This window comes from Vibrio sp. 378, from assembly GCF_033339435.1.
The window spans coordinates 57,672-115,342 of record NZ_JAWOUO010000007.1 but is presented as its reverse complement, the minus strand read 5'-3'; the positions used below and the strand labels follow the sequence as shown (position 1 = coordinate 115,342).

At 43.9% G+C, this 57,671-nt stretch carries 54 protein-coding genes (2 of these 54 cut by a window edge); 26 read left to right on the top strand and 28 right to left on the bottom strand.

The features are described from left to right. Nucleotides 1-630, top strand: the 3' portion of a protein-coding gene (gene nagK / locus R7Q48_RS14560) for an N-acetylglucosamine kinase (protein WP_017820672.1). It extends 279 nt beyond the left edge of the window; the window shows 630 of its 909 coding nt (coding positions 280-909); the start codon falls outside the window, past its left edge; the stop codon is at nt 628-630. 219 nt (nt 631-849) lie between these two features. On the opposite strand, the gene R7Q48_RS14555 is transcribed toward nagK, so the two are convergent. The 6 genes from R7Q48_RS14555 to R7Q48_RS14530 form a co-directional block, all read right to left on the bottom strand. Beyond that, nucleotides 850-1,116 carry a DUF2960 domain-containing protein gene (locus R7Q48_RS14555; RefSeq protein ID WP_005377584.1) on the bottom strand — a complete coding sequence of 89 codons (267 nt, stop codon included), beginning with the start codon at nt 1,114-1,116 and terminating at the stop codon, nt 850-852. A gap of 76 nt (nt 1,117-1,192) precedes the next feature. Continuing rightward, on the bottom strand, nt 1,193-2,971 hold the full coding sequence (locus R7Q48_RS14550) for a bifunctional molybdopterin-guanine dinucleotide biosynthesis adaptor protein MobB/molybdopterin molybdotransferase MoeA (RefSeq protein ID WP_206949511.1): 1,779 nt from the start codon (nt 2,969-2,971) through the stop codon (nt 1,193-1,195). Then, on the bottom strand, nt 2,968-3,555 hold the full coding sequence (mobA, locus tag R7Q48_RS14545; protein ID WP_005377572.1) for a molybdenum cofactor guanylyltransferase MobA: 588 nt from the start codon (nt 3,553-3,555) through the stop codon (nt 2,968-2,970). Before mobA ends, R7Q48_RS14550 begins: the two co-directional genes overlap by 4 nt. Further along, nucleotides 3,533-4,252, bottom strand: coding sequence for an energy-coupling factor ABC transporter ATP-binding protein (locus R7Q48_RS14540; protein ID WP_025766658.1), 720 nt, complete (start codon nt 4,250-4,252; stop codon nt 3,533-3,535). Before R7Q48_RS14540 ends, mobA begins: the two co-directional genes overlap by 23 nt. A 50-nt stretch (nt 4,253-4,302) precedes the next feature. Then, nucleotides 4,303-5,001: an ABC transporter permease gene (locus tag R7Q48_RS14535; RefSeq protein WP_005389524.1), complete on the bottom strand. Its 699-nt coding sequence runs from the start codon at nt 4,999-5,001 to the stop codon at nt 4,303-4,305. 6 nt (nt 5,002-5,007) lie between these two features. After that, complete coding sequence (locus R7Q48_RS14530; RefSeq protein WP_005389522.1) at nt 5,008-5,826, bottom strand: substrate-binding domain-containing protein; 819 nt, start codon at nt 5,824-5,826, stop codon at nt 5,008-5,010. A 334-nt stretch (nt 5,827-6,160) separates the two neighbouring features. Here R7Q48_RS14530 and R7Q48_RS14525 point away from each other — a divergent pair, with 334 nt between their 5' ends. The 3 genes from R7Q48_RS14525 (at nt 6,161) to R7Q48_RS14515 (ending at nt 11,450) form a co-directional block, all read left to right on the top strand. Beyond that, nucleotides 6,161-7,612, top strand: a complete 1,452-nt coding sequence (locus tag R7Q48_RS14525) for a sigma-54-dependent transcriptional regulator (RefSeq protein ID WP_213969929.1) — start codon at nt 6,161-6,163, stop codon at nt 7,610-7,612. Next, nucleotides 7,602-9,641 carry a cache domain-containing protein gene (locus R7Q48_RS14520; RefSeq protein ID WP_318132341.1) on the top strand — a complete coding sequence of 680 codons (2,040 nt, stop codon included), beginning with the start codon at nt 7,602-7,604 and terminating at the stop codon, nt 9,639-9,641. The genes R7Q48_RS14525 and R7Q48_RS14520 overlap by 11 nt, the downstream gene beginning before the upstream one ends. A gap of 216 nt (nt 9,642-9,857) precedes the next feature. Further along, the gene (locus R7Q48_RS14515; protein WP_025766654.1) at nt 9,858-11,450 is read left to right on the top strand and encodes an ABC-F family ATPase; all 1,593 of its coding nucleotides are present in this window, start codon (nt 9,858-9,860) and stop codon (nt 11,448-11,450) included. A gap of 240 nt (nt 11,451-11,690) precedes the next feature. Here the strand turns inward: R7Q48_RS14515 and R7Q48_RS14510 are convergent, their stop codons facing one another. Beyond that, nucleotides 11,691-12,515, bottom strand: a complete 825-nt coding sequence (locus tag R7Q48_RS14510) for a formate dehydrogenase accessory sulfurtransferase FdhD (RefSeq protein ID WP_005377552.1) — start codon at nt 12,513-12,515, stop codon at nt 11,691-11,693. 323 nt (nt 12,516-12,838) lie between these two features. Between R7Q48_RS14510 and R7Q48_RS14505 the strand changes: the two genes are divergently transcribed. From R7Q48_RS14505 to R7Q48_RS14450, 12 genes are all read left to right on the top strand, one after another. Then, nucleotides 12,839-13,303, top strand: coding sequence for a DUF3305 domain-containing protein (locus R7Q48_RS14505; RefSeq protein WP_005377550.1), 465 nt, complete (start codon nt 12,839-12,841; stop codon nt 13,301-13,303). Further along, on the top strand, nt 13,293-13,922 hold the full coding sequence (locus R7Q48_RS14500; protein WP_213907956.1) for a DUF3306 domain-containing protein: 630 nt from the start codon (nt 13,293-13,295) through the stop codon (nt 13,920-13,922). Before R7Q48_RS14505 ends, R7Q48_RS14500 begins: the two co-directional genes overlap by 11 nt. A gap of 308 nt (nt 13,923-14,230) precedes the next feature. Beyond that, nucleotides 14,231-15,892 carry a 4Fe-4S dicluster domain-containing protein gene (locus tag R7Q48_RS14495; protein WP_256903208.1) on the top strand — a complete coding sequence of 554 codons (1,662 nt, stop codon included), beginning with the start codon at nt 14,231-14,233 and terminating at the stop codon, nt 15,890-15,892. A 9-nt stretch (nt 15,893-15,901) separates the two neighbouring features. Further along, complete coding sequence (locus R7Q48_RS14490) at nt 15,902-16,528, top strand: molecular chaperone (protein ID WP_017820684.1); 627 nt, start codon at nt 15,902-15,904, stop codon at nt 16,526-16,528. 73 nt (nt 16,529-16,601) lie between these two features. After that, nucleotides 16,602-16,802: a twin-arginine translocation signal domain-containing protein gene (locus tag R7Q48_RS14485; protein ID WP_005377542.1), complete on the top strand. Its 201-nt coding sequence runs from the start codon at nt 16,602-16,604 to the stop codon at nt 16,800-16,802. Nucleotides 16,803-16,812: 10 nt separating this feature from the next. Continuing rightward, entirely contained in the window at nt 16,813-19,668 is a 2,856-nt protein-coding gene (locus R7Q48_RS14480; RefSeq protein ID WP_213907958.1) for a formate dehydrogenase subunit alpha, read from the top strand. An 11-nt stretch (nt 19,669-19,679) separates the two neighbouring features. Then, complete coding sequence (gene fdh3B, locus R7Q48_RS14475; RefSeq protein WP_005377536.1) at nt 19,680-20,288, top strand: formate dehydrogenase FDH3 subunit beta; 609 nt, start codon at nt 19,680-19,682, stop codon at nt 20,286-20,288. A 14-nt stretch (nt 20,289-20,302) separates the two neighbouring features. Next, entirely contained in the window at nt 20,303-21,355 is a 1,053-nt protein-coding gene (locus tag R7Q48_RS14470) for a formate dehydrogenase subunit gamma (protein WP_005377534.1), read from the top strand. Then, nucleotides 21,339-21,755, top strand: a complete 417-nt coding sequence (locus R7Q48_RS14465; protein ID WP_005377532.1) for a membrane protein — start codon at nt 21,339-21,341, stop codon at nt 21,753-21,755. The genes R7Q48_RS14470 and R7Q48_RS14465 overlap by 17 nt, the downstream gene beginning before the upstream one ends. A 423-nt stretch (nt 21,756-22,178) precedes the next feature. Then, the gene (locus R7Q48_RS14460; RefSeq protein ID WP_213960882.1) at nt 22,179-26,558 is read left to right on the top strand and encodes an RHS repeat-associated core domain-containing protein; all 4,380 of its coding nucleotides are present in this window, start codon (nt 22,179-22,181) and stop codon (nt 26,556-26,558) included. A gap of 2 nt (nt 26,559-26,560) precedes the next feature. Continuing rightward, entirely contained in the window at nt 26,561-27,460 is a 900-nt protein-coding gene (locus R7Q48_RS14455; protein ID WP_134646626.1) for an immunity 49 family protein, read from the top strand. Between the two features lie 342 nt (nt 27,461-27,802). Beyond that, nucleotides 27,803-29,023: an ammonium transporter gene (locus R7Q48_RS14450; protein ID WP_213960883.1), complete on the top strand. Its 1,221-nt coding sequence runs from the start codon at nt 27,803-27,805 to the stop codon at nt 29,021-29,023. Nucleotides 29,024-29,055: 32 nt separating this feature from the next. On the opposite strand, the gene R7Q48_RS14445 is transcribed toward R7Q48_RS14450, so the two are convergent. Continuing rightward, entirely contained in the window at nt 29,056-29,229 is a 174-nt protein-coding gene (locus R7Q48_RS14445) for a hypothetical protein (RefSeq protein ID WP_165401620.1), read from the bottom strand. 118 nt (nt 29,230-29,347) lie between these two features. Between R7Q48_RS14445 and cobB the strand changes: the two genes are divergently transcribed. Next, on the top strand, nt 29,348-30,079 hold the full coding sequence (gene cobB, locus R7Q48_RS14440) for a Sir2 family NAD+-dependent deacetylase (RefSeq protein ID WP_005377522.1): 732 nt from the start codon (nt 29,348-29,350) through the stop codon (nt 30,077-30,079). An 88-nt stretch (nt 30,080-30,167) separates the two neighbouring features. Here cobB and R7Q48_RS14435 read toward each other — a convergent pair whose 3' ends face one another. The 5 genes from R7Q48_RS14435 to potA form a co-directional block, all read right to left on the bottom strand. Continuing rightward, nucleotides 30,168-31,205, bottom strand: coding sequence for an extracellular solute-binding protein (locus R7Q48_RS14435; protein ID WP_005377521.1), 1,038 nt, complete (start codon nt 31,203-31,205; stop codon nt 30,168-30,170). Between the two features lie 249 nt (nt 31,206-31,454). Continuing rightward, nucleotides 31,455-32,486, bottom strand: a complete 1,032-nt coding sequence (locus R7Q48_RS14430; RefSeq protein WP_005377519.1) for an extracellular solute-binding protein — start codon at nt 32,484-32,486, stop codon at nt 31,455-31,457. 102 nt (nt 32,487-32,588) lie between these two features. Then, a complete protein-coding gene (potC, locus tag R7Q48_RS14425) occupies nt 32,589-33,359 on the bottom strand; it encodes a spermidine/putrescine ABC transporter permease PotC (RefSeq protein WP_005389180.1) in 771 nt (256 codons plus the stop codon). Next, entirely contained in the window at nt 33,359-34,219 is an 861-nt protein-coding gene (gene potB, locus R7Q48_RS14420; protein WP_005377512.1) for a spermidine/putrescine ABC transporter permease PotB, read from the bottom strand. The genes potC and potB overlap by 1 nt, the downstream gene beginning before the upstream one ends. Beyond that, nucleotides 34,200-35,315 carry a spermidine/putrescine ABC transporter ATP-binding protein PotA gene (gene potA, locus R7Q48_RS14415; protein WP_047102297.1) on the bottom strand — a complete coding sequence of 372 codons (1,116 nt, stop codon included), beginning with the start codon at nt 35,313-35,315 and terminating at the stop codon, nt 34,200-34,202. Before potA ends, potB begins: the two co-directional genes overlap by 20 nt. A 400-nt stretch (nt 35,316-35,715) precedes the next feature. On the opposite strand from potA, the gene R7Q48_RS14410 reads away from it, so the two are divergent. The 4 genes from R7Q48_RS14410 (at nt 35,716) to ttcA (ending at nt 39,110) form a co-directional block, all read left to right on the top strand. Then, nucleotides 35,716-36,513, top strand: a complete 798-nt coding sequence (locus R7Q48_RS14410) for a hypothetical protein (protein ID WP_005377508.1) — start codon at nt 35,716-35,718, stop codon at nt 36,511-36,513. Next, entirely contained in the window at nt 36,506-37,342 is an 837-nt protein-coding gene (locus tag R7Q48_RS14405) for a glucosaminidase domain-containing protein (protein WP_017634900.1), read from the top strand. The genes R7Q48_RS14410 and R7Q48_RS14405 overlap by 8 nt, the downstream gene beginning before the upstream one ends. Before the next feature lie 13 nt (nt 37,343-37,355). Continuing rightward, nucleotides 37,356-38,018, top strand: coding sequence for a DUF2987 domain-containing protein (locus tag R7Q48_RS14400; RefSeq protein WP_025766641.1), 663 nt, complete (start codon nt 37,356-37,358; stop codon nt 38,016-38,018). Between the two features lie 198 nt (nt 38,019-38,216). Then, nucleotides 38,217-39,110, top strand: coding sequence for a tRNA 2-thiocytidine(32) synthetase TtcA (ttcA, locus tag R7Q48_RS14395; protein WP_005377502.1), 894 nt, complete (start codon nt 38,217-38,219; stop codon nt 39,108-39,110). A gap of 140 nt (nt 39,111-39,250) precedes the next feature. Here the strand turns inward: ttcA and uspE are convergent, their stop codons facing one another. The 10 genes from uspE to ccoN form a co-directional block, all read right to left on the bottom strand. After that, complete coding sequence (uspE, locus tag R7Q48_RS14390) at nt 39,251-40,198, bottom strand: universal stress protein UspE (protein ID WP_005377500.1); 948 nt, start codon at nt 40,196-40,198, stop codon at nt 39,251-39,253. A gap of 180 nt (nt 40,199-40,378) precedes the next feature. Further along, nucleotides 40,379-41,125: an FNR family transcription factor gene (locus tag R7Q48_RS14385; protein WP_005377497.1), complete on the bottom strand. Its 747-nt coding sequence runs from the start codon at nt 41,123-41,125 to the stop codon at nt 40,379-40,381. 90 nt (nt 41,126-41,215) lie between these two features. Beyond that, a complete protein-coding gene (locus R7Q48_RS14380; RefSeq protein WP_158173887.1) occupies nt 41,216-41,896 on the bottom strand; it encodes a sulfite exporter TauE/SafE family protein in 681 nt (226 codons plus the stop codon). An 8-nt stretch (nt 41,897-41,904) separates the two neighbouring features. Next, the gene (gene ccoS, locus R7Q48_RS14375; RefSeq protein ID WP_005377493.1) at nt 41,905-42,069 is read right to left on the bottom strand and encodes a cbb3-type cytochrome oxidase assembly protein CcoS; all 165 of its coding nucleotides are present in this window, start codon (nt 42,067-42,069) and stop codon (nt 41,905-41,907) included. 15 nt (nt 42,070-42,084) lie between these two features. Further along, nucleotides 42,085-44,448 carry a heavy metal translocating P-type ATPase gene (locus tag R7Q48_RS14370; protein ID WP_213907247.1) on the bottom strand — a complete coding sequence of 788 codons (2,364 nt, stop codon included), beginning with the start codon at nt 44,446-44,448 and terminating at the stop codon, nt 42,085-42,087. Between the two features lie 4 nt (nt 44,449-44,452). Next, a complete protein-coding gene (locus R7Q48_RS14365) occupies nt 44,453-44,929 on the bottom strand; it encodes a FixH family protein (protein ID WP_005377489.1) in 477 nt (158 codons plus the stop codon). 105 nt (nt 44,930-45,034) lie between these two features. Further along, nucleotides 45,035-46,009: a cytochrome-c oxidase, cbb3-type subunit III gene (gene ccoP, locus R7Q48_RS14360; protein ID WP_005377487.1), complete on the bottom strand. Its 975-nt coding sequence runs from the start codon at nt 46,007-46,009 to the stop codon at nt 45,035-45,037. Further along, a complete protein-coding gene (locus tag R7Q48_RS14355; protein ID WP_005377485.1) occupies nt 46,009-46,182 on the bottom strand; it encodes a cbb3-type cytochrome oxidase subunit 3 in 174 nt (57 codons plus the stop codon). Before R7Q48_RS14355 ends, ccoP begins: the two co-directional genes overlap by 1 nt. A gap of 9 nt (nt 46,183-46,191) precedes the next feature. After that, nucleotides 46,192-46,812 (bottom strand): cytochrome-c oxidase, cbb3-type subunit II, encoded by a 621-nt coding sequence (gene ccoO, locus R7Q48_RS14350; protein ID WP_005377475.1) that lies wholly within the window; start codon nt 46,810-46,812, stop codon nt 46,192-46,194. Between the two features lie 12 nt (nt 46,813-46,824). After that, nucleotides 46,825-48,252: a cytochrome-c oxidase, cbb3-type subunit I gene (gene ccoN / locus R7Q48_RS14345; protein WP_005396488.1), complete on the bottom strand. Its 1,428-nt coding sequence runs from the start codon at nt 48,250-48,252 to the stop codon at nt 46,825-46,827. A 257-nt stretch (nt 48,253-48,509) separates the two neighbouring features. Between ccoN and R7Q48_RS14340 the strand changes: the two genes are divergently transcribed. The 3 genes from R7Q48_RS14340 to R7Q48_RS14330 all read left to right on the top strand — a co-directional run bounded on the left by R7Q48_RS14340 (nt 48,510) and on the right by R7Q48_RS14330 (nt 51,872). Continuing rightward, nucleotides 48,510-48,866, top strand: coding sequence for a hypothetical protein (locus tag R7Q48_RS14340; RefSeq protein ID WP_104975322.1), 357 nt, complete (start codon nt 48,510-48,512; stop codon nt 48,864-48,866). Nucleotides 48,867-48,979: 113 nt separating this feature from the next. Then, complete coding sequence (locus R7Q48_RS14335; protein ID WP_017634895.1) at nt 48,980-50,161, top strand: FIST signal transduction protein; 1,182 nt, start codon at nt 48,980-48,982, stop codon at nt 50,159-50,161. Further along, entirely contained in the window at nt 50,151-51,872 is a 1,722-nt protein-coding gene (locus tag R7Q48_RS14330) for an ATP-binding protein (RefSeq protein WP_025766635.1), read from the top strand. Before R7Q48_RS14335 ends, R7Q48_RS14330 begins: the two co-directional genes overlap by 11 nt. A 636-nt stretch (nt 51,873-52,508) precedes the next feature. On the opposite strand, the gene R7Q48_RS14325 is transcribed toward R7Q48_RS14330, so the two are convergent. The 3 genes from R7Q48_RS14325 to matP form a co-directional block, all read right to left on the bottom strand. After that, nucleotides 52,509-52,832 carry a hypothetical protein gene (locus tag R7Q48_RS14325; RefSeq protein WP_025766620.1) on the bottom strand — a complete coding sequence of 108 codons (324 nt, stop codon included), beginning with the start codon at nt 52,830-52,832 and terminating at the stop codon, nt 52,509-52,511. 114 nt (nt 52,833-52,946) lie between these two features. Then, complete coding sequence (locus R7Q48_RS14320) at nt 52,947-53,258, bottom strand: DUF3634 family protein (protein WP_005377468.1); 312 nt, start codon at nt 53,256-53,258, stop codon at nt 52,947-52,949. Between the two features lie 15 nt (nt 53,259-53,273). Continuing rightward, nucleotides 53,274-53,723 carry a macrodomain Ter protein MatP gene (gene matP / locus R7Q48_RS14315; protein WP_005396497.1) on the bottom strand — a complete coding sequence of 150 codons (450 nt, stop codon included), beginning with the start codon at nt 53,721-53,723 and terminating at the stop codon, nt 53,274-53,276. Nucleotides 53,724-53,933: 210 nt separating this feature from the next. Between matP and R7Q48_RS14310 the strand changes: the two genes are divergently transcribed. Then, complete coding sequence (locus tag R7Q48_RS14310) at nt 53,934-55,574, top strand: AAA family ATPase (protein ID WP_171346171.1); 1,641 nt, start codon at nt 53,934-53,936, stop codon at nt 55,572-55,574. Between the two features lie 70 nt (nt 55,575-55,644). Continuing rightward, on the top strand, nt 55,645-56,163 hold the full coding sequence (fabA, locus tag R7Q48_RS14305; protein WP_005390081.1) for a bifunctional 3-hydroxydecanoyl-ACP dehydratase/trans-2-decenoyl-ACP isomerase: 519 nt from the start codon (nt 55,645-55,647) through the stop codon (nt 56,161-56,163). A 140-nt stretch (nt 56,164-56,303) separates the two neighbouring features. Here fabA and rmf read toward each other — a convergent pair whose 3' ends face one another. Both rmf and R7Q48_RS14295 read right to left on the bottom strand, forming a co-directional pair. Further along, nucleotides 56,304-56,477, bottom strand: coding sequence for a ribosome modulation factor (gene rmf, locus R7Q48_RS14300; RefSeq protein WP_005377453.1), 174 nt, complete (start codon nt 56,475-56,477; stop codon nt 56,304-56,306). A gap of 181 nt (nt 56,478-56,658) precedes the next feature. Further along, on the bottom strand, nt 56,659-57,671 hold the 3' portion of the coding sequence (locus R7Q48_RS14295; RefSeq protein ID WP_149192350.1) for a DUF3466 family protein. 721 nt of this gene lie beyond the right edge of the window; the window shows 1,013 of its 1,734 coding nt (coding positions 722-1,734); the start codon falls outside the window, past its right edge; its stop codon occupies nt 56,659-56,661.

Here is a 57,671-nt window from a genome sequence, read left to right as displayed (position 1 = left end):
GCTAAAATCGGTCGCAGCGTAAAAATTGAAAACGATGCAAACTGTTTCGCGCTTTCTGAAGCCTGGGACGAAGATCTTCAAGATGAACCATCTGTACTAGGTTTGATCCTTGGTACTGGTTTTGGTGGCGGCTTTATCTACGAAGGCAAAGTATTCTCTGGCCGCAACCACGTAGCGGGTGAGGTGGGTCACACACGTCTTCCTATCGACGCATGGTTCCACCTAGGCGAAAACGCACCATTACTGGGTTGTGGCTGTGGCAACAAAGGCTGTTTAGATAGCTACCTATCTGGTCGTGGTTTCGAGCTTCTTTACGCGCATTACTACGGCGAAGAGAAGAAAGCGATCGACATTATTAAAGCGCACGTAGAGGGTGAGGAGAAAGCAGTAGAGCACGTCGAGCGCTTTATGGAGCTGCTAGCGATCTGCTTTGCAAACCTGTTTACTGCAACAGACCCACACACCGTTGTACTTGGTGGCGGCTTATCTAACTTCGAATTGATTTACGAAGAGATGCCAAAACGCATCCCTAAACACTTATTGTCTGTGGCTAAGTGTCCTAAGATCATCAAAGCAAAACACGGTGATTCAGGTGGTGTACGCGGCGCTGCGTTCTTAAACATCAAGTAATGACTTAAACCTTACTCGATATAAAGTAAGAAGAAATTTAAAGCCCCGTTTAGACTTTCAAGGTTAAACGGGGCTTTTACTTATATACCGAAGTAACTTGTATACCCAAGTAACTCATATACCTAAGTAATTTCGGTATGCTCGGGTATGGATCATGAACAAAAGTAGCATGCATAAAAAACTCACGACGAATCGTGAGTTTTCTGTTTGCAGCTAAGCTTATTTGTTCTTTTTGCCTACGCCCAGGTTTTCTTTTTGAGCTAGGGTGATTTTGCTAAAGCCTAATTTTCTGAAGTAGTTGTCGCGGTAGTTTCGCACCGCTTTAGTGTCAGACACTGCTTCGATTTGTTGCTCCATCTTTAGGAACTCAGTGATATCGATACCTTCGGCTTCTGCAACTGCTTCTTGAATGTTGCGGTGTTGCTGGTATGAGAACGTCAGTTCTTTGTCTTGGTCTTTGTAAGTGTAAAGAATGGTGCGAGCCATAGCTGTCTCTCTGAAAAGGTTTCTGTATATTAAACAAAAAGGCCAGACTCGCTGACCTTTGAATTTCTAGTTTGAGCTAGATTCTGCCTTGAAGTGGGATAATTGTCACGCTTTCTCCCGCTTTTACTGTATCAATAGCTGGGGAGATTTCGATCAAACAGTTTGCCTCACTCATTGAGCGTAAAATACCAGAGCCTTGCTTGCCTGTTGTACGAACGGTTAAACGGCCAGTGTTATCCAGTTCATAGATTCCTCGACTAAACTCGGTACGACCTTGGCGAGAGCGAAGGTTTTCAGTCGCGATGGCATTCACTTTCAGAGGCTTCCAGCCTTGTTCGCCTTGCATCTTACGCAGTGCAGGCTCGACAAAGTTGATGAATGAAACCATCACGGCAACAGGGTTGCCCGGCAGACCAAAGAACGGCTTGTTGTTGATTTGACCAAACGCTAATGGACGTCCCGGACGCATGTTGATTCGCCAAAAATCGATTTGACCAAGTTTATCCAAGGCAAGTTTGATGTAATCCGCATCACCAACGGATACGCCACCAGAAGTCATAACCACGTCCGCTTGCGCCGATGCGTTTTCCAATGCTTCAATCATTAACTGTTCGTTGTCTTCCAGAATACCGAAGTCCAAGATCTCGCAGCCGAGCTTTTCAAGCATGCCCATGATGGTAAAACGGTTGGAATCGTAGATAGAATTCGCTTTTTGCTCTGTTCCCGGCGCTTGCACTTCGTCACCGGTGGAGAACACGGCAACTTTCAATTTTCGGAATACATTCGCTTCACCAAAGCCAAGCGAAGCGATCATGCCCATTTCTGGAGAGGCGAGGCGAGTGCCTGCGGTAAAGACGTCACTGCCGATAGCGAGATCTTCACCTGCTTGACGAACGTTTTGGCCTGCTTTGATATTCGCACCGTTAAAAGTGACCTTGTCACCTTCTTGAGTGGCTTGCTCACGCATGACCACTGTATCGCCGTTACGTGGTGTTGGTGCGCCAGTCATGATCTTAACTGCTTGACCAACTTCCAGAGGCTGATCGTAAGCATGGCCCGCCATCACTTCAGCAACCACTTGGTAGCTATCACGGTCAACATCATCACTGCGGATGGCATAACCGTCCATCGCGGAGTTGGTGTATTGCGGCACATTTACTGGTGAAACGATATGTTCCGCAAGAACGCGGCCATAGGCGTTTTCAATCTTGCATGCTTCTATTTCCGAAACCGTGTTCACCAAAGAAAGGATTTTCTCTTGGCCTTGAACCACAGAAAGGAAAGCAGGAGAAAGTGTGTCGCAACATGCGGCTTCTTTCTCTTTGTTTTTTGGTGCTTTCGCTTCTTGAACATACTGAATAACGAACTGAGCAATCGCTTCAAGATCATTGATGTTCATTTGTGGCAGTTCAGAGTCCAACTCGCCGCCGTCTGAAGCGATAGCGATGATGTTTTCATCGTTTGGATAAAGCCAAGGCTTGCCGACTTCTTCACGGTGCAATTCGATTTTAGGAAACGCGATGTTTTTGCAGCCTTCGACCAAAACCACATCAAGCATGTCTTCATCAAAACGTGTTAATAGGAATTCAAACTCCGCTTCGGCTTCTGGCGTTTCTGTCATTAACGCAAAACGGTTGCGAGAAGCAATCAGCATTTGAGATGCGCCAGCTTTGCGTAAACGGTAGCTGTCTTTACCCGGCTTATCGACATCGAAGTTGTGGTGCGCATGTTTTAGCATGCCAATGCGTAAACCTGCTTCGGTCAGCTTTGGCAATAGGGCTTCAAGTAGCGTGGTTTTGCCTGTGCCTGAATAAGCTGCAAAACCAAGAATAGGAATGTTTAGCGTGTGTTTCATGATTCTAATTGTCCAAATTGCGCCAGTTCTTCCGGAGTGTTCAAGTTGACGAAACAGTTTGGTGAGTCGCTAAAGTCAACGTAACTGGTGTTGCACTCTTTGTAGAGCAGAATGATTTTGCGGTCGCCACGTTCTAAAAACGCGGTGAGTTTTGGCAGTACGCGCTTGTGGTAGAGCGTAAAAACAGGTTGCTGATGGTCACCATCATGCGCGACCAAAATATCGCTGTCTTCTTTGACAAACTGGCAGAAACGCTCGACAAGGTCGGTGTTAATTTGTGGACTATCGCAAGGTACAAATCCGACCCAGTCAGTTTCAGCATGCATCAAACCCGCGTGAATACCGCCCATAGGCCCAGGGAAATCTTTGAATTGATCACTAAATACGAAACCAAATTTGCTGTACGCATCTTGGTTTCGGTTGGCATTAATTAAAATGCGTGGAGTTTGTGGAGATAAACGTTCAATAACGTGTTCGATGAGTGGCTTCTGATTTAACTCAATCAGACCTTTATCTTTTCCACCCATACGGCTGGCTTGGCCACCAGCCAAAATGACCCAACTAGTTTGTGTTGGTTGAAGCATATGCATTCTCTTGGGATGTTTCTTTTGGTATGACATACAACAGAGGAGACTCTATCAAAGTCTTGTCTTTAATCCACCACTGTTTTTTACATAAGTCGGTCAGTGCGTTGGCCTGATGGCTTGTCACCACGATACTGGAACCACGATCCAAAAGATCTTTCGCCATCACTACCAATCGTTCAATGGATTCTTGGTCTAAAGACGCACTTGGCTCATCCATCAATAAAATCGACGGCTTTAAGATCCAAGCCCTTGCCATGGCAACGCGCTGTTTTTCACCGCCGGACAACACGGAAATATGTTCGTCCGCTAAGGTTTCTAAACCTACCATGCGCAGCGCGTGAATAACTTGAGCTCGCTTATCTTTTTGCGTATCTTGTTGATATTTCACTCCATAGACTACGTTTTCATATACAGTGCCGTCAAAAAGGTAAGGGGATTGATGGAGATAAATCACATCGACACGACCATTGCGACGCGTCAGTCTTTTCAGCCACGTATCTTTTGGCGCAACAACATCGCCAGTAGAGGGTTTGAGCAAGCCAGCAAGGATTTTGAGTAGGGTAGTTTTGCCCACACCATTGTCACCCTTGAGATAAATGGCATCATTTGGGCCGATGGCTAACTCAGGGATGTGGAAAAGCACACGCTCTTTAAAGCGCATGGATAACTGTTCGGCGGTGATTTTTATAGTCATAATTCGCCTCGACATGGGGTTAATGGTGAGTCGTTTGTTTGCTTCATGTTCTATGTTCTGAGGTAGCCTTTGCCTCTCATACTTGATAAGAAGAAGTTTAGAGCCAACGCTAAAGATAGTAATACAATTCCTAATGCAACTCCTTGCGCAAAAGCACCTTTACTGCTTTCCATTGCGATAGCCGTGGGAATATTTCGCGTCACGCCCATAATGTTCCCACCAACCATCATTGAGCAGCCCACCTCGGTCACGATACGTGAAAACCCTGCAATGATAGCCGCAAGTAGAGGAAAGCGGGTTTCCCAAATCATCGTAGCTGCCAAGCGCGGAATGGAGACGCCCAGCGTGATGGCAGTTTCCACTGCACGACGGTCGCTAGATTGTAATGCACCATGCATCATCGATACCAAAACAGGGAAGCAGATCACCATTTGGCCGAAGATCATTGCCTTCTGAGTGAACAGCATTTGCCAGTCTCCCCAAGGGCCAGCACGCGACAGCAACATGTACAGCAACAGGCCAATCACCACAGTAGGGACCGCTTGCAGCGTATTTACGATCGACAACAAAAACCATTTACCGCGAAAGTCGGTATACGCCAGTACAAAGGACATCAAAATAGCCGGCAATACCACTAGGGATATTGCCGTGATAGAAACACTAAAGGAGACCGCAACGATCTCCCATAGGTCTGCATCAAAATTCACCAGTAAGCGAAGCGCTTCCAGTGTTGTATCAGCAAGATTCATATTGCGTTATTTGCTCTCAGCATTCGCAACAAACAGTTGTTTACCGTTTAGGCGGAAACCATTGATAAGTTCCTGTCCGCGAGGGTTTACCAACCAATCACTGAATGCCTTCGCACCTTGATAGTTGATCGTTGGGTAACGCTCAGGGTTAACAAGAATAACTTGGTACGGGTTAAACAGTTTTTCATCGCCTTGGAACAGAATTTCTAGATCCAATTTGTTTTGGTAAGCCAGCCATGTGCCGCGGTCCGTCATGGTGTAGCCTTGCATTTCAGACGCCATGTTTAGAGTTGGGCCCATACCTTGACCTACGCTACGGTAGCCACCAAAGTTCGGTTCGATTTTAGTTTGAGCCCAGAAGCCCATTTCTTTTTTGTGCGTACCAGAATCATCGCCGCGAGAGATGAACGTTGCGTTTTTGTTTGCGATCTCTTTGAATACATCTAACACGCCTTCGTCATTTTTGATTGTTGCTGGGTCAGCTTTCGGGCCTACAATCACAAAGTCGTTGTACATTAGCTTGCGAGGTAAAACGCCGTAGCCTTTCTCAACAAATGCGCCTTCAGCTTTTGGTGCATGTGTCATCACCAAATCTACGTCACCGTTTTCGCCCATTTTTAAGGCTTTACCCGTACCTGCAGCAATAACATCGACTTTGTAGCCCGTGTCTTTTTCAAATTGTGGAAGCAGGTAATCAAGTAAACCTGAATGGTAAGTACTGGTTGTGGTTGCAAGGCGAACATGTTCTCCGTCTTGAGCAGAAAACGCAGAGTAACTTACAAGCGTGATAGACGTTGCAGCCAGAGTTAGCGCAATTTTTTTCATTTTTATGTGTTCCTTTCCAATGATTCTTTGGAATCTCTCCAGGTTTTAGGGAGAAGCCTTTTTGGACGAGAGCGATTAGCGTAATACGCAAGTTGTCTTAGGGTGTTGGAATAAGCAAACATCAACATCCTGAGATCACTTAAATGCGCTCCGTATCCACCTTATAGCAAACAAGATGCCAACCTTTTACAAGCTTAAAGTGCTTGGTTTATGCACTAAATCATGGGGTTATTTGCATAAAAGTTTGCGTTGGTACAAAATGTCGCACTTTTTGTAGGGTATCTCTGTTTAAACTTGGTACACTCTGTCCCATCGAAATCCATCTGGGGTAAATATGTCTACTCAATCCCATCTTAGTACAAACCAACAATATAGCGCCTTTTCCGTACTGGTCGTCGATGATGAATTAGGCATGCAAGCCATCTTGAAAAAGGCATTGGGTAAGCTTTTTTCACATGTCGATACAGCTGGTAGCATCGAAGAAGCAGAACAACTGCGTAATTCTCGACATTATGATCTGATCTTACTGGATATTAATCTGCCAGGGCGTTCTGGAATTGAGTGGGAAGAAGCGTTTGAAGATGATGACAAACGTGCCGATGTGATTTTTATGACGGGTTATGCGGATTTAGAAATTGCCATTCGAGCGCTACAGCTCGGTGCTTCCGACTTTATCCTCAAACCATTCAACCTTGAGCAGATGTTAAAAGCGGTCAGCCGCTGTATGGATCGCCGTTTGAACGAGCGCATGCAGTACGCCATGAAGCGTGATTATCAGCGTCACAATACTTCCGAGATCATTGGTGGTTCAGAAAAAACGCGTCAGCTCAAACAACTTATCACACAGTTTGCTCCATCACGTGCCTCAGTATTGGTTGAAGGCGAATCAGGCACGGGCAAAGAGTTGGTCGCGCGAGGCATTCATCAAGCAAGTGGGCGAACGGGCCCATTTGTGCCTATCAACTGTGGGGCGATTGCGCCAGAGTTACTCGAAAGTGAGTTATTTGGTCACACATCAGGTGCGTTTACTGGAGCGAAAAAGTCACGCGAAGGTTTGTTCCGCGTAGCGAATGGTGGCACTTTATTCCTTGATGAAATTGGAGAAATGCCGCTTTCCATGCAGGCATCATTATTGCGTGTGTTAGAGCAGCGTACAATTCGTCCTGTCGGTTCAGAAAGAGAGATCAGCATTGATGTCCGTATCGTGGCGGCAACTAACCGTAATCTGCAAGAAGAGGTCAACCAAGGCAATTTCCGCAGTGACCTGTATTACCGTTTAAACGTTCTGAAAATTGAAGTGTGTCCGCTGCGAGAGCGCAAAACCGACTTATTTGAGTTAGTGCCATTTTTCAGCAACATGCTGACGCGCGAGCTCGGTATGCCTGCGCCAAAATGGGCGCACGAAGACATGGAAGCCATGAGTGAGTACGATTGGCCGGGCAACATTCGTGAGCTGAAGAACCTCATCGAGCGCTGCATTTTGCTTGGTAAGCCACCAGCGCATTACTGGCGAGAGCTGAACGGTGGTCATTCTCTGCCTAATGTATCGATTACCGTTTCTCACTCCGCCGAGTTACCAACTTTTAGAGAAGGCAAAGAATTTACTGGCGAAGGCTACCCAAACAATTGGACTTTAAAAGAAGTCGAGAAAGCGCATATCAAACAAGTTGTTAATTTGCATGAGGGCAATAAATCGGCAGCGGCGCGCGACTTAGGCGTTGCCCGCAAGACGTTAGAACGCAAGTACAAAGAATGGGATTCTGAGGATGAGGGATATGCCGACTAACTGGCAGCAGCACAAAGGATTGTCGAAATGGACGCACCGTTTTAAAACCATGGTGCGTTATCGCTTATTGATTTTAACCTCTGCACCGATCTTCCTTACGTTGATAGCGCTGATCGGTATTACGATTTATTGGTCTATCCATTACACGTGGCAAAATGCGCTGCTGGATGTGTCAGAGCGTTTGGGTGTGGCAAATAACAGCGTGACGTTGTTACAGCAAAAGCAAGCCAATTACGTGCGGGCGTTTGCCGATTCGTACGATTTCCGTATTCGCATTAATCAAGGAACGCCACAAGGTGACCTGCAAAAGTGGGTCACAGAGCAGAAGAAAAGATATGCTTTAGATTTTCTCTCTTTCCAACGCGTTAATTCCATGGAAAACAAATTCCGCTTTATGGATCTCACCAAGCGCGAATCGTTTTTTGATGTACTTAATAAAGAAGAACTCGAACGCCTCGATCCTGAACTCGCCAAACGAGCAGAAGTGCCTATTCTTGCTGATGGTGACAGGGAGGTGCGTGGGTTAGTCAGTCGGACCGTGATTCCGGTATACAGCCAAGCGAACGATTTGATCGGCTTTCTTGATGGTGGTTTGCTCCTTAACAACAGCACAGTGCTGGTGGATCAAATCCGCGATCTCATTTACTTAAGTGATAACGACCGCCTTCGCCCTGTGGGTACGTTGACGGTATTTCTCGATGATTTGCGTGTGAGCACCAACGTTCCTCTAGACAGCGATCATAGACTAGGGCGCGCTATAGGCACTCGCGTGAGCGCCGAAGTGTATAACCAAGTACTTTCTAAGGGTGAACAGTGGGTTGATCGCGCTTATGTGTATGACGCTTGGTATATTACGGCGTATCAACCGATCAAAGACCAATACGACAATGTTATTGGTATGCTTTATACCGGTTACCTCATGTGGCCATTCGTTAAAGCCTACATGACGAACATTGCCGAAATCAGCTTGATTACGGTTATGTTATTGCTGGTTTCCGGCGTGATGGTATATCGCGGTTCTTATGATCTGTTTCGACCGATCGAACGCATTCATAAAGTGGTGAAGCAGGTCCAACAAGGTAAAGAAAAACGGATTGGCCCGTTAGGATTAGATGCCGATCATGAACTTGCGCAGTTAGCCAGACAGTTTGATGATATGTTAGACGCGCTAGAAGAGCGCAAAATTGAACTGAAAAACTCCGCAGCTCAACTTGAATGCAAAGTTCAAGAGCGTACGGCAAGCCTGAGAGAAAAAACCCAAGATCTTGAACTGCATATTCAATTGCTCAACCAAACCCGCGACAAACTCGTTGTTCATGAAAAACTGGCAGCACTGGGAGAACTCACCGCGGGGATTGCTCACGAAATTAATAACCCAACCGCCGTGATTCTTGGCAACGTAGAATTGATCCATTTTGAATTGGGTGACGATGCAAGTCGAGTACAAGAAGAAATTGATGCGATTCACGCGCAAATTGATCGTATCCGCAATATCACACGCAGTTTATTGCAATACAGTCGCCAAGGCGGTGTTCAAGATGAAATCACTTGGCAACATGTCAATCCTATCATTGATGAAAGCATCACCTTGGTTAAAACTGGCACCAAGAAACGCGACGTTGAGTTTGTGACTGACCTACAAGCGCACACGTCCGTTGAGATAAACCGTCACCACTTGCTACAAATCTTAGTTAATTTGCAAATGAACGCCATTCACGCAATGAGCGGTAAAGGAACTTTAACAGTAGTCAGTGAAGACTGGATTGAAGAGGGCGAAGTGAAAGGAGCCGCGATTCATGTTATCGATGAGGGCTGTGGTATTAAACCAGAAAACTTGAGTCGAATCTTCTCGCCATTTTACACAACGAAACGAGAAGGCACAGGGTTAGGGCTATCGGTCTCCCAAAGTATTCTCAGCCAAACGGGTGGTGAGTTAAAAGCAGAGTCTGAATGGGGAACAGGCAGTAAATTCAGTATTTATTTACCTAAAAAAGCCGAACTGATCCTAGAGGTGACGAACATCGCTTAGTCACTTTTTTGAAGCATTAATGGAAAAAGAGCCACTGACGATAGTGGCTCTTTTTTGTATTTAATGACGCATTTATGTTTACGCTTTTGCTTCTTAGAAACCTTACAATGATTTCACTTGGAGTGAATTAATAAAAACAACACTTGCAGTATGTAGCATGAACAAGTACCGTTGCCCGGTTTTTCTAAATACACCCCAATTGCTAAGGTAAAGGTTTTGATCTCCACAGCGAATATTACTCAACAATTCGGCGCTAAGCCGCTATTCGAAAACATTTCAGTTAAGTTCGGCGAAGGCAATCGCTACGGCTTAATTGGAGCTAACGGTTGTGGTAAATCAACCTTTATGAAGATCCTCAGCGGCGAGCTTGAGCAAACCAGTGGTAACGTAAGCTACGATCCAAACGAGCGCGTTGCAAAACTGAACCAGGACCAGTTCGCTTACGAAGAATTTACGGTAATCGATACCGTCATCATGGGTCATAAAGAACTATGGGAAGTGAAGAAAGAGCGTGACCGCATCTACTCACTTGCTGAAATGAGCGAAGAAGACGGCATGAAAGTGGCTGACTTAGAAGTTCAGTTTGCTGAAATGGACGGCTACATGGCAGAAGCCAAAGCGGGCGAGCTTCTTCTTGCTGTAGGTATCCCAATGGAGCAACACTTCGGTCTAATGAGTGAAGTAGCACCAGGTTGGAAACTTCGTGTGCTTCTAGCGCAGGTTCTATTCGCAGACCCAGATGTGATGCTTCTTGACGAACCTACCAACAACTTGGACATGGACACAATCCGTTGGTTGGAAGACACGCTAAACGCGCGTAACTGCACAATGATCATCATTTCGCACGACCGTCACTTCCTAAACTCAGTATGTACACACATGGCTGACTTGGACTACGGTGAACTACGTGTTTACCCAGGTAACTACGACGAGTACATGACGGCGGCTTCTCAAGCTCGCGAACGTCTACTAAACGACAACGCTAAGAAGAAAGCACAAATCGCTGAGCTACAAACTTTCGTTGCGCGTTTCTCTGCAAACGCATCGAAAGCAAAACAAGCGACATCTCGTGCGAAGCAAATCGACAAGATCAAATTGGACGAAGTGAAAGCGTCTAGCCGTCAAAACCCATTCATTCGTTTTGAACAGTCTAAAGAGCTGTTCCGTAACGCTCTGATTGTAGAAAACCTGAGCCAAGGTTTTGAAGAGGACTTGTTCTCAGACTTCAATGCAATTTTTGAAGTGGGAGAGCGCGTTGCGATCATCGGTGAAAATGGTGTGGGTAAAACAACACTTCTAAACACGCTTGCTGGTGTACTTGAACCGCGTGCTGGTGAGTTCAAATGGTCTGAAAATGCAAACATCGGTTACTACGCGCAAGACCACGCGCATGACTTTGCAGAAGATATGAATCTAACGGATTGGATGGGTCAATGGCGTCAAGAAGGTGATGACGAGCAAGTCGTTCGTGGTTTCCTTGGTCGTATGCTGTTTGGTCAAGATGACATTAAGAAGTCAGTAAAAGTACTGTCTGGTGGTGAGCAAGGTCGTATGCTGCTTGGTAAGCTAATGATGCACAAGCCAAACATGCTGCTAATGGACGAACCAACCAACCACATGGACATGGAATCAATTGAATCTTTGAACACCGCGCTTGAGCAATACAAAGGCACGTTGTTCTTCGTCTCTCACGACCGTGTATTCGTAGACTCGTTAGCAACGCGTATTATCGAAATCCGCGATGGTAAAATCACAGACTTTAAAGGCACTTACTCTGAGTTCCTAAAATCTCGTGGCGTTGACGCGTAATTACTCGCAAAGCGTTTAAAAAGCAAAAGCCTCGCTATTTAGCGAGGCTTTTTTGATATTTGGCCTTAATCCTTAAACTGACCGGTTATATACGCATAGAGCCCGACCACGCCAAAGGTAATAATCATAGAAAGCATGATACCGCTGGGCGTAAGCAGAAAATTCCACAATTGGTCATTATTCATAGTCCACATCCTCTGTGAATCCGCATTATTGGTTTTAGTTTACACTGAAAAGGTGTTATTGGTTGCCTTTTACATCAAATTCAACCTTGTCGGCTCCTGTAAACACTTGGAAGCGCAAACCTTTCGCACGCGCAATGGTCGTAATACCAAATTGCTTCGCTAGATCTAACCCCATTTGAGTAACGCCAGAGCGAGAAAGCAGAACAGGAATGCCCATTTGAGCCACTTTAATCACCATCTCTGATGTAAGGCGACCAGTTGTGTAGAAAATTTTATCTTCACCTGTTTCTTCTTTGAGCCACATCTCACCTGCAAGTGTATCCACTGCGTTGTGACGGCCGACATCTTCCACAAATGACAACACTTCATTACCTTTGCAAACCGCACAGCCGTGTACTGCGCCCGCTTTTTTGTAGGTGTCGTTGTAATGAGTTAACGCTTCCAGCGCAGAATAAATTTCTGACTGCTTAAGAGAAACTTGAGGCACTTGATAATTTTCAAGCTGCTTCATCACGTTGCCATACATGGTGCCTTGGCCACAACCTGAGGTGACGGTTTTCTTTTTCAGGGCGCCTTCTAAGTGTTCAGTGTTTTCTTTAGTAATCACCGCTGCGGAATGCGTTTCCCAGTCAATAATAACGGATTCAATCGCGGCTGGATCGGACAGGAAGCTTTGGTTTTTTAAATAACCCAGTACTAGTGCTTCTGGACGCGAACCTAGCGTCATGAGCGTGACCACTTCTTTCCAGTTCAGCATGACCGTAAGAGGACGCTCGCAAGCGATTTGCTTCGTGAGCTTTTCGCCGTACTCGTCGTACACATCGACTTCAATGGTTTGCAGGGGATTTTCACTGGTTTTAATAATATTTGGTTTCAGCACAGTCGTGTCCTAGTGATTAAGAGCGTTAGGTTGCTACGCATTTTAGCTTGTTAAGTGGCTAGCAAATCTCATTCCAAAATAGCGGTTCCCACAGAAATTGCGAGGTTTTATGTCAACAATGCATTAAAACTGCGAGTTCGCAGTAATGACACATCAATACATTTGAGTTTCGTCTAGTTTGGTACTTATAGCCTGAGGGAGTATATAGACTAAGTTATATCAGCTTGGCGCGTTTATTGCTTCGAAGACAATAAAAATGGTCGAAAACGGGGGCAAAATCTCCTGTGTGTTTTCAGACCAAAAATAGAAAGACTGGGTGAGTTATGTCGGATAAGAAAGATTTCGAAAAAAATTACGAAAAGACTGAGGATACATGGCCAATCGGCGTAGAGCTTGTTGAGCATGAGATCAGTACAGGGATTTGGGTGACAACCCAATGGCAGTTGACAGGATTTGCGCTGAATCCGACGGAAGAGACTCCAGATGTTTGTCCGTTGCAATTACATAAAGATGAACGTACAGACTACCGCTTTAACTTAAGCTCTCAGCAACCTAAACTCTTTTTAGTGATGGATAACGTCGAGTCTGGTGAAAAACCAGCGATACAGTTACTGACGGCTTCACAATCTGTTGCGGCGCAATATATGGATGGTGATAACCTTGTACTATCTAACGATATGCCGTTAGCCGTTCAGGCTTGGATGGAAGCCTTTATTGGTCGTCACGGTGAGTTGTTAGAAGTAAGACGCAAGAAACGCAAAGGAGCAGGCAGAGCAAATGGCAACTAGTTTTTTAAGCCGTTGGTCGAAACGTAAACTAGAAGAATCTTCCCAACATGCTGAAGAGATCACGCCGATAGCAGAGACGGAGCAATCCGAAGATAGTGTCACAGCGCTTTCAAACGCTGACGAAAGCTTAGATGCTTTGAACGTCAATGAGGATAGTCAGGCTCCAGACATTACCGCGAGTGTAGAGACTGAAAAAACCGAAGAAATGTCTGTGGCGCAACTGCTGGTTTCTGAAGCTTCAGAAAGTGTTAAGAAAGCCGCGCTGCGCAAAATGTTCTTGTCCGAAGAATTTAACGTGCGTGACGGCCTAGACGATTACGATGATGATTACAGTAACTTAAAGTCACTTTCTCAAGACGTCGCTGAGACGCTGCGTGATTGGGTTAAAGACAAAGTGGAAGACGAACCAGACGCTGAAACTGCGCAAGGGTCTGAGCTTAGCGCTAACGATATCGCACCAGAGGTAGTTGAAGACGCAGAGTCAAACACCGACAAAAGTGGCCAAATTACTCAAGATGAAAATGAACTGTATATAAATACAGTTCCTGGCGAAAGTGATACTTTTGCTGAAGAATCACAGCCTAACGAGGTGAGACAAAATATACCACACAAAGAATAGGTACATTTTGACTAAACACTCAATGAGCCGGCTGAGACAAAATGTCTCAACCGGTTTTTTTATCCCTACTATTTGTCAGTAAAGTTGATAACCTATTGATTTTAAGTTGATATTTTATTGGCATGACACTTGCTATCTGTTGCTCAATACCAATCTGGTTGAAGTTAGTACGGACGCACTGCGTAGTATTCATCGCCTGTAGACGGCGGAATAAGAATGCTCATTGATAAGTTAATCAGCAGAATCTCCGGCGCTAACTACACTAAGAGATGGAAAAGACTATCCATGTTCATAAATGGAATTGAGCAATGCTGAAACAATTATTAGAACAAGCAACTTCCAATAACGGTAAAGCGAGGCTGTACGCTTTCGAGAATACCGTAGAGTTGACCAATCTTATTCCACCAACCGTAAGCTATGAAAGCGGCGGTAACACCTTGATTGTGGGCCCAACGGCAATCATCGAAAGTGCGGCAGTACAATTGTCGCAAATGAACAGCCTAACGCTGCTTTCTACCGATGGCGAAAAGGGCACAAATCCCGAGCTTTATTACGCCAATTCGGTTCAGGTTTCAGGGTTCTTAGGTACGTTTGAAGTTCTGATTGAAAATCATGGTTCGACCAACAATCTTGCCAAGGTCGCGATCAATAGCGATTGTTTCGATATCGTACTCGATCTTTGCCTTAACAGCTGCATGTCGGAAGAAGTCCCAGTACCGGGCTACTACCCAGTAGGTCGTGGCTATCCGAAACTGGCTGAAGCGTTGGAAGAGATTCCAACCTTAATGGGGACGTTCGATAAACCGAAATTCTTCCGTTTAGATACCGATTTATGTGCACACAGCTCTCGTGGCGTAAAAGGTTGCGAACGGTGTGTGGATGCTTGTCCGGCAGGGGCACTATCGAGTGAAGGCAGCGACAAAACGGGCCATCGCATCGAGATCAACCCATACCTATGTCAAGGCGTGGGTACTTGTGCTACAGCGTGTCCGACAGAAGCGATTCATTACGCACTGCCAAACCCTGAAGATACGCAAAAGTTTATTGAACGTACGCTCGCCAACTATGAGCAAGCGGGTGGTTTAGATCCTATCGTATTGATTTGCAGTTCTCGCCACGAGAGCTACAACGTGATGGCACTAAAAGCACTGCCAGATAATGTGATTCCAATTGTGGTGGAAGAACTGCCTTCGGTTGGTATTGATACTTGGTTCGCCGCGCTTGTGAATGGTGCTACTCAGGTGCTGTTTGCGGCTTCACGTTTTATGCCTCAAACCATTATTCGTATGCTTAATAGCGAAGTAGGTATTGCTCAAGAGCTGCTCGGTCAGCTTGGTATCGCCAAAGAAACCATCGACATTCTGTATCTAGAGTCACTACGTGAAGGTGCTCCGACACTTTGTACCGAGTCTTTTGATTTGGCATTAGGAGACTTGCAAGGCAACAAACGTCAGCGTCTATTTACGGCGTTGGATGCGTTGTCCGCATCACGTATTCCAGTCGAGAACATTGTTGAGCTGCCAGCGAATGCACCTTACGGCACAGTCTCTTGTGAAAGTAAAGATTGTACGTTGTGCATGAGCTGTGTGGCTGTGTGTCCAACACGTGCATTGCATACGGACGGTCGATCTCCGTCGCTTAAATTCGTCGAGCAAGACTGCATTCAATGTGGGCTGTGCGAGAAGGCGTGTCCAGAGAAAGTGCTGACGCTTACTCCTCGTATGAACTGGGTGAAAGAAGAACGCCAGAAAGCGGTTGTGATTCATGAAGAAAAGGCAGCCGAGTGCATTCGTTGTCACAAGCCTTTTGCTCCGCAATCGATGATCGACATGCTACAAAACAAGTTACGCGGTCACTCTCACTTCTCTGATGAAGCGGCGATCAATCGTATCGCGATGTGTGAAGACTGCCGTGTGATCGACATGTTTGAGTCGATGGCAGAAGACCCAATGAAACAACTGAAATACTAGGAGCTCGCAGTGGACACACAACAAGAACAAACACTGAGAACAGACATTTATCTCGTTCTATCTGCACTTTTTCGTAGTGCGCCTAGTGATGAAATGCTGGCGTTCCTGAAATCGCTAGAAATTGAACCGTCTGAGAGCGCGATGCAAAAAGCTTGGCTCGCACTGCAACAAGCCGCGAACGAAGCGCAGCGAGAAGCGTTAGAAGAAGAATATCAAGATCTGTTTATTGGCATTGGACGTGGTGAAGTTGTGCCATTCGGATCTTGGCATCGCACTGGCTCGATGATGGAAAAACCGTTAGCGGAAATTCGTCGCGATTTGGATCTTTTAGGCATCGAACGAGAAGAGAACGTGAAAGAGCCTGAAGACCATATTTCTGCACTGTGCGAAGTGATGGCAATGCTGACAGGTGAAGAGGAAGAACTTCAACAAGCGGTGTTTAACAAACACATCGCCCCTTGGTTCCAATCTTTTACGCGCCAACTAGAGAGCGCAGAAAGCGTGAACTTCTACAAGCCAGCTGCACAGCTTTGCGATGCGTTTTTAACGTTAGAGCAAGTGCGCTTTAGCGTGAACACCAAAAGCAGTAAGAACAAATTAAAAATTGATGTGAAAAACGTCACTGATTACGAGTAATCGAGCAGTACTTGGTCATATCGATAGAGAGGCATGAGTCTCCAAAGATCTACCGTAAGGTAAGGAAGCAATGATGAAAGATAATAAAGAAATAAACACAAGCCGTAGGGATCTCCTAAAAGGCTTCACAACCGCTGCCGTTGCCGGTGCTGTTGTTGCGGGAACCACGAAAGTGGCCGTTGCTTCAGAAACGGTTGAGCCTTCTGAAAATGACGTGAAGAAGAAAGGGTATCGTGAAACTCAACACATTCGCGATTACTACGACACACTTTAGGAGATAACGGATGAAACTTGTCAAACGCTCCGACAGTGTGAGCAAAGAAACGAATCAGCTTGGCGTATCTCGTCGTGCATTCATGAAAAACACTTCGCTTGCCGCTGGTGGCGCAGTGGTTGGTGCTAGTCTATTCGCACCGGGAATGATGAAAAAAGCGCAAGCAAAATCAGTCGATCCAGAAGCGAAAACAGAAATAAAACGTACTATCTGTTCTCACTGCTCAGTGGGTTGTGGTATTTACGCAGAAGTTCAAAATGGTGTTTGGACGGGTCAAGAGCCTGCATTCGACCACCCATTTAACGCCGGTGGTCACTGTGCAAAAGGCGCAGCACTGCGTGAACATGGTCACGGTGAGCGTCGTCTAAAATACCCAATGAAGCTTGAAAACGGGAAGTGGAAAAAGCTTTCTTGGGATCAAGCGATCGAAGAAATCGGTAACAAGGTGATGGACATCCGTAAAGAGTCCGGCCCTGATTCGGTTTACTTCTTGGGAAGCGCAAAGCACAGCAACGAACAAGCGTACTTGTTCCGCAAAATGGCATCACTTTGGGGTACGAACAACGTTGACCACCAAGCGCGTATTTGTCACTCAACAACCGTGGCGGGTGTAGCGAACACTTGGGGTTACGGTGCGATGACCAACTCTTTCAATGACATGCACAACTGTAAGTCGATGCTATTCATTGGTTCAAACCCAGCTGAAGCACACCCAGTAGCGATGCAGCACATTCTGATCGCAAAAGAGAAGAACAACTGTAAGATCGTCGTAGCGGATCCTCGCCGTACGCGTACTGCTGCGAAATCAGATCACTACGTTTCTCTTCGTCCAGGTTCTGACGTAGCATTCATTTGGGGTGTGCTGTGGCACATCTTCGAAAACCAATGGGAAGATAAAGAGTTCATCCGTCAACGTGTATTCGGTATGGATGAGATCCGTGCTGAAGTGGCGAAATGGAAGCCAGCAGAAGTTGAGCGCGTAACAGGCGTAAGTGAAGAAGACGTTTACCAAACAGCAAAACTGCTTTCTGAAAATCGCCCAGGCTGTATTGTTTGGTGTATGGGTGGTACTCAGCATACTACTGGTAACAACAACACACGTGCTTACTGTGTGCTTGAGCTAGCGCTTGGTAACATTGGTAAATCAGGCGGCGGCGCAAACATCTTCCGTGGTCACGATAACGTACAAGGCGCAACCGACCTTGGCGTACTTTCTGACACGCTACCGGGCTACTACGGCCTTTCTGAAGGCGCTTGGCGTCATTGGTCAAAAGTGTGGGAAATCGATTACGAATGGATCAAAGGTCGTTTCGATGACAACGCTTATAGCGGTCAGAAACCAATGCACAGTGCAGGTATTCCTGTATCTCGTTGGGTTGATGGTGTACTGGAAAACAAAGACAACATTCGTCAACGCGAAAACATCCGTGCAATGTTCTACTGGGGACACGCAGTTAACTCTCAAACACGTGGTGTTGAGATGAAAAAAGCGATGCAGAAGTTGGACATGATGGTGATTGTGGACCCTTACCCAACGGTTGCTGCGGTAATGAACGACCGTACCGACGGCGTTTACCTGCTTCCTGCAACAACACAGTTTGAAACACACGGCAGCGTTACCGCATCTAACCGCTCTCTACAATGGCGTGATCAGGTGATTGAACCTTTGTTTGAATCAAAACCAGACCACGAAATCATGTACCTGCTTTCGAAGAAACTGGGCTATTCAGATCTTCTGTTCAAAAACATCCGTGTTGAAAACAACCAGCCGGTGATTGAAGACCTGACGCGTGAATTCAACAAAGGCATGTGGACGATTGGTTACACAGGCCAAAGCCCAGAGCGTTTGAAAGCGCACCAACAAAACTGGCATACGTTCCACAAAACCACATTGGAAGCGGAAGGTGGCCCTGTCAACGGTGAAACCTATGGTCTACCTTGGCCATGCTGGGGCACACCAGAAATGAAACACCCAGGTACACACATTCTGTACGATACGTCTAAGACGGTTGCAGAAGGTGGCGGTAACTTCCGTACGCGCTTTGGTGTGGAATTTGAAGGCAAGAGCCTTCTTGCAGAAGACAGTTATTCGAAAGGCTGTGAAATCAAAGACGGTTACCCAGAGTTCACTGACAAGTTGTTGAAACAACTTGGTTGGTGGGACGACCTAACTGCTGAAGAGAAAGTGGCAGCAGAGGGTAAAAACTGGAAGACTGACCTTTCTGGCGGTATTCAGCGTGTCGCGATCAAGCACGGTTGTATTCCATTTGGTAACGCGAAAGCGCGTGCGATTGTTTGGACGTTCCCAGACCGTGTGCCACTGCATCGTGAACCACTTTACACACCACGTCGTGACCTTGTAACGGACTACCCAACTTGGGAAGACAAAGATGCAATCTTCCGTGTTCCTACGTTGTATAAATCCATTCAAGAGCAAGACAAATCGGGCGAGTACCCAATCGTTCTGACTTCTGGCCGTCTGGTTGAATACGAAGGTGGTGGTGAAGAGACGCGTTCAAACCCTTGGCTTGCCGAGCTTCAACAAGAAATGTTTGTTGAAGTGAACCCGAAAGACGCGAACGATCTTGGCTTTAGAGATGGTGATGATGTTTGGGTTGAAGGTGCAGAGAAAGGACGAATCAAGGTGAAAGCGATGGTAACACGTCGTGTGAAACCTGGTTTGGCGTTCATTCCGTTTCACTTTGGCGGTAAGTTCGAAGGTGAAGACCTACGTCCTAAATACCCAGAAGGTACACAGCCTTACGTTGTTGGCGAATCGGCTAACACGGCAACCACTTACGGTTACGACCCGGTTACCTTGATGCAGGAAACCAAAGTAACCCTATGTAACATTCGTAAAGCGTAAGGAGTCTGACAATGGCACGAATGAAATTTCTATGTGACACCAAACGCTGTATCGAGTGTAACGGCTGTGTTACTGCATGTAAGAACGAAAACGACGATGCGCTTGAATGGGGCATTCAACGTCGCCGCGTGGTAACACTAAACGACGGTGAAGCTGGTGAAAACTCTATCTCTGTTGCTTGTATGCACTGTACCGATGCACCTTGTATGGCAGTTTGTCCAGCAGACTGTTTCGAACATACCGAAGACGGCATCGTTCTTCACAATAAAGATCTGTGTATCGGTTGTGGTTACTGTTTGTTTGCTTGTCCGTTTGGCGCACCTCAATTTCCTAAACAAGAAGCGTTTGGTGAACGTGGCAAAATGGATAAATGTACTTTCTGCGCGGGCGGCCCAGAAACAGAGCCTGGCTCTGAGGAAGAACGTCAAAAATACGGTGCGAACCGTATCGCAGAAGGCAAGTTACCGATGTGTGCATCGCTTTGTTCAACTAAAGCGCTGCTTGCGGGTGACGCAGAGAAAGTCTCTGACATTTTCCGTCAACGTGTGGTAGAACGCGGCGCGAAAAACGCAGGTTGGACAGACGGAAACGATCTTTCTTACGATGCGACGAAAAGCTAAGTAAGGAGAGGCACATGTTAAACACGCTTAAACGTGCATCTTTAGCAATGCTGTCAATGATGACAGCATTGCTGCTGACTTTCGCAATGCCTGCTTCAGCAGAGGAACAATCTTCTAAAGTTATTCAACAGGAGATCACGCAACTCGCCGGGGCAGACTATTGGCGCGAAGTCAGAGAGGGGCAAGAAGGCTACACCACGTCTCAATCGCCAGAACATGGCGTATTGATCAGTAAACCTGGTGAGACTTGGTACATTCTAAAAGAGAAATGGATGTCTCCAGCGGGTGCTGTCGCGATTTTCGGCAGTATTGCAATGGTAATCATGGCTTACGTATTCGTTGGTCCTTTGATGCTTAGCAAGCCGCGTACTGGTAAAAAAATGAAGCGTTGGTCTCGTTTAGACCGCGCGCTTCACTGGAGTATGGCGTTTACATTCTTAACGCTGGCATTCAGTGGTTTGATGCTGGTTTACGGTAAGCACTTCTTAAAACCGTACGTTCCTACTGAGTTCTGGGGCTTTATCGTCATGTTGGCGAAGCAGTACCACAATTACATGGGACCATTGTTCTTCATTTTACTGATGCTCGTGCTCTTTAAATGGTGGCGCAAGTCGATTCCAAACATGACAGATGTTCGTTGGTTTATGAAAATGGGCGGCATGGTTGGTAAACACAAAGGCACACATCCGTCAGCTGGTTTCTCAAACGGTGGTGAGAAGGCAATCTATTGGTTGTTAATCTTCTTTGGTGCTATCGCGGCAGTGAGTGGCTTAGTTCTGGACTTTCCTATCTTTGGCCAAACTCGCCGTGACATGGAGCTTTCTAACTTAGTTCATGCGATTTCGGCGCTGATTCTAATCTGTGGCTTTATCTTCCACATCTATATTGGTCTATTCGGTATGGAAGGTGCGCTAGAAGGCATGGTGACAGGTGAAGTTGATGAAACATGGGCGAAAGAGCATCACGATCTTTGGTATGAAGAAGTGAAATCCAAAGAAGCAATGGGCGAAACAGATACGGCACAAACGGAAGTAAAAGGAGCGAAAGCGAATGAACAAACCTCATAATGGGATTTGGGTTGCGTACATCCTGAGCTGTCTGACCCCGTTTACGTTTCTGATCTCAGGCGTTATCGCAATTATCTATGCGGGTTACCGATTAGATAAGGGAGAAGACAGCGACGTAGTGATTTCTCATTACTACGGTTTAATTCGCACCTTCTTTCTCTACCTGACGTTTTTTGTTGTGCTGATTGTCACCGTAGCGACTTCTAACGGTGTACTCGTTGGCGTGAGTGATTATTGGTTGCATAGTACTTTGCTTGAAACCATCGCTTACTTTATTCCTTGGGTAGGGATGGTGTTTGCTGCATTAGCCATCTTGGTGTGGTTTATGAGAATGTTTCAAGGGATGCAGCAACTGCTCAATAACCAACCACACAGACCATCGACAGGTCCAAACCTTTAATCAGTATTCTTTAAGCAAAACCGCCGTAATAGGCGGTTTTTTTGTTGCTGTTTTGTCTCAAATATGAAGCGTTGAGTCGCAGTGGTGATACTTGATGCAACTTATTGAGTGAATTTACGTAACTGGGCAGAAAATCATAGTTAAGTAAGAAACATGTAAAAAAATCGCGTCACGATGAGACATTAGTCTCACTCACGCTATTGTTCATTTACTCAGGATTCATCGTCCCGTTAAAGTACGCTGCGCTCAGAAATTCAAAGAGTTGCATACGTGAAAATTGCCATCAATACATTCAGTCTACGCATACAGAGGAATCTCTATCGGAGGATGTTTGATTAAGGCATCTTGCTCTCACAAATAAAAAGAGCGAAACGAGCATTAAATGATGCGGCAAGGTAAGAAAAGGACAAACACGTTACGGCTATGATCCCTCAATTCGTCATTCCTATCACGAATCGCTTTGGCGAAAGTTATCACTTCTCTGGTCAGTTACTTACTAGCGGCGAACCTAAAACATTCGTGACCAAACAAGAGGCAATAGAGTTTCTTGAGAGCTTTGGTGAGCTTGACCTTCGCTCTGTCGAGGACTTGTTCTATGCGATTGGTCAATTCAAGCCAAACATACCTGACGGTGAGCTTACTTCCCAACACTATAATTCAACGTTTGCCAATGCTTTGGTGAACGGTGACTTGCATGTCGCTCGAATTGTACCTACCGGCGAAAACTACGCACTCTCGTCAGCGGTTACGCCTCCACCGACTCAAAATACCATCAATGCAAAACCATCGAAGGGAAAGGGGAAGTCGAATAAAAAGAGTGGCAGAAGTGCCGCATCCGCCAAGCCTCAGCAACAAAGCAGCGAAAAACATGAGAAAGCCGGTGATCCTGTATCACTTGTGACGGGTGAAGAAATTCTCGAACTCTATGATATCGAGCTACAACAAGGTACTGCTTGGCAGCGTACTTACCGCTCTTCGCAGTCGGATGTAAATCATGGAATGGGCTTTGGTTGGCGACATGCATTTCAGTTTGAATTACGCGAAAAGACGGACGAGAAAGACAATGTTATCGCTTGGGAGTTTGTTGACGATAAGGCAGATATCACAGAATTTGAGCCAGTAGATATTGGAGCAACAAGTTACCAGATATACGCTGGTGCGAGCTGTTATTTCCTAAATTCAGCAACTCGGATCGTGACGCTCGCTAATGGGCATCAATATCGATTTGAACAGAAAGATGATCGTTGGCTTGTTAAACAAGTCAGAAATGGCACGTTTTCAACGTTTCAATTGCAGTATTCTCGAAACCATCGATTGATCGAGATCGCATATAACAAGCGTCCGGTTCTTGAATGTCAATATGATAAGCAAGGACGCCTTGCAGAACTGCTAAATGCAAAGTCCCAAAAAGTTCTGACAACTTATACCTATGATGAGCACGATGATTTGGTCAGTGCAACTAATCATTTGGGCTTGAAGGAACAGTATCAATACCGCGGCCATTTAATTGTTAAGCGTGTACGACCAACAGGCTTTACTCATTATTTTGAATGGGATGGCGAAGGTGCTAACGCGAAATGCATCAGGAACGTTGGGGACGCAGGAATTTATGACTATCGCTTCCATTATCAGGGAAATCACTCTTCTTATTCTGACTCGTTAGATCATCAATGGTCTTTCTTGCATGACGAGCAGGGTAACTTACTCGAGAAAATAAGCCCCACAGGTAAAACTTGGCGATGGCAATATGATGAACTAGGACGAAAAGCACAAGCTATCTATCCTGATCAGTCAACGGTCAATTATCAATATAATCAGCATGGTCAATTAGTTTCTAAGTTTCATTCCTCTGGAAAAGAAATTCAATATGGTTATGACGGCTTAGGTAAGTTAGTTAAAACGGTTTCACCTGATGGGGATATCGAGAAGGCTTACTACAATAGCCTCGGTCAAAGAGTTTGGGATACCGATCAGTTCGGCTGTGTCACGGAATATGATTACGATAAACACGGTCAAGTCGTCAAAAAAGAGTCTGAAGATGGTAAGAAAAGTCAATGGTGGTGGGATGAACAACAAAGACTTATCGCGAATGAAATAGACGGTACATTACTTCGTTACAGCTACAACGAAGAAGATCTGGTGAATGGCGTTGCTTATCCCGATGGGTGTATTGCTCAACTCGCTTATGATCAATTTGGCAGGCGTACATCAGTTCGTTATTTTAACGACGAAGACAAAGTCGGTTATAGCGAAGAATATTCTTACGATGAGCACAGCCGTGTTGCTCAGATTCGAACGCCAGCAGGCATTACCTCGTATCAATGGGGAGCACTCGCGCAACAAGAAGCAGTCATCTTTCCAGATGGCAGCCATATTTCTTACGAATACGATCAACAACGTAACCTGACTAAATTAGTTCGGAGTGACGGCTTAGAGTTCGAATTCCTGTATGACGATGAAGGCCAGCTGTCAGGAACTATCGGGTTTGATAATCTACAAAGCCAATTTGATTATGACGATATGGGGCGGATCCATCGTAAGCAAGTCGCCGATAGGACGGTGCTGTACCGCTATGACGCTGCGGGTTATCTCAAGCACGTCAAAGCAGGAAATGCTAGCAGTATTGTAGAGCACCACTTTAATTATACGCTTGGTGGGCGACTTACGTTCGCCTCCAATCGCCATCAAACATTGCAATACCAATACTCTTCATTCGGGCATTTAACAAAGCGCATTCAAGGTCAGTTTGAGATAGCGCAGGAGTTTAACAGAGTTGGCCAACGCGTATCTCAGGTACTGCCAGATAATACGGAGCTGAACTTCTCTTATGATCGATATGGGCGTTTTTCAGCGATTCGGTTTGGAAACCTAGATTTACCTCAAATCAAATTTCATTACGATGAAATGGGACGAGTTTCCCAAATTGAAACGGCACATTTTAATGAGCGCATCATTTATGATGGTGTTGGTCGTTTGGTTGAACAACATTGGCCAGATCGAGAGAAAAAGTACGTTTACAATGCGCAAAACCGTATTTCATCAATCATTGATAATACGGCAGGAGCAACGCACTATCAGTACGATGCCTTAGGGCAACTGAAACGAGTCAATGCTTCCGGAGAAGTGACTAAGTTTGAATACGATAGTTTTGGCAATCCTACTTTGCCATCTTCAGAGGTATTCGCTGATCGTATTGAAGTACACGATGGTGTCCGGTTCAAATATGACGCGCAAGGAAACCAGACAAAACGTGAGGGGCAAGGACATGTTCAGACTCGCGTATTTGATGCGTTAAATCAGCTCATTGAAGTTCACACCGACGATGGCATCAGTCAATATGAATATGATGCATTAGGGCGCAGGACGAAGAAAATTACACAACAAGGCGTTACGGAGTTCTTGTGGGAAGGGGAACGTTTAATTGGTGAACGCTCTTCATGCGCTTTCCGCTGGTACCTATATCAACCAGAAACCTACACGCCAGTGGCACTGCTAGAAAATGACGTTATTTATTGGTACCAGTGCGATCAAGTTGGTAAACCAGAGCGACTGATCGATTGCGAGGGGAATGTTGTATGGAGTGCCAGCTACGATGCTCATGGCTTTGCTCGTGTACATATTGAAAAAGTAGTAAATCCACTGCGTTTTCAAGGGCAGTACTTCGATCAAGAAACCGACTTACACTACAACCTCGCTCGGTATTACGATCCTAAGCTAGGACGCTTTATCCAACAAGATCCGATATCTATTGCTGGTGGCATTAACCATTACCAATATGCAGTCAATCCTATCCAGTGGATTGATCCAACAGGTTTCCTTTGTGAAGAAGGGTTAAAACGCTTGGGTCAAATGTTGGCAGCGTATCAGGCGCAAAGCGATGTCCCCCAAGAGGTTTGCGATCAGATTTTAGAGGCAGCAAAAGAATCATCCGTCGGAGAAGATGGCGTTCGCTCGCAAGTCAAAATCCGAAAACCCAAAGGTAAAAATCATATTCGATATGAATACGATTTAGACCATATTGATTGCGAGAAAAATGAAATTACTTTTTATCGTCATATCAATCATTCAGATGGCAGCAGGCACGAAGTTCAGTATGTTGTTGGGATTGAGGAATTTGTAAATGCGCATGTTTTTGACTCAGAGAAAGTTGGCGGGGAAGAAGGTTGCACGATCTTTACTGAAGATCTTGTGCTGAATAAAGCAGAGTATAAAGAAAACTCTGAACTCAATACGAGTGATTATGAGCTAACAGAAAGAAACAAAGAAAAAATTGACGAATGCTTAAAAGAGCGTCAAGAGGCAATCGACGCTCGAGCTGGCGAAGAGGGATATAACGCTCAAATTGGTAATATTAACCAACAGTCTGCAAAAATAGGTGAGTTGGCCGCGGATGACTTTGTCCGGAGTAAACGTCCTAATGCTAAGCTGCTTCATCCCAAAGATATTGGAACCTCAATTTCGAAGCCGGGCGACTTTGATATGGTTTACCTCTCAGATGATCCTGAAGAAATCATCATCGTTGAGGCTAAGGGGGGCAGCAGCCCGCTCGGCAGTCGTAAAATTGGCAATGAAGCATATCAGCAAGGGACAAGTAAATATGCGGCGGAAATAGTTAAGTTAATGTCAGAGAATAAAGAAGGAACGACTGAAAAATTAGCTGCCGACGAAATCCAATTTGCAGCTTTCTCCGGCATACCTATTCGATATATACATACTCAAGCAAGCATCCCAGAAAGTGGAAAAGCCTCGGACGTAAAACTAGAAGTGGCAGAATTTAAAATTGATTCAGAAGGACTAAAGTAAAAATGCAAAGCAAAGAATCGGTCAAAGTTGTAGAGCGCAAAGCAAATCCTGAACTTGACACTCAAGCCATTGTGAATCGGAAAAAATTTATAAACCGGGTCTTAGATAACAGAAAAGAAGGTCTTAAAATCAGGCGGGAAAACCTGGTCAGTCTTGGTGATTTTGCCATTGACCAGGTTCGCTGGTATACCTGGTTTCAAGCCTCACATGAAGATGAGCAAATATGTACCTTGCGTCTTTATGAAACTTCGCTAATGGGCGCATGTTATCATCGGCTCGCTATGTATCAGAAAGAACCATTAAGTATCCAGATACTCGGCTATCCAGAAGTGACATGGGATGGGGAAGGTATTTTAAAAACAGGCTTCATTTGTCCTTCAATGTGGCTAGATGCGTATTTTACTTCGGTGATTGTGCGTGATAAACCTAGCATGGACGTATTGGCGAACTTTCCGATTTCTTTGATGAGACAAAGCTCTACTAAAGCGGGTGAATTGTCTTACATGTTAGTAGATGTCATCCAGTCGTTTCATAATCGCACATCGGACTATCCTGATAAGCTCGTCGCAGCAATGGACGCAGCGGTAGCCCAAGGGGATAACTGGGCGTTGGAAATTGCGATGGGGATCCTAGAAACCTTCGCAGCGCTCACTACTAACATTGGTTATGATTTTGAGGAAGTGCTCGTTAAAAACCTACAGTTTCAAGAGAAATATCATCTTAGAGAATTGGGACCAGATAGAGTAGGGATCCGCACGTTCATTAATTTCCCTCTGCTTGGTATGGCATGTATGTGGTATGACAAAGGTAACCGTTTATCTGTTGAAACTGGTTGGCTCCCCCCCTATCTCGTTGAAGGACGTTGGCTAGAAGAAGTAAAAGCCGGGAAGATCACTCGATAAACTCCTTTAGTTAGCAATTCCGTATATAAGCCACCTCTCATGGGGTGGCTTTTACGTTTATCGTATAAAGTTTGCTGTTTGTTGAGCTATATGGTGCGCATTATGTTGGTGCACTAAAACCATATTGGTGCACTTATTAGCGTGTTAAGCGCCATTTTAAGAATGCCTAATTTTATTAAAGTTCATACAAAACAATAAATTAAATCGTAAGTGTTAGAAATGTAAATTATGGAATGAGAATTGCTCTGATAGACGCTCTATAAATTAAGTTCACCAAATTGGTGATGAGCCTAACTTTGATGCACAGGATAAGTGCGCTACAGATCAACGGAGACAATCATAATGAGTGTAACTGCCAATCAGGTACACGGCGCTGTACAAACTCTCACGCAAAGTTCCGACACACTTTTCTTACTACTTGGCGCAATCATGGTTTTTTTGATGCATGCTGGTTTTGCTTTTCTTGAAGTAGGAACCGTGCGCCAAAAGAACCAAGTTAATGCTTTAGTTAAAATCTTGGCCGATTTCGGTATATCCGCCATCGCGTATTTTTTCATTGGATACTGGGTCGCTTATGGCGGCACCTTCTTCGCTGATGCTGAGACATTATCTCAAGGCAATGGTTACGAGTTAGTGAAGTTCTTTTTCTTGCTGACCTTCGCTGCAGCGATTCCCGCTATTGTTTCAGGTGGTATCGCAGAACGAGCTCGTTTTTATCCGATTTTAATCGCAACATTTTTCACTGTCGGTATTGTATACCCACTATTTGAAGGAATGATCTGGAACGGAAACTTTGGCGTTCAATCTTGGTTTGAAAATACCTTTGGTTATGGCTTCCACGATTTTGCAGGTTCAGTCGTTGTGCATGGTGTTGGCGGCTGGATAGCGCTTGTTGCCGTCGTGTTTTTGGGCATGAGAAAAGGCAGAGTTCGAGCAGGAAAGCACACCAACTTTGCACCTTCGAATATTCCGTTTTTGGCTTTGGGAGCTTGGGTCTTATGTGTGGGGTGGTTTGGCTTCAACGTCATGTCAGCTCAAACTGTGTCAGGCATAAGTGGCTTGGTGGCTATGAACTCATTGATGGCAATGGTCGGGGGCATTATCGCGTCACTGTTGGCTGGTAAGAATGACCCTGGCTTTATTCATAACGGCCCACTAGCTGGCTTGGTTGCTGTATGTGCGGGCTCAGACTTAATGCATCCTATCGGTGCTTTAGTGACAGGTGCGATTGCTGGCGTGCTATTTGTTTATCTTTTTACCCACCTACAAAACAAAACCAAGATTGATGATGTGCTAGGTGTCTGGCCTTTACACGGTGTATGTGGCGCTTGGGGTGGTATTGCCGCTGGGATTTTTGGTCAAAGCGCATTGGGTGGGCTAGATGGCGTGAGTATTATCGTTCAGCTTCTAGGCACGCTTTTGGGCCTTTCCATCGCAGTGCTTGGTGCACTTGTAGTCTACGGTGCGATTAATACCAGTATGGGACTGAGGCTTTCAGAAGAAGACGAATTCAATGGCGCTGACCTAGCCATTCATAAAATATCTTCGACCAACGAGGATTGAGGCCAATATGGGAGCGGCATAAAGCCGCTCTTTTAGCAATTGCCTTTCTTGGCTTGGCCAGGAGGACAGAAATTACCATTACCTCGATGGTCATCATCATTGGTGCTGACTCTTACCTTTACATCATCGACTTCGCCTTCAACATTGGTAAGTTGACAGCCCGCCAAAGTCATAAGCAATATAAACGCTAGAGATACTTGTCTCATTGCTGTTCCTCTTAAATTGTAATTCTAATAGTGACCATTACGACTATGGTCTAATCCATATTACTACTGTTGCTATTCTTTCAGTGTTAAGCTAATGAAAAAACAGCAAGGATGAGTTATGAATTTCCCTTATAGAAATATTGTAGTACTTACTGGTGCAGGTATCTCGGCCGAATCTGGTATTCAAACATTTCGTGCGCAAGATGGCCTATGGGAGAATCACCGTATCGAAGATGTAGCAACGCCTGAAGGGTTTGCTCGCGATCCGGACCTTGTTCAAGATTTTTACAACCAACGCCGCAAGAAACTTCAAGATAATGCGATAAAGCCTAATGCAGCGCATGAAGCATTGGGTCGTTTAGAGGCTGAGTTAGAAGGTAAAGTGACGGTCATCACTCAAAATATAGACAACCTTCACGAAAGAGGCGGCAGTCAGAATGTGATTCACATGCATGGTGAGTTGCTCAAAGCCCGCTGTAGTGAATCTAACCAAGTAGTAGAGCACAATGAGGACATTAAGACCGGCGAGCTTTGTCACTGTTGTCAGATCCCTTCACAAATGCGACCACATATTGTTTGGTTTGGTGAAATGCCACTGCGAATGGGGGATATCTACGCGTCATTAGAAGAAGCAGATTTGTTTATTTCTATTGGGACTTCTGGCGTTGTGTATCCCGCAGCAGGTTTTGTTCATGATGCAAAAATGCACGGCGCACATACCATTGAAATTAACCTAGAACCTAGTGCGGTAGAAAGTGAATTTGAGGAAAAACGCTACGGAAAAGCAAGCGTTGAGGTTCCAAAATTAGTTGACGAGATACTGGCTCTAGAAGGAAAAGAAAGAGCGTAGTAACTTCAACAGGAAGAGTTTTTGTCTTGTCATTAAGAACAAAAAAGCGGCTCATGAGCCGCTTTTTCATATCTTTAAAACTAACGAATTAGTTGTTCACTTTTAGCTTTTGGAAGTACTCATCGTACATTACGCTCGCTTCGCCAACTTCATCTTGCCAAGTACCGCTGTCCATCACTTCTTGTGGTGGGAAGATGCTTGGATCATTAGCAAATTCTTTCGGTAGCAGATCGTGTGCCGTTTTAACTGGCGTAGGATAACCAATCTCAAGTGCAATCTTAGCTGCGTTCTCAGGACGTAGTAGGAAATCGATCATCTTATGAGCTGCGTCAACGTTCTTCGCACCAGCTGGAATTGCTAGGCTGTCCATCCAGAAGATAGTGCCTTTTTCTGGCCAGATGATGTCGATGTTCGCGCCTTCTTGACGAGCCATGTATGCAGAACCGTTCCAAAGCATGCCTAGTGAAACTTCACCCGCAAGGTAAGGGTTTGCAGGAAAGTCTGAGTTAAATACTAATACGTTTGGCATTAGCTTTTTCAGTTCTTCGTAAGCGGCTTTGATTTCTTCTGGGTTAGTCGTGTTTGGTGAGTAACCAAGCTTAGTCAATGCAATGTGGAATACTTCGCGAGAATCATCCATCAGCATTAGTTGACCTTCCCACTTGCTATCCCAGAAATCATCCCATTTAGAAACCGATGACTTGTCTAGCATGTCAGCATTGATACCAATACCGGTCGCACCCCAAATGTATGGGATAGAGTAGTTGTTGTTCGGATCGAACGGTTTGTTTAGGAAGTTAGTATCAAGATCGGCAAAATGAGATAATTTCTCTTTGTCGATCTGTTGTAGCATGCCTTCTTTACGCATTTTAGAGACGAAATAGGTAGACGGTACTACCAAGTCGTAACCAGAACCTTGAGTTTTTAGTTTTGCGTACATACTCTCGTTAGATTCGTATGTAGAGTAAATAACTTTAATTCCGGTTTCTTTTGTAAAGTCTTCAAGAACTTCGTTTGGAATGTATTCCGACCAGTTGTAGAAATACAGTTCTTGATCAGCAGCCATTGCAGGGGTAGCGATGAGCGTCGCTGCACATAGAGCGCTTGCGTAGAATTTACTTTTCATTTGTTTTCCGTTTTGTTTCGCGATTGGACAAGTCAATACTAGCTGGAGTTATCAAGTTGAGCCAAATCGCAGTAAGCACAAATATGTTCATTTAGCTTGAATATCGTTGTCTCCTTGTTATGAGACGATAAATCTATGATACCAAGACAAATAAACCTAGCAACGCGCGATTATATCAGCCTAAGACAAAAATAGGCAGCGTATTGCTGCCTATTTTCCTATGGTTGATGACTTGTTACACAAGCTAGATTATTGTCCCGCTTTCAGCTTGAGGAAGTAATCTTCGTATTTAACGGTTAGATCACCAACCGCATCTTGCCATTCAACGCGGTCAAGGTCTTCTTGAGAAGGGAATAGTGGGGCAACGTCTTTAAACTTAGCATTCGATTCCTCCACCGCCGTTAGGTACCCAGTATCACGAGAGATTTGCTCTGCGATTTCTGGGCGCAGTAGGAAGTCGATCATCTTGTGAGCGGCTTCTACGTTCTTCGCACCGGAAGAGATAGCGAAGTTATCAACCCAGCCGATACCGCCTTCTTTAGGAAAAACGAGTTTAAGGTTCAGGCCTTCACTTTGTGCCGCTGCGGCGCTACCGTTCCAAAGCATACCAACGCCCACTTCACCAGACATGTAAGGTGCGCCAGGGTTGTCAGAGTTGAAAACTAAAACGTTAGGCATCAACTTTTGTAGCTCAGCGTACGCTTCATCGATTTGCTTAGGGTCTTTTGAGTTACCTGAGTAGCCAAGTTTACGCAGAGCGATATGGAACACTTCACGAGTGTCGTCCATCAACATTACTTGACCTTCAAGCTCAGGCTTCCATAGGTCAGCCCAGCTTTGGAACTCGTTTGGATCGTACATGTCTGCGTTAACCGCTAGGCCTGTAATCGCAACAACGTGTGGGATAGAGTAGTCGTTACTTGGATCGTAAGGCTTGTCTAGGTAGTTTTTATCTAGGTTGCCGAAGTTTTTCAGCTTAGTCTTATCGATCTTTTGTAGCATGCCTTCGTCACGCATCTTCGCCACGAAGTACGTTGAAGGTACTACTAGGTCATAACCTTGGTTATGAGTTTTTAGCTTTGCATACAAAGTTTCGTTCGACTCGTAAGTCGAGTAGATCACTTTGATGCCAGTTTCTTTAGTAAATTGCTCTAGGATATTACTGTTGATGTAAGGACCCCAGTTCATAAATACTAGTTCTTTATCATCCGCTGTCGCTGTACCAGAGAACAGAGAAAGCGCACATGCACTACCAGCTAATAGAGTAGCCCATTTTTTCATTGACGTTAGCTCCAAACCAAACGTTGTCCAATTTTGGACGATAGATAGAAAAACAGAATGGCATGTAACCATTCTGTTTCGTGATGTTAACAGGTGCGGATTCTACTTCACTTTTTCTCTTGCTAGCAACTGAGAAATTACTACCAAGACCAAAGAAACAATCAACATTACCGTTGCTAGGGCGTTCACTTCCGGTGAAATGCCCACCTTAACCATGGAGTAAATCTTCAATGGTAAGATTTCGTAAGTTGGACCTGTTACAAACGAGCTGATAATTACGTCGTCCAAAGACAGCGTAAAGCTCAATAGCCAACCTGCAGCAACCGCTGGTTTAGCAAGAGGAAGGATGATCTGTTTCAAGATAACCCATTCGCTTGCACCAAGGTCTTTTGCAGCTTCCAACATTTTCACATCAAAGCCATTTAAGCGGCTGTACACAGTTACCACAACGAATGGTAGACAAAAGGTGATGTGAGCAATCAATAGTGTAAAGAAGCCAAGCTGTGCGCCTAATACCAGGAACAGAGCAAGTAATGAAATCGCCATAACAATATCTGGAGACATCATCACGACAAACAGCATGCCGTTTACCGCACCTTTACCTTTGAACGAGTAACGGAATAGGGCAACGGCCGTTAAGCTACCAATGATGGTTGCTGCTGTCGCTGAGAATACCGCTACGTTCAATGAATGCCATGCAGCTTGCATTAGGCTATCGTTGTTTACTAAGGTTTCGTACCATTTCGTGGTGAAACCACCCCATTTCATACCAAATTTGTTGGCATTAAATGAGTTAACAATTAAGACGATGATTGGCAGATACAAAAATGCATACACCAGCGCCATAAAGCTAAATCTAACCGTGCGTCCCATTAGTCTAGCTCCACTTTCTTATTCAATAGTTTGCCTGCTCTGTAGTAAGCGTAAAGCATCACAGCCATTGCGAAGGTGAGGGCGATACTGGTCGCAGCACCAAATGGCCAGTCACGAGCGTTCAATACTTGGCTCTTAATAACGTTACCAATCAGTAGGTTCTTCGCACCACCAAGAAGGTCAGAGATGTAGAACATACCTAGTGCTGGTAGCAGAACCAACAAACAACCACCGATAATGCCAGGCATTGTAAGAGGTAGAATCACTTTCGTAATGGTTTGGAACTTGTTCGCACCAAGATCTTTCGCCGCCTCGATATAAGTGTTGTCCAACTTCTCGATTGCCGAGTAAAGCGGCAGAATCATAAATGGAAGCAGGATGTACACAAGACCAATCATTACTGCTGTTTCGGTGTACATAATACGTAATGGCTTATCGATGATTTCCATCGCCATTAATGATTTGTTCAAAATACCTTGTGTACCCAGAACAATCTTCAGGCCGTAAGTACGGATAAGAGAGTTTGTCCAAAAAGGTACGATAACTAAGAACAACATGAATGGGCGCCATTTCTCTGGCATTTTCGCTATGATGTAAGCAAATGGATAACCAATTACTAAACACAACAACGTCGCCACAATCGCCATGTAGAACGAGTGCATCAGCACTTTCGCATACAAGGGATCGAGTAGACGTAAGTAGTTGTCGAAAGTAAATGTCATTTCGATTAAGTTTGCTTCATCACGCGTTAAGAAACTCGTACCGATAATCATCACATTTGGTACCAACACGAAAAGTGTTAACCACCCGACGATTAAGGTAATGATCGCGTTTTGAAGATTAATCTTCTTGCTTATCATTGAGGACTACCTCCCAGCTCTCAACCCAAGTGATAGCGACTTTCTGGCCAAGTGAGTGGTCCACATCAGGATCATCTTCGTTAAAGAATTCGCTAACCATTACACGCATGCCTGAATCCAATTGGATAACTGAATCAAGCGTCATGCCTTTATAGGTACGCTCTGTTACGTGACCTACGATGCCTTTTTCTTCAGACTCTTTGATCTCTTCGATACGTAAGTCTTCTGGGCGAAGTAGTACTTGCAGTTTTTCACCTGCTTGCGCTTCCTGATCGTAGTAAACAACAGACTCGACACCTTCGATTTCTGCACGGATACGTTTCTCGTCGATACGCTCTAGCATTGTTGCGTTGAATACGTTGATCTCACCGATAAAGCGAGCAACAAATAGGTTCTTCGGCTCTTCGTAAATCTCACGTGGAGAACCATCCTGCTCGATAACACCATCGCGCATTACAATAATGCGGTCAGACATCGATAGGGCTTCTTCCTGATCGTGCGTAACGAAGATAAAGGTAATACCAAGCTGACGCTGAAGCTGTTTAAGCTCGATTTGCATTTGCTTACGTAGTTTGTAATCAAGTGCAGATAGAGATTCATCTAGCAGCAGTACTTTTGGCTTGTTCACAACCGCACGCGCAATGGCGATACGTTGTTGTTGACCACCAGAAAGTTGGTGAGGCTTACGCTGTGCCATTTTTTCTAGGCGAACCATGCGAAGCGCATCCATAACTCGTGGCTCGATCTCTGCTGCAGGTGTTTTCTGCATGCGAAGACCAAAAGCAACGTTTTCAAATACGGTCATATGAGGGAAGAGTGCATAACTCTGAAATACCGTGTTGACGTGCCTTTGCTCTGCAGGAACCTGTGTTACATCCTGGTCATCCAAAATAATTTGACCGTTATCTGCCGTTTCAAAACCTGCAATCATGCGTAAAACTGTTGTCTTACCACAACCAGAAGGCCCGAGAATCGTCAGAAATTCACCATGATTAACATCCAGATTTAAATTACCGATGATTTCCTTACCATCGAAACTTTTACTAATACCAGATAAACGAATAACTGGCTTTCCTGCTTGCGGTTTTGCGTTCAACGTCTGTATTTCCCCCACGTTCAAGCCGGGATTATCCCAGCTGATGTGACACTAACCATTCACTTTTGAGGCGCGCATCATAATCACCAAAAGTGTGAAATTAAAGCATTTTCTTATCTTGAAACAGAAATAATTTTGCAGGAAAAAGCCATCATTCCTTACCATACTGTTTTTATGAGATTAATTGGCATCTAGACACAGTTTGATAGCACTAAACTTTGTTCAACAATTGTTTCAATTTCATGACCTTGAAAGTGGTTAATTATCAACCATACAGTTGAGATTGCAAGGATTGTAGGTGAGTTGTGATGTTAGATGTGGAAAGATTTCTTTATAATGACGATTACATTAATTGACTGGAATTCCAGTCAAAATTTTACAAGTTAGTCTTGGATAAACTATGAACGACGATTTTGAGAAAGATTTCAATCTTGGGGGGAGTGTAGAGCGAGCTTTGTCTGGCAACTACGAGCTTAAAGCTGGCGCGGTTTTTAACGAAGCTTGGCGAGCAACCATCCAGCACTTTTTATCATTTTCTCCTGCCATTATTGTATTGCTTTTTGTCCAGTTAGGTATTTTCTATATTGCATTAAAACTGCAGTTGGGCGATTTGACCGTTATTCTTGATGCGTTTGAGAACCCAGAGTCGTTCACAAACGATATTGTGTCTTCTATTTATGTCGCGAATTTCAGTTATGAGGTGATTAGCGCCCCAATTTATGCGGGGATAAGTTTGATGGCTATGAGTCATGTCGCTGGCCTGAAGACTAAGTTGCGCCATGTTGGAAAGGGGTTGCAGTTCACCATTCCTGTTATCCTAGCAACGCTCATGAGCTTGATGCTACAAGGTGTGGTTGGTATGATTTTTCCTTTACTGTCGCTGTATCTTTCCTTGGCATTTAGTCACTCTATCTTGTTGATTTGTGAGAAAAGGGTGCCACCAATGCAAGCGTTGCTGTTATCACTTCGCGCAATCAACAAGAAGATTTTTGTGGTCGCGGGGCTTTACTTAGGCGTGATGTTAATGTTTATTATTGCAGCAATGTTCTACGGTATTGGCTTGATTTTTGTGCTGCCATTCTTCTTCCATTTGAAAGGCATACTCTACCGCGAAATGTTTGGAATTAAGCTTAAGATCGTTACAACACAGAAAAACGATAATGATCACGATGGTAACTCACAGGTGTTTGATGCCTAATTCTTTGAAATCAATAAGTTTACGAGTGGCGGCAACCTGTATAGCCGCCACTTTCATTTCTATAGGCCCATATTTACACTACGAGAAACAGTTTAAATATGTGGAAAATCCTGACGTACTCTCTGGCAAGATTAAGCATGTCGATTTATCACATTTGCCATACATCGGTGATATCCCAGACTTCAATTCAATAAAAGATACGAAAGAGAAAAAAGCTGCTTTTTTTGATTTTTTAAGGCCTAAAATTGCTCTTGAGAATCAACGAATTCGTCATGAGCGGGCCTTTCTTACCTCTTTAAAGGTGGGACAAGTGACGCAAGAACAACAAGAGTATGCTCAGCGGTTATCATCTCTGTATTCGTTGCCCTTGAGTAACGATAAGATTGATCAAGCATGGCTAGACGAGATGCTTGTGAGAGTGAACGTCTTACCAGAAGCGTTGGTTCTAACTCAAGCGGCAAATGAATCTGCGTGGGGCACTTCTCGTTTTGCTACTCAAGCAAACAACTTGTTCGGCCAATGGTGTTATAAAAAGGGCTGTGGAATTGTTCCAGCGCAACGTGGCGCTAACAAAGTTCATGAAGTTGAAAAATTCGATTCTGTACAACAGTCTGTTCATGGCTACTTTATGAATGTTAATCGAAACCCAGCGTATGCAGACCTGCGTGAAATCAGAACATCTCTGGCTGAAAAGAACAAGGGCTTGTTAACGGTCGCAACCGCGTCAGAGTTAACGCATGGGTTGCTAGCCTATTCTGAACGTGGCATCGCCTATGTACACGATCTTCGCGCTATGATTCGTCATAACAACGCCTACTGGACGCAATAAAATAACGGATAAAATGAAAAAGTTAAGCCTAAGTCTGTTGGGAAGTGCGGCGCTAATTCTTGCATCGCCGATAACCCAAGCTCAAGAGTACATGTTCACGTACTCAAAGTTATATACTCAACTAAAAAACAACAATAAAGAAGGGCATGACGATGTGAAAGTTGGTGTCTTTTTTGTGGACGCAAAAACTAAACAAATTTGTATGATAGAAAAAGCTTGGATGGAAAAAGAAGAGCACTATGAAGAGTTTGTTATCCCTGCTTCACAAGAGTTGCCTTTACCTGTTGATAAAAACTTAAAGTCAGCGAATCCGTTGGTTTTTGTCGATACCCCAAAAGATACACGTTGCGATTACTCACTTGTTGTGATGACCAAAGAACCATTACAGGGTAACGTTTCTTACGACCAACTTAAGCCTCTTCTACCTCAAATGCAGACGATGCTGGAAGATTTAGGCGGTATGTTTGCGGGTTGGTTTACACCGGAGGTTCAAGGTGTGACGATGGAGTTTGCAAATCAACTGAATGATAAAGTGATTTTCTCAAACGGAACCGAAAAGCCAATTGTCAATGGCAAGATACAAGTCGCACTAAGTGAAATAGGGCAAGGTGGCACAATGACACTACCAGAACCGACGATGCGAGTGTTACCTTATCTACCTAACGCAAAGAAATGAACACTGAACGTTTAGAAAGGGCTGCAATCGCAGCTCTTTTTTAATTTTGACCGTAACTAAAGTATCTTTCACACTCTTTTCTTAAAGACTCAATAAGACAAACATTTAATCCTGCGTAAAAAGCTCGTATAATCCACGCCCCAAAGAAACCCATGTTAGGAAGTCCTAGTCGATTTATCGGCGATGTGAGAGCCCGCAATGAACCAAATAGATACAAGAAAAGAAACCCTAGAATTCAACAAGCTTCAGAAACGCCTAAGAAGACATGTTGGAAATGCCATTACTGATTACAACATGATCGAAGAAGGCGATGTTGTAATGGCATGTATTAGCGGTGGTAAAGATTCATTCGCGATGCTTGATATCCTGCTGAATCTTCAAAAAGCCGCACCGATCAAATTTGAAGTGGTTGCGGTAAACCTAGACCAAAAACAACCGGGCTTCCCTGAGCACATTCTGCCAGAGTATTTCGAAACACTGAATATCCCTTACTATATCGTCGATAAGGACACGTATTCCGTCGTAAAAGAGAAGGTACCAGAAGGCAAAACCACTTGTGGTCTGTGTTCACGCCTGCGACGTGGTACGCTGTATTCATTTGCAGAGAAGATTGGTGCAACTAAGCTTGCGCTAGGTCATCACATGGATGACATCGTCGAAACAATGTTCTTGAATATGTTCCACGGCTCTCGCCTTAAAGCGATGCCACCAAAGCTACGCTCTGATGATGGCCGTAACGTGGTCATTCGTCCATTGACTTACTGTCGTGAAAAAGATTTGATCAAATACGCTGAGCACAAGGATTTCCCAATAATTCCGTGTAACCTTTGTGGCTCTCAAGAGAACCTTCAGCGTCAATCTATAAAAGCAATGTTGATTGAATGGGATAAGAAGACGCCAGGGCGTGTGGAAGCAATTTTTAAATCAATTCAAAACGTAAGCCCAAGCCAACTAGCAGACCGCGAATTGTTCGACTTTGTTAACTTACCGCTAGATCGTGAAGGTAACCGCGAAGAGTATGAATTTAATGAGGCTGTCGTTTCTTCGACGAATATTGATGAATCGATGTTCATCGATGTTACGAACATCTAACTCGTAAAAAAGGAGGTCAATTAGACCTCCTTTTTTGTACCCAACGCTTTAACTGTTCCCAAACAAAAATCCCCCTGTATTCGGGGGATTTATTAGCGCTTATTTGAAAGCGCTCAATACATAGCAATACTAAGGAGAGATTAGGTTGCTGTATTTGGATCGAGAGGGCTAATGTAGCCTTTTGGTTTTAGAGCCAACACGTCGCAATTTATTTTATCAATTACGTGCTCCGCTGTATTACCAATAAAGACAGCAGAAAGCCCTGTTCGCCCTGTGGTACCTAAAATAACCATTGCTGCGTTCAAGCGCTCTGCAGCTGCCGGAATGACATCTTCAGGTAAACCTTGCTCAACTATCGTTTGTTCTTCATCAAGACCATGTTTTTGGCGTAGTGCTTTCATAGCCGTTAAATGATGACCTCGCACTGCATCGGTATAAGTCGTTGGGTCAAATTCAGGCAGTTCAATCGTAATATTCGCCGGTGTAACGGGATAGGCGTTAACAAGATATGGCTTGGCCTCAAGCCGAGTGGTGATTTCTTTTAATCGCTCGACCATCGTATCGTTGAGATCAATATGAGTCGGGTTTTCTGAGCCCACATGTACTGAGGCAAGGATACTTGCTTGTTCCGGCCAAGCAGCATTCTTGATAAGAAGCACTGGAATAGGGCATTTTCGCAACAAGTGCCAATCTGTCGGTGTGAAAATGACAGACTCTAAAACATCATGCTTACGTGTGCCTTTGATGACTAGGTCATGATTGCCTGCATAGACTTCAGCAATAATCGCCTCATAAGGGCGGTTGTGCCAGACAACACAAACATCAAAGTCGAAGCCATCGTTTAGGTATGGTTGAGCAATTTTACGCATCCACTGCTCACGCTGATGAATGACACCTCGACGCATAGCATCTCTTTCATCCACTGATAGCATTGACGTCATGTCATACGAGAAATCGTAAATGGATAAAAAGAAAGTGATTCGGCTTCTAGATACACTTTTCTGAGCTAATTGAACAGCTCTTGCAAGTGCGGGCTGCTCATCATTATTGATGTCAGCTACAACAAGGATCTTACTGTATATACTCATAACTAAGCCCACTTCTATTGCAAAACCAGATACTGAATGTAAATTAAATCAGTATTTTGGAGTACTCACCGTACATTTTTACTGTAGCTTAGTTTGGAGAACTTTTTGAGGACTTTCGAAAGGAATTTATGAGAAATATGATGTAGCTCATTTTCGAGCTACATCAATAATTAGGGTGTATTATTCTTTAGTTACACCAGCAAGTTCCATCAATGCATCGTGGTCTAAGATAGTGATATATTTACCTTTTACGCTTAGGATCTCAGATTTCTGGAAACGACCTAACAAACGACTGATCGTTTCGACTGTAAGACCAAGGTAGTTGCCAATATCACCACGAGTCATAGTTAAACGAAACTCTCTAGGGCTGAAGCCACGCTGAGAAAAACGCGTTGATAGGTTGTAAAGGAAAGCAGCTAGTCGCTCTTCTGCGTTCTTTTTAGAAAGAAGCAAAATCATTTCCTGATCACCTTTAATTTCGTTACTCATCAAACGCATGATTTGCTGGCGAAGCTTAGGCATTTTACCCGATAGATCGTCTAAAATTTCGTATGGGATTTCACATACCATCGACGTTTCGAGTGCTTGAGCAAAGCTAGGGTGGGAGTCACCAGTGATAGCATCGAAACCGACTAAGTCTCCAGCTAAGTGAAACGCTGTGATTTGCTCATCACCTTGCTCTGTGATCGTATAGCTCTTGATGGTACCAGAGCGGATAGCGTATAGCGATTTTAGCTCATCACCGGCCTTAAAAAGCTCTTGTCCTTTTTGAATAGGCTTCTTACGTTCGATGATTTGGTCAAGCTGGTCAAGTTCTGCCTCATTTAGAGTGAACGGGATACACAGTTGACTAATGCTACAATCTTGGCAATGAATGGCGCAACCGCCTGATTGGATACGCTTTGTTGCAGGTTTTTCAGAAATCATAACAACCTTTCACTATTTGATATACATCAATATTTTAGCATCGCTTAATCCTAAAGGGTAGCAAAAATGTCACCTCAATAGAGTTTAACGTTATATGAAACCGAGTAATGCTAAGGCTCCTACAGCGGTATACGTACCATAGCCAATAAGGATTAATGCTGAAATATTTCTAAATATTAATGATTTTTGTAATTTCTGAAAATGATTGGCACCGTATCCAATAATAAGCATTGCAGGTAGCGTTCCGAGCCCAAACGCAAGCATAATTAGGCCGCCGTTCATCGCACTACCAGAAACCGCCGACCAAGTAAGCGCTGAATAAACTAAACCACATGGTAACCAACCCCAAATAAAGCCAAATGGCAACGCGTGAAGAGGATGCTTTAATGGCAACAGATTCTTCCCTGCCGGCGAGATAAAGCGCCAGAGATACTGCCCTAGCTTTTCTATTAAAAGTAAGCCTTGCCACCATTTAGCAATATACAGCGCGACCAGAATCATGAATAACGCAGCAATCAGCCTTAACCAAGCAAGAGAATGCGTTAACCCACTAAGCTCAGATAAACCTGATATAGCACCACCCACTAATGCTCCTATTAAGGTATAACTGATCAATCGTCCGAGGTTGTAGAAGAGGGGGATAAGAGGGGTGGTTTTATTTTTAGCAGAAGAGCCCATGGTAAGCAGAGACGCGATACCACCACACATACCCATACAATGACCGGCTCCTACTAAGCCGATCATCAACGCACCGATAAAATCAGGAGTCATAAAGGTCGCTACTTTTTATCACTATTAGATTGGTCTTCTTCGTCGAGAAGAATGTTGTGCCCTTGCCGTTCAAGATCTTCAAACTGATCGCTTCTTACCGCCCAAAGAAAAACGGCGACAGCAACACAAACGAGAACGATAGCGATGGGAATCAATATATAAAGACTTTCCATGTTTGCTTTCTCTACTTATTTCTCTTTGAGCAGGCGCAAAGAGTTAGATACAACGATAATTGAGCTTGCAGACATGCCAACTACTGCAATGTAGGGAGCCACTAAACCTGCGACCGCCAAAGGCAAAATTAACAGGTTGTAACCCAAAGACCAAGCCAAGTTTTCTCGAATAATCTTTCTTGTACGCAGTGCAAGCAAACGTGCTTCTAGTAGCTTTTCGAGATTATCCCCAAGTAACGTCATATCTGCAGAAGCTTTAGCGACATCTGTACCACCGCCCATTGCGACAGAAAGGTGAGCTCCGGCGAGAGTCGGCGCGTCATTGATTCCATCACCAACCATCATAGTGATACTGTTTTCGTCCAAGCTCTTAAGGTATGCAAGCTTATCTTCTGGCTTTGCTGACGCGACGATGTGATCGATACCAATTTCATTCGCCACTGGTTGGGCGTTTGAGAGAGAATCACCAGTTAGCAGGGTTGTCTTAATTCCAGCGTCAGCAAAACGTTGAATAAAGGCTTTGCTTTCTTTTCGGATAGGGTCGCGGTAGTAAAAGCTAGCGACATGCTTGCCATCAACCGACAGATAGACCGCCTGGCTTTCACCACTTTCTTTGCCTTGAACAAAAGCCGCACTGCCTATCTTAACGATTTTGCCATTCCATATCCCTTCAATCCCTGACCCAATCACGTTTTGCACATCAGACACGATAAAGTCATCATTGGCGTAACTTGCAAAAGAGCGAGCGATAGGATGGTTTGCATGAGCTTCTAATGCTGCGGCTAGAGAGAGACAATCTTCTTTTGGAAGATCACTCAACACTTTTGTATCACAGATCTCAATATCACCTTTCGTTAGAGTGCCTGTTTTATCTACAACTAAGTGGTTGATCTTACATAATGTCTCAAACACATGGCCTTTACGAAGTAAAATGCCAAAATTACCCATTCTAGAGGTAGCACAAGTGAGTGCGGTCGGTGTGGCCAGAGATAGCGCACATGGACACGTAGCGACTAACACAGACAGCATGATCCAAAACGCATCATCTGGTTTTGTTTGATGCCAGTAAAACCAAGTACCAGCAGAGATGATAAGAATCACACCAACAAAGTAACGGGCGACAATGTCTGCAATTTCCGCAATTTTAGGTTTGGAGTGTTGAGCTTCATCTTGTAAACGCACGATGTTAGAAATCATTGAATCGGCCTTTGAGCTTACTACCTCAAGTTCAAATGATTCGTCTCCGTTTAGCGTTCCCGCATAAACAATATCGCCTTCTCGTTTCACAACGTGCACTGACTCACCCGTTAGCATGGATTCATCAATATGAATACGGCCTGAAATAACTTTACCGTCAGCGGGGATATGTTCACCAGGTAGAACGCGGATACGATCGCCAACTTTTAGCGTCTTCACGGGTATCTGATCACCGTCCAGCGTTGTAGCAATTGCCGGAATCAACTTAAGAAGGTTACCACTCGCTGCAGCAGCTTTGCGACGAGCGCGCATCTCTAAGAATCGACCTACTAACAAAAAGAAGGTAAACATCGAGATAGATTCAAAGAAGACTTCGCCTTGTTCAGTTACTGTTGCAACTAAACTTGCAACATAGGCAAAGATCAACGCGATAGAAACCGGGACATCCATACCAAGGGTTCGGCCTTTGATACTGCGCCATGCGTTTAAGTAAAATGGAAGAGCGGAATAAAGCAAAACAGGAGTAGCAAAAATCAAACTTACCCAACGAAAGTAACTTTTAAACTCTGGCTCTAAATCACCAAAGACTTCGAGATACAGTGCAACGGCGAGCATCATGACCTGCATGGTTGCTAAGCCTGCAATACCTAGCCGATATAGATATTGCTTCATCATTCGATGGTAAGAGGCTTCTTGCTTATCTGCTTCAAAAGGTGCAGCTTTGTAACCAAGTTTATGAATAACGGAAAGGAGCTCGCTTAACCGTACCTGAGTTTTATCCCAGGCTAGTAACGCTCGATTGGTGGTTGTATTAACACGAATAGATACCAACCCGGCTGTATTGGAAACTTGCTTTTCGATTAACCACGCGCAAGCAGCACATGAAACACCTTCTAAAGAAAGGGTTACTTCAGAAACATTTTCGCGATTTCGTACGAATTCAGATTGTACATCCGCATTGTCATAATGAATTAAAGCTTGGAGTTGCTCTGGTACTAGATCTGCCTTTTCTGCAGGCGCAGTGCGGTATTGGTAGTATGAGACAAGACCACTATCGACAATAGTCTGCGCCACAGTTTCGCAGCCCGGACAACACATGTCGCGAATTTCACCCAATATTTCTACTTTGAAATCCGTGTTGGCTGGTACATCTTCACCGCAGTGATAACAGGATTTACACATATGCTTACTTCATTAACGGTGTTGAAGAGGCAGGAAACTCAACTTTACCTTGGATCATCCATTGCTTGTCGTGTGGTTGTAGTTCAACAAACCATGGTCCTTGAATAGATTCCTCAGCTTTTAGTCGGTAATTACCAGATGCATCCGCTGTTACAAGCTTTGTGAAGTCACGATCAGGAAGAGTACGATGAGTGAAAGTGGCCGTTAGAGCAGGGTAATGAGGTAGCTTCCCTTTAGCGAAAACAATCACAACATTGTTATTTTCAGAGGAAATCTCAGCGTTAAGACCTAGGTCACGAGCGACATTCATTTTACTAATGTCGATATTAATGCCTTTGCCTTTTTTATAGTAATCCTCGGCGACTAAAGAAACAGAGTTGTTCGAGAAAACGACCACAGTAATCACAGTCCAAACTACGACAGTAAGAGGAAGGATGATTAGGAACCACGGCCAAAATTGTTTATACCAAGGCTTTACCATAAAAAAGTTCTCAACAGCTAAATGAAAAAATGTAAGGCGTTAAATTTAAAGGAAAGACAGCCCCTATGAAAGGGGCTGTTATTGCTATGTTACGTAATATCTCAGTTACTTACTCTCTGAGTTACTTAAACTCCAGACATATGAGGCAACGAGCTGAACTTTATCTTCACCCAAAATGTCTTTCCACGCAGGCATTACGCCTGAGCGTCCGTTCATTACGGTTTCTGTTACAGCTGCACGAGAGTCACCAAATAACCAGTCTTGGTCTGTAAGGTCAGGCGCACCGACTGCAGGGTTACCCTTACCATCGGTACCATGACAAGCTGCACACACTACGAAGCGTGCTTTACCTGCCGCGGCTTCACGAGCATTTACTTTACGACCAGATAAACTAAGTGTGTAACTTACAACTTCTTGAACACCTTGCTCACCAAGGGCATCTTTCCATGCTGGCATTTGACCAATACGGCCGTGCATGATGGTTGTAACGATCGCTGCTGGCTCGCCACCATATAGCCATGCATCATCAGTCAGGTTAGGGAAGCCTTTCTGACCACGTGCATCAGAGCCATGGCATTGAGAACAGTTTTGCAAAAACAAACGCTGACCAACTTTTAATGCTTCAGGATCTTGCGCAATTTCAGGAATTGGGCGTAGACCACTGTCATTGTGCGCAAGTTTACGGAATGCTTCGCCGAAGTAAGCGTCGGCATCATCCAGTTCTTTTGCATATTGGTTTAGTTGCTTGTTCTCTTGTGCTGCAGCGATGGCTTCTTTTGACTCTTCTAGTGAGCGAACGGTTTGAGCCGAACTCTGCCAGTTTAAAAAGCCCTTGAAGCTACCTAGACCTGGGAATAGGGCAAGGTAAACTGCTGCGAACACAAATGTGCTTACAAACAGGTAAGTCCACCACTTTGGTAGAGGGTTGTTTAGCTCGCGAATACCATCGTACTCGTGGCCCATGTCTTCCCCTTCCTCGACGCCCATTTTATCTTTAGCGCACCAAGTCAGGAGAATCGCACAGCCTACTAGCGTACCGACAGTAATCACGATAATCCAGAGACTCCAGAATGTAGTCATTACTTCTTCACTCCTTGGTTATTAGGGGTCTTTTGTTCTTCGTCAGCAAACACCAAGTTGGCATCTTCTTCAAAGCGTGCTTTACGCTTTTTACTAAATGCCCACCATACGATGCCAATAAAACTAGCGAAGAGTACAACGGTATAAATACTATGAATTGTACCGAAATCCATATGATCCCCTTACTTCATTGCATGACCAAGAGACTGAAGGTAAGCGATGATTGCATCCATCTCTGTTTTACCTTCTACTTCTTTAGCCGAATTCGCGATCTCTTCATCAGTGTATGGAACGCCGAACTGATCACGAAATAGCTCAAGTTTCTTCTGAGTTAGCTTACCGTCTAAAACGTTTTCAGCTAGCCACGGGAAACCTGGCATGTTTGACTCAGGTACAAGCTCACGAGGATCTAACAGGTGAACACGGTGCCATTCGTCAGAATAACGACCACCAACACGAGCTAAATCCGGGCCTGTACGCTTAGAGCCCCAAAGGAATGGGTGTTCCCAAACACTCTCACCAGCAACAGAGTAGTGACCGTAACGTTCAGTCTCTGAGCGGAAAGGACGAACCATCTGGCTGTGACAGACGTTACAACCTTCACGGATGTAGATATCACGGCCTTCCATCTCCAAAGGAGTGTAAGCGCGCAGATTTTCTACAGGTTCAGTCGTTTGCTTTTGGAAAATCAGAGGAGTGATCTCTACAAGAGCACCCCAACTGATAGCAAACACGATAAAAATAGCCAACAAACCGACATTACGTTCTAAGATTTCATGGCGATTATTAGAATTATTACTCATTCTTAAATCTCCTTATGCCGGATGTGGGATAGCTTTTAGGCTTTCTTTTGGTGCACTTACCGTTTTGTACGTGTTATATGCCATTAGGAACATACCAGATAGGAAGATAAATCCGCCTAGGAAACGTACAAAGTAGAACGGATAAGACGCTTCTACAGATTCAACAAAGCTGTAAGTTAGCGTACCGTCAGAGTTAACCGCGCGCCACATAAGACCTTGCATTACACCAGAGATCCACATCGCAACGATGTAAAGAACGGTACCGATTGTTGCTAGCCAGAAATGCACATTAACTAGACCAACAGAGTACATACGCTCCTGGCCAAATAGGCGAGGTACCAAGTGATATACAGAGCCGATAGAAACCATCGCAACCCAACCTAACGCACCAGAGTGAACGTGACCAATGGTCCAGTCTGTGTAGTGAGAAAGTGCGTTAACCGTCTTAATCGACATCATCGGGCCTTCAAAGGTAGACATACCGTAGAACGACAGTGAAACGATTAGGAAACGTAGGATAGGGTCATAACGAAGCTTATGCCATGCACCAGATAACGTCATAATACCGTTGATCATACCACCCCAAGAAGGAGCAAATAGAACCAGCGACATAACCATACCTAGAGACTGAGTCCAGTCTGGTAGCGCTGTATAATGAAGGTGGTGAGGGCCTGCCCAAATATATAGAGAAATAAGTGCCCAGAAGTGAACGATAGATAGACGGTAAGAATAAACAGGACGTTCAGCTTGTTTAGGAACGAAGTAGTACATCATACCTAGGAAACCAGCGGTCAGTAGGAAACCTACCGCATTGTGTCCATACCACCACTGAACCATCGCATCCACTGCGCCCGAGTAAATCGAGTAAGATTTACCAAGTGACACAGGAATAGCCATGCTGTTCACGATGTGAAGTACTGCTACTGTGATAATAAAGGCACCGAAGAACCAGTTTGCCACATAAATATGTGACGTGTTTCGCTTCACTAGTGTGCCGAAGAACACCACCGCATATGATACCCATACTAGCGCAATTGCGATATCAATAGGCCATTCTAGCTCAGCATACTCTTTACCCGATGTTAAACCGAGAGGCAAAGTAATGGCTGCTGCCAGGATGATTGCTTGCCAACCCCAAAAGGTGAAGGCAACGAGTGGGCCACCAAAAAGACGTGTTTGACATGTGCGCTGTACAACATAATAAGACGTTGCGAACAGAGCACTGGTACCAAACGCAAAAATTACCGCATTAGTATGCAGTGGACGTAAGCGACTGTACGTCAACCACGGCGTATCAAAGTTTAGCTGTGGCCAAACTAATTGAGCGGCAATCAAAACACCAACAGCCATACCAACTATGCCCCATAAAATGGTCACAAGGGTAAATTGGCGAACGACTGTATAGTTGTAGTTTTGTTCAAGCTGCTTTACTTGGCTCATTTGCATGCTTCCAATTTCTAATTAACTACACTTTTACTTCCAACACGACTTGCGTCGTAACACCACCCAAGTAAACTCTAGAATTCAAGTGTTATCATCACCTTATTTCCATTGCTGACTTTAATAAAAAGTGGCATTTTCAGCGTGACACTATACTTGAATTAACAATTCAATGACAGGGTAGTAACCTTACTGGACCTCTGGAAATCATTTTTTATTTAAAAAGTTTGAAGTTTGTAACAAGGATATTAGTAATTATGCCTGCACAAAAGTTAACAAAGGCGCGACTTGCACAAATCTTAATCATGCTCAGTGTTTTAATAGGCGCATTTTTCTGGCGTACCTTTACACACGAGAGTGTTAATAGCGTTGACTGTTCACAAAAAGAACGATGCGATGTAACAATTGAAGGAGAAATAATCACGATTAATCGTGACTCAATGGGAATTTCGCTCGAAACGATAGAAAGTAGCACTCTAAAAATTGATCTAAATCAATCTGGTAATTTTATCAATCTCAACGAGAAGCATAAGTCAGTAGAATGGGACATCATTCCTGAATCGAAAAAAATCACCTTTAAAAAAGGTGAAAACATTGTTGTAGTTCAATTATAAATACGATCTATCACGAGATAATCGTAACTTATTAATGAAATTAACACCTTCTTGCCTAGAGAAAATTGGTTGGAATGGTATAACAGCAGAGTGATATCCAATTATAAAATCGTATGCATTGCCAATCAGTTTTTACTCATATTAAAGATGAAGACTCAGCGATAAAAACGCTCAGATCCGAATTGACACAACAGAACTTGTCTTACGTGATGTGTTACTACACGGAAGAATACAATTTCGAGTTGATTCGAGAAGCGTTTCTTGCGCATTTTCCTGGTGTGCCTTTTCATGGCGCCAGTTCATGTCAAGCCGTAATGACAGATCAGGGCTTTCATACAGGACCAGTAATTGCGGCACTTGCTGTTTATGATACAGGTCCTCATGCTTATGGTACTGGTATTTCTAATCACAACTCAGGTGACAGCGTCACCAAGGCTTTGGATATGGCCCTTGAGAACGCAAACCGTGTTGGAGAGGTACCAAACTTAATTCTACTTCATGCTACACCAGGGCAAGAGGAATCAATCATTGCGTCTATAGATGAAAGATTTGGAACTCTAATTCCAATTATTGGTGGTTCGGCCGCTGATAATAACATCGCTGGGAAATGGTCTGTGATAACCGCCCAAGGCTCTCAAACTTCAGGTTTAAGCTTAACTCTCTTTTACTCCTCTCAACCTGTTGATATCGCTTTTAGCGCTGGGCATACACCAACTAATATCAAAGGTGTTGCAACCAAGACCAACGATAGATGCTTACTTGAAATTGATAATGAACCTGCGCTCAATGTTTATAGAAGGTGGACAAATCACCAGGATAACCAAGTAGGTAAAGATAATATGCTGTTTACAAACTCGAGTGCTTATCCATTAGGGCGGATCGCAGGTCATCTCTATGATCGCCCATATTACAAGTTATCCCATCCGATCCGTGAGACGCCAGATGGTGGAATCGAGTTGTTTACACGAATAGAAGAGGGTGACGAGCTCACATTAATGAAAGGAAGTCGTGAGCATCTCGTTGCGCGCGCTGCAAAAGTCGTCAATGCCGCTTTTAACCAAAAATTAGAAGAGTCTCGAAAAATTGGAGTGATAAATATCTTTTGCGCAGGTCCCATGTTGCACTTAATGCAAGACATGAATAGCGTTTGTGAACAAATTAACCAAGAACTAGAACATTTGCCTTTTATTTGCCCTTTTACTTTCGGCGAGCAAGGTAGATTTATTGGTGGTGAGAATGGACATGGAAACCTGATGATTTCATCGGCTATATTCCATAAACCTTATGAAAGATAAATACTTAGACATATATCAACAGGAAGCGCTTCAAGAAGCGTTAGTTGAGCTAAAGCAGGCTAGACAAAGAGAACGACTACTCGCTGATGAAAACAAGGCCATTCTTTCCGCGATATCTGCGATGAGTGAGGCAAAGAATCGGCATGAGATATTTACGGGATTAAACAATGTCCTCAAAAAGTACATCAACTTCGATGATTTTATTGTACTGACTCGCGATGGTGAGCGATATCCCTTCAGGACATTGATATCAACTAATAGCGTATTTGACAATGTATCCTGGTTACACGGTAACACCTATCAAAGAGCTCTCAATGGTGAATGCATTCTACTGTTCGAGCCAGATAAACTCGCTGAGTTTGTTAACTTAAACAGCTTTATAAAAAGCCATGTAAACTCGGTCGTTTTAACTGGTATACGTTCAGAAGTAACGCAAACCGTAATCCTACTTATTGGAGCTCAGAAAGGGCACTTTAGCATAGAGAATAAGGAAACCTTGAGGCGGTTTCGTCCCTTAATTGAAAGGGCGGTCATTGATATCGAGACCAAAGAGAAGTTACAACGTATCGTTGAGGTAAGAACAACTCAGCTCGCTAAAGCAAGAGAAGAAGCAGAGCTTGCGAACCGCTCTAAGTCGGAGTTCTTAGCGATGATGAGCCATGAAATAAGAACCCCTTTAAATTCCGTTCTTGGAATGCTAGATATACTGAAGCAATCAACCTTGTCAGAAGAACAAATTGATGCGTTGAGCCAAATGGAGTGCTCTGCAGAGTTACTTCTCGCGATAATCAGTGACATTCTTGATCTCTCTAAAATCGAGTCTGGTCGCTTTCAGCTCAATGAACAATGGATTAATTTAAGAGACACTGTCACTTTTGTTATTTCTCAGCAAAAACAAATAGCTAAGAAGAAAAATCTCCAATTTAAACTCAACTGTACTGTCACTAATGACAAACAATTTTGGATTGACTCCACGCGGTTATCTCAAATCCTGTTTAATCTAATAGGGAATGCAATAAAGTTTACAGACGAAGGTGAAGTAAAAGTTTCTGTATCTGAGCAAGATGCTGAACTTGTGATCTCAATATCTGACACTGGAATTGGTATATCTAAAGCAAAGCAAGAGCACTTGTTTACGGCATTTCATCAAGGAGACCGTTCCATCACGAGACGCTTTGGTGGTACAGGACTGGGACTCGCAATAACCAAGCATTTAGTTGAAATGATGCGTGGCAAGATTGCCGTTAAAAGTGATGAGCATGTTGGTTCAACCTTTACGATTTCGATTCCAGTTTTGACTCGTTGTAATCAAAATCGTCCAGTTAGAATCGAAACCAATCAACCGACAAAAGCAATGGAACTTCTCGTCGTAGAAGATACCGAGTCGAATCAGTTCGTAATAAAGCTTATCTTAAATAAGCTTGGCCATAATGTTCATATCGCAAGCCATGGAGCAGAGGCATTAACATTTTTAGAAGAGAATGAGGATTTAATCGATTTGATTCTCATGGATGTCTCGATGCCAGTGATGGATGGAATTACCGCAACAAGACTTATTCGAGATAAAGGTCTCAGGACCCCAATTATAGCGTTAACTGCACATGCGCTAGAAAGCGATAGAGATAAATGCCTGGATGCCGGTATGGACGGATTCATTTCCAAGCCAGTTAGAAGACAAGATATCTTTGAAGCTATACAGTCATTTCAATAAGCAAAAAGGCGTTAATATAGATCTTAACAATCGATAGATTATTAAGATCTATATTAAGTATTTTATGGTAAATAACCATTATGTTTAATGCTCACAGTAAGGCCCTTAAATTTAAAATCTGCAGGGGAATAGGAGCATACTCAGACAGCATTTAGCGTACAGCATTTAGCGTACGGCGATATACAATTTAACATAACACATATAATGCGCACTGAGGAGAGTGTAAACTCAAAGCAATAATGTCCGGTTTTAGACACTTTAAAATGTCATCCTAAGATTAACAACATTGTTTGCTTTTGAAGCTTTAACCGAGGTTTCTGTGGACTTGCAATCGCTAGTTTGGTTTGTGGTTATGCTTACGAAGCAAATCAAATCTCTTATTGAAAATTGATGCGCGCTTAGTCCCCGACTTACTGGCGTGTCCTTCCGTAAGCACCTGAATCAATCTATGTATGGTGATGATGGCCAACTCACTGAATTTGCCACTCAATGGCATCACGATTACTAACTTAAGCGCTACCAAACAAAAAAGCCTTTCATACTCGCCTCGTACAACAGCAAAAATCAGCTAAACGCTCTAATCGCTCCGCAACGAAATCTGCCAAAAATCACGAGCTCAGTTGCGTTCTGAAACAATTATAAGCCTGTGGTTATATGGAGGCGAATGTACTTTTCGGGGTATTTGTAACGATAGCGTTTTCCTTTCTTCAAGTTGGACTTAACGTACCTACACACTTTTTGGTCACCACTGCTGGTTACTCTTTTTATTACTGCGTTTTTACTTTTGTGCTCCATTTCTATCATGACGTCACAATAACCTTGATAGCCATCAAACTTATTGTCTACTTTCTTTTGAAGCTTAGTCTTAATCTTTTTAGCCAACAGGTTCGTTTCTGAATCGTCAGCAAAAACTGAATTACTTGCAAAGATCAATACCATTAAAGTTACAACGTATCTCATCGTTTTGGTCCGTTTATGTTGTTGATTGTTCGATGATAAGTAATTTTTCTGTAGATACGAAAATGGGACGCCACATTGCGTCCCATTTAACATGATGAAGTAACTGATATGTAATTAAGCGCGCTTCTTGCCTTTGTTTGCTTTGAAGCCCTGGTGCGGAAAAACGTTACGAATCCTCTGTTGAACTTTTTTGGGAATGCCTTTGGAAAAGCTTAAGCGCATTCCTGTTCGTTGGCTATACACCTTCATTTCACCAGTAAACGGGTTATGCTCACTAATATCCTGTAAGTTGTGTTTGAAAGAAGGAGGTAGATGCCCTTTTACGTTACTAATATGGCCATTATCGAACTTTACTTTTAACACCGGCCTATCGACTGCGATCAACCAAAAGATCACGATGGCTGCAATTAAGATTACATATAACATTTGGCACTCCCTATCCTAGCTAGATAGCAATTTACTCAAATCCTCTTTAATTGAGGTAACTTTTTGACTCGCTTTTTCACTTCTCGACGCTTCGGAAAGCAAATATTCAATTGCGTCAGATAACGTACAACCAAGTTCATTCGCTCTACTAGAAAGCTTTTCCCAAACTCGGTAATCTAAATCAATGGATTTCTTCTTTGTATGGACTTGCTCTGCATTGAAGTGACGTTTCCGTTTCGCTCGGATAGCCTGCTTGAGTTTATTATCTAACTCTTCTGACATGTGGTTTTCTATCCAAGCTAAGACAAGTGTAGGCTCGTGTTCAAGGCGTTTTAGTTCTGCGACCGCTGCATCTGCTTCGCTTGTATCAATATGTCGGGTAATCGCTTCACCATCTTTCCATTTTTTGATGAGATACTTCCATTTCCACCCACATTCTAGATTCTCAAGCTGCTGATATTTCATTTGTTCCGACCCATAAACATAACCTAGTGACAGCGTAACCCAGATGGTTTATTTGGGCAAATAAAACTCTTAGAAGTATCGATGTTGATCACTCATTTGTCTAAGTATTGTTCATTGAGAGTTGAATGCCGTGAGCAAACCAAATTGGTGCTAGGGTGTTATAGTCCGTTTCGTTATAATGTCGGCAAGATTGAATTACGATGAATTTTAATGAACCAACTTAATTGGCAAGACGTAACACCTTCACTTGAGCAGTACGAAGCACTTTTAAAGTCTGCACCTTCGTTACCAAAGAAGTCTTTTACTGAGCTCCAACCGAGAATGTCGGCAACGATATCTCGTTTTTCAAAAATTTCTGGATTGACGCGAGTACTACTCATTAACTGCGTAGATAATTCTGTCTATAGAGAGTTCATCAGTAAAGCTCTTCAGAGCCAGTCTAACGCTGCGATTGTTTTGTCGGAATCACTTGATGCCAAACGCTTATTTGACCGTTACAGTGTCGATTTAAGTGGTGATATTGCCTTCCAACCTGGCTTAATTTCACAGGCAGATAGCGGTTACTTAATTGTACCGGCTAATCTAATTTTGGCTAACCCAGGACTTTGGCCAAATATAAAGTCTGCAATTCAACAAAACCTTATCGAGCCACTGAACCTAAGCCCTACTCGTTTACCTACTTCAGTACCGCAAGCTAAAGCTTATGATGTAAAACTGATTGTAACAGGAGAAAGAAGTCAGTTAGCAGAGCTAGAATACATCGATGACGACTTCTGTTCTGGCTTTGCCATGTATACGGAAGTTGAAGAAGATATTCATCTGTCAGAGCAGAATTTGACAGATTACTTTGGTTTAGTGAACTGGATTTGTTCTCAATATCAACTGCCTCACTTAACTGAATGTGGTTTTAGAAGATTGTTGCTGGCCGGTATGAGATTTACTGAAGATCAACATTATCTGCCTTTAGGAGTAATGTGGCACTCTCAACTTCTAACGCTTGCTAGCCAGTTCAGTGATGGCCACGCATTAGATTACAAGTCGTTAGATAAAGCGATTGACGATAAGTATTACCGAGAATCTTACCTTCCTCAGCGTGCCGTGTACGATATTTTAGATGGACAAGTCATCATTGAGACAACTGGGGAACAAGTTGGTCAAATCAATGGCCTAACCGTTATTGATATGGCTGGGCACCCTGTCAGCTATGGTGAGCCTGCGCGAATATCTTGTGTAATTCATTTTGGTGATGGCGATGTTTCCGATGTTGAGCGCAAAGCTGAGCTTGGAGGCAATCTACATGCAAAAGGCATGATGATTATGCAAGCTTTCTTGAGCTCTGCTCTGAAACTGGATGAACCACTGCCTTACTCAGCCTCCATCGTATTTGAACAGTCTTATAGTGAAGTTGATGGTGACAGCGCATCTCTTGCAGAACTTTGTTGCTTGGTAAGTGCTTTATCTGAATCTCCAATTAATCAACAAGTTGCGGTTACAGGGGCTGTTGATCAGTTTGGTCGAGTGCAAGCCGTTGGTGGCTTGAACGAAAAAATTGAAGGTTTTTATCAGGTTTGTAAACATCAAGGTTTTACAGGAAATCAAGGTGTTGTGATGCCAAAATCAAACCTTAAACACCTTGCATTACATAAAGATGTAATAGAAAGCATTAAAAATGGTGAGTTCCATATTTGGTCCGTTTCTACCGTAGATGAAGCTATTCCGATTGTAATGAATAAACCTTTTAGAGGTGAAGACGATAGCATTATTGGCAAAATAGCGGAACGTATTGAAAACTTTGAAAGACATGAGCATCCAGAAGGAATTGTGCAGCGCATCAAAAACTGGTTTGTCTAGTACTGATCGGAGTTGTTTAGCGTACACGTGTTCACTAAGATGCAGCTATCAAAAATTGGAGTAATTGATAATGCAAAACAAACGTGATTCTTATAACCGTGACGATCTACTTGCTTCTAGCCAAGGCGAACTGTTTGGGCCTGGTTATCCTCAGCTTCCTGCGCCAAACATGCTAATGATGGATCGTGTTACTAAAATGTCTGAGACTGAAGGCGATTTTGGTAAAGGTTTGATCTTGGCGGAATTGGATATTACTCCAGATTTGTGGTTCTTTGACTGCCACTTCCCTGGCGACCCTGTAATGCCGGGTTGTCTTGGCCTTGATGCGATGTGGCAACTTGTTGGTTTCTTCCTTGGCTGGGTTGGTGGCAAAGGAAAAGGTCGTGCTCTGGGTGTTGGCGAAGTGAAGTTTACAGGTCAGATCCTGCCAACAGCGAAAAAAGTGACGTACGAGATCCACATGAAACGCGTTGTAAACCGTAAACTTGTGATGGGTTTGGCCGACGGTCGTGTATGTGTGGACGGCAAAGAAATCTACGTAGCAAAAGATTTGAAAGTTGGCTTGTTCCAAGACACTTCAAGCTTCTAATCACGATTTTAATCGATTTATTAAGGCTCCTATTTAGGAGCCTTTTTGTTATCGAGTGTTAACCTACTTCCCTATGTCCCTATAATGTAGAAAAGGCTCCGTAGAGCCCTTTCGAATCCTTCTTTTTGTATGTGGAGAGTTTATTTGTAGAGACCAGATTGTCTTTCATCTCTGGCATCACGCCAACCACCTAACCAATACGACCGAGCATCAACTTGTTGATATGGGCAAGCCTCTTGAGACCTTCCATTCAACCCAGCTTTGTAGCCTTGAGATTGAGCTCGTTCTAGGCGATCACGCTTTTGTCTCTTCATAGTTAATTCCTCATACAGGTCCATTTACTAACGTACAGCTGTTATTGTGAAACTTTGATGGAGTTTTTATGACTCCACTTATAAGAATCGATCAAAGTAGGCAATTTCTCAAGGCATAAAAAAAGCAGAGACTCAAATGTGTGAGCCTCTGCTTGATTTAAAAATTACTGACGATTTTTAACTATTTTCTACGGAACCCAAACAATCCAAGCATGGTCAAAGCTAACCAACCAAGACCTGCACCTTGACGCTCTGTCGTCGTTGAGTCAATGCTTCGAGATACGATGTCGTCCTTCGTTGCGTCAGCAATAGGTACTAGTTTGACGGCTACAATTTGCTCTTCAGAGCTACATGTCGCATTGTTTGCTGTTGTGCTATAACCACCTGCACATTTCATAGCAGTACCAGAGATCACACCTGCATCATTGATATCAGTTGCGTCGATAATACGAAACTGATTGTTTTGTTCAGAGTAATCACCGCCATTAGTCAAACTGTCTAGGAACCAAGCTTTTCCATTAAACAATGTTGCAGCACGTTCACTAGTCTCGCCACCTAGGCTATATGGATAGATAAAACCGCGCTTACGACGTGGCTTGCCATCGTCTTCACGAGTCGTTTCTGCATCAAGTTGCCCGACGATCTCATTGTAAGAGTTGATACCGCCCATCTTACCGCCCGCACCGCTAAAGAAAATGCCAGTAGTTGGGTAAAAAGCGCTAATAGAATCCTTACGAACATCATCTACGATAAAGAGACGATTCGGAGCAGAGCCCGTTGGCATTAAGTATCCGCCCGAACGTTTCGCTTCACCAATAGCAACAAAATTAGAGTTAACGTCGGTTAATCGTGAGTTTGTATGAACCGTATCATCACCTTCGCGCTGTCTAGCTCCTACAACAACTTTATTTTTCCAAGTTGCGTTTTCAACGCTACCTTCGGCTTCTAGAGTTCCAACAAAAACAGTCGCATTCAGGTAGTTATCATCACTGTAAGTGTTGTAACCTACGCCATAGACCGTAGTTCCATCAGTGACCAGGTCACGCATGCTCCCTTGAGCTAACCTTTCTCCATCTTTAGATGTACCACTTGGCCAAGCCAATTCACTGACGGTTCCGCTTTGATCCCAAATCGCTGCTTTTGATGTGTGGTGAGATCCATTGGTATTGCTTGCTGTTCGAGAAACACTGCCAA

Coding starts and splice junctions, on each gene's coding strand:
- ccoS (WP_005377493.1), bottom strand. CDS start 42,069: ATGGAAAGTCTTTATATATTGATTCCCATCGCTATCGTTCTCGTTTGT.
- R7Q48_RS14380 (WP_158173887.1), bottom strand. CDS start 41,896: ATGACTCCTGATTTTATCGGTGCGTTGATGATCGGCTTAGTAGGAGCC.
- potB (WP_005377512.1), bottom strand. CDS start 34,219: ATGATAAGCAAGAAGATTAATCTTCAAAACGCGATCATTACCTTAATC.
- R7Q48_RS14520 (WP_318132341.1), top strand. CDS start 7,602: ATGCCGACTAACTGGCAGCAGCACAAAGGATTGTCGAAATGGACGCAC.
- R7Q48_RS14365 (WP_005377489.1), bottom strand. CDS start 44,929: ATGGTAAAGCCTTGGTATAAACAATTTTGGCCGTGGTTCCTAATCATC.
- R7Q48_RS14505 (WP_005377550.1), top strand. CDS start 12,839: ATGTCGGATAAGAAAGATTTCGAAAAAAATTACGAAAAGACTGAGGAT.
- R7Q48_RS14455 (WP_134646626.1), top strand. CDS start 26,561: ATGCAAAGCAAAGAATCGGTCAAAGTTGTAGAGCGCAAAGCAAATCCT.
- R7Q48_RS14465 (WP_005377532.1), top strand. CDS start 21,339: ATGAACAAACCTCATAATGGGATTTGGGTTGCGTACATCCTGAGCTGT.
- R7Q48_RS14550 (WP_206949511.1), bottom strand. CDS start 2,971: ATGAAACACACGCTAAACATTCCTATTCTTGGTTTTGCAGCTTATTCA.
- R7Q48_RS14320 (WP_005377468.1), bottom strand. CDS start 53,258: ATGTTATATGTAATCTTAATTGCAGCCATCGTGATCTTTTGGTTGATC.
- R7Q48_RS14525 (WP_213969929.1), top strand. CDS start 6,161: ATGTCTACTCAATCCCATCTTAGTACAAACCAACAATATAGCGCCTTT.
- ccoO (WP_005377475.1), bottom strand. CDS start 46,812: ATGAGTAATAATTCTAATAATCGCCATGAAATCTTAGAACGTAATGTC.
- uspE (WP_005377500.1), bottom strand. CDS start 40,198: ATGAGTATATACAGTAAGATCCTTGTTGTAGCTGACATCAATAATGAT.
- R7Q48_RS14410 (WP_005377508.1), top strand. CDS start 35,716: ATGAACGACGATTTTGAGAAAGATTTCAATCTTGGGGGGAGTGTAGAG.
- R7Q48_RS14405 (WP_017634900.1), top strand. CDS start 36,506: ATGCCTAATTCTTTGAAATCAATAAGTTTACGAGTGGCGGCAACCTGT.
- R7Q48_RS14330 (WP_025766635.1), top strand. CDS start 50,151: ATGAAAGATAAATACTTAGACATATATCAACAGGAAGCGCTTCAAGAA.
- R7Q48_RS14370 (WP_213907247.1), bottom strand. CDS start 44,448: ATGTGTAAATCCTGTTATCACTGCGGTGAAGATGTACCAGCCAACACG.
- rmf (WP_005377453.1), bottom strand. CDS start 56,477: ATGAAGAGACAAAAGCGTGATCGCCTAGAACGAGCTCAATCTCAAGGC.
- R7Q48_RS14400 (WP_025766641.1), top strand. CDS start 37,356: ATGAAAAAGTTAAGCCTAAGTCTGTTGGGAAGTGCGGCGCTAATTCTT.
- R7Q48_RS14335 (WP_017634895.1), top strand. CDS start 48,980: ATGCATTGCCAATCAGTTTTTACTCATATTAAAGATGAAGACTCAGCG.
- R7Q48_RS14450 (WP_213960883.1), top strand. CDS start 27,803: ATGAGTGTAACTGCCAATCAGGTACACGGCGCTGTACAAACTCTCACG.
- R7Q48_RS14485 (WP_005377542.1), top strand. CDS start 16,602: ATGAAAGATAATAAAGAAATAAACACAAGCCGTAGGGATCTCCTAAAA.
- ccoP (WP_005377487.1), bottom strand. CDS start 46,009: ATGACTACATTCTGGAGTCTCTGGATTATCGTGATTACTGTCGGTACG.
- fabA (WP_005390081.1), top strand. CDS start 55,645: ATGCAAAACAAACGTGATTCTTATAACCGTGACGATCTACTTGCTTCT.
- R7Q48_RS14355 (WP_005377485.1), bottom strand. CDS start 46,182: ATGGATTTCGGTACAATTCATAGTATTTATACCGTTGTACTCTTCGCT.
- ccoN (WP_005396488.1), bottom strand. CDS start 48,252: ATGAGCCAAGTAAAGCAGCTTGAACAAAACTACAACTATACAGTCGTT.
- potC (WP_005389180.1), bottom strand. CDS start 33,359: ATGGGACGCACGGTTAGATTTAGCTTTATGGCGCTGGTGTATGCATTT.
- R7Q48_RS14530 (WP_005389522.1), bottom strand. CDS start 5,826: ATGAAAAAAATTGCGCTAACTCTGGCTGCAACGTCTATCACGCTTGTA.
- R7Q48_RS14500 (WP_213907956.1), top strand. CDS start 13,293: ATGGCAACTAGTTTTTTAAGCCGTTGGTCGAAACGTAAACTAGAAGAA.
- R7Q48_RS14430 (WP_005377519.1), bottom strand. CDS start 32,486: ATGAAAAAATGGGCTACTCTATTAGCTGGTAGTGCATGTGCGCTTTCT.
- R7Q48_RS14445 (WP_165401620.1), bottom strand. CDS start 29,229: ATGAGACAAGTATCTCTAGCGTTTATATTGCTTATGACTTTGGCGGGC.
- R7Q48_RS14470 (WP_005377534.1), top strand. CDS start 20,303: ATGTTAAACACGCTTAAACGTGCATCTTTAGCAATGCTGTCAATGATG.
- mobA (WP_005377572.1), bottom strand. CDS start 3,555: ATGCTTCAACCAACACAAACTAGTTGGGTCATTTTGGCTGGTGGCCAA.
- R7Q48_RS14495 (WP_256903208.1), top strand. CDS start 14,231: ATGCTGAAACAATTATTAGAACAAGCAACTTCCAATAACGGTAAAGCG.
- R7Q48_RS14325 (WP_025766620.1), bottom strand. CDS start 52,832: ATGAGATACGTTGTAACTTTAATGGTATTGATCTTTGCAAGTAATTCA.
- R7Q48_RS14460 (WP_213960882.1), top strand. CDS start 22,179: ATGATCCCTCAATTCGTCATTCCTATCACGAATCGCTTTGGCGAAAGT.
- R7Q48_RS14385 (WP_005377497.1), bottom strand. CDS start 41,125: ATGATTTCTGAAAAACCTGCAACAAAGCGTATCCAATCAGGCGGTTGC.
- R7Q48_RS14435 (WP_005377521.1), bottom strand. CDS start 31,205: ATGAAAAGTAAATTCTACGCAAGCGCTCTATGTGCAGCGACGCTCATC.
- fdh3B (WP_005377536.1), top strand. CDS start 19,680: ATGGCACGAATGAAATTTCTATGTGACACCAAACGCTGTATCGAGTGT.
- ttcA (WP_005377502.1), top strand. CDS start 38,217: ATGAACCAAATAGATACAAGAAAAGAAACCCTAGAATTCAACAAGCTT.
- R7Q48_RS14540 (WP_025766658.1), bottom strand. CDS start 4,252: ATGACTATAAAAATCACCGCCGAACAGTTATCCATGCGCTTTAAAGAG.
- matP (WP_005396497.1), bottom strand. CDS start 53,723: ATGAAATATCAGCAGCTTGAGAATCTAGAATGTGGGTGGAAATGGAAG.
- R7Q48_RS14340 (WP_104975322.1), top strand. CDS start 48,510: ATGCCTGCACAAAAGTTAACAAAGGCGCGACTTGCACAAATCTTAATC.
- R7Q48_RS14480 (WP_213907958.1), top strand. CDS start 16,813: ATGAAACTTGTCAAACGCTCCGACAGTGTGAGCAAAGAAACGAATCAG.
- R7Q48_RS14310 (WP_171346171.1), top strand. CDS start 53,934: ATGAACCAACTTAATTGGCAAGACGTAACACCTTCACTTGAGCAGTAC.
- cobB (WP_005377522.1), top strand. CDS start 29,348: ATGAATTTCCCTTATAGAAATATTGTAGTACTTACTGGTGCAGGTATC.
- R7Q48_RS14535 (WP_005389524.1), bottom strand. CDS start 5,001: ATGAATCTTGCTGATACAACACTGGAAGCGCTTCGCTTACTGGTGAAT.
- R7Q48_RS14555 (WP_005377584.1), bottom strand. CDS start 1,116: ATGGCTCGCACCATTCTTTACACTTACAAAGACCAAGACAAAGAACTG.